Consider the following 57,671-nt stretch of genomic DNA (forward strand, 5'->3'; position numbering starts at 1 on the left):
GACGACCCGGCCTTCGCGGCCGAGCCCTTCGACCACGCCGACCTCTACGCCCTCGGCGATGACACCCGCCGCCAGGCGGAGCGGGCCTTCCGCGGTCTCGACGGCCTCGCGGGCCGCGCCTCCAACGCGGCGAGCACCGAATTGGCGGGTCGCCGCCACGAGGTCGAGGCGGCGATCGAGACCCTCACCGCCAAGGCACCTCAGGGCGCCATGAAGACCCGCATCCACGGTGACTATCACCTCGGGCAGGTGCTGGCGGCCGAGGCCGATCTCATCATCGTCGACTTCGAGGGCGAACCTTCGCGGGCCGCCGACGAGCGCCGAATCAAATCGACGCCCCTGCGCGACGTCGCCGGCATGCTGCGCTCCTTCGCGTACGGCGCCGAGACCGTAACTCGCGGAATCGCAGCCCGCTTCTCGGATTCCGAGGAGCGTGCCCGTCGGGCCTCGATCGCCTGGCGCGGCATGATCGATGCCGCCTTCCTCGACGGTTACCGCGAGGCCGTCTCGGTGAGCCGGGCCGCCGTGACAGATCCCGAGACCGAGAGCCGCCTCCTCAAACTCTCCCTGCTGACGAAGGCGCTCTACGAGGTCGATTACGAAGCCAACAACCGTCCGGACTGGATCGAAATCCCCGCCCGTGGGGTTCTCAACATTCTGGACGAGATCAAGAAAGGCGTTTGAATGATGGGCATCGACGAGACGTTCGCGAGCAGGACGGGCCAAGCGTCCGGCACCTCAAAATCGGCGGACGTTGCGCCCGTTGCCCCCCGGGCGCCGCAGGCGGCGGCGCCCGAGACCGGTTCTCTCCACCCGGACGCGATCGCCGCCATCATGGCGGCGAACCATGGCGATCCGTTCTCGGTGCTGGGCCCCCATCAGGTCGGTCCGGGTCAGTGGGAGATCCGTGCCGTCCTGCCCGAGGCAAAATCCGCCAGCCTCCTCGTGGGCGGCCGGCGCATCCCATTCGAGCGCAAGCACCCGGACGGCTTCTTCATCGCACGCCTGCCGAGCGAGGGGCGCCCACTCTACGAACTGTCCGTCGAGACCTGGGATGGCGTGGAGCGCTCGCGCCATGACCCCTATGGATTCGGCTCCTCCCTGCACCAGGAGGACATCGACAACCTGCGCGAGGTCGGCAGTAACGTCACCTACCGCATCCTCGGTGCGCAGCATCGCCCCGTCGACGGCATCGACGGTTTTCGCTTCGCGGTCTGGGCGCCGAATGCCCGCCGTGTGAGCGTCGTTGGCGACTTCAACAACTGGGATGGCCGTCGACATCCCATGCGGCTCTGGCAGAATGGCGGGATCTGGGAGCTGTTCATCCCCGGCCTGAAGGCCGGCGCGCACTACAAGTACGAGATCCGTGGCGCCGATGGATCGCTCCTGCCCCTCAAGGCCGATCCCGTCGCCTTTGCGGCCCAGAAGCCGCCCGAGACCGCCTCCGTTCTCCAGGGTACGAACGATCCTGCGTGGCACGACGAGAAGTGGATGGCGACGCGTGGGGCGAAGGACCCGCGCCATATCCCCATCTCGATCTACGAGGTTCATCTCGGTTCCTGGGCGCGCGTCGCCGAGGAGGGAAACCGCTACCTGACCTACCAGGAACTGGGTGAACGCCTGATTCCCTACGTGAAGGAAATGGGCTTCACCCATATCGAGATGCTGCCGATCACGGAGTACCCCTTCGACGGATCATGGGGTTACCAGCCCGTGTCGTTGTTCGCGCCGACGAGTCGCTTCGGTACGCCGGACGACTTCGCCGCCTTCGTGGATGCGGCCCACGCGGCTGGGATCGGCGTCATGCTCGACTGGGTCCCGGGCCACTTCCCCCTCGATGCACACGGCCTGGGCCAGTTCGACGGTACGCACCTCTACGAGCACGCCGACCCAAGGCAGGGCTTCCACCAGGATTGGGGCACCTACATCTACAATTTCGGCCGGACGGAAGTATCCAGCTTTCTGGCCGCCAATGCACGGTTCTGGCTCGAGCTTTACCACCTCGATGGCCTGCGCGTGGATGCCGTCGCATCGATGCTTTACCTCGACTACTCCCGTCGTCAGGGCGAGTGGATTCCGAACCTCTACGGTGGCAACGAGAATCTCGACGCCATCGAGTTCCTGCGCAAGACCAACGAGGCAACCTACGCCCATGCACCCGGCACTCTGACGGTGGCTGAGGAGTCCACCTCCTGGCCGGGCGTCTCGCACCCGACCTATACGGGGGGCCTCGGCTTCGGATTCAAGTGGAACATGGGGTGGATGCACGACACCCTGAACTTCGTCTCGAAGGAGACGATCCACCGGCGCTACCACCACCACGACCTGACCTTCGGTCTGCTCTACGCATTCTCGGAGAACTTCATTCTGCCGCTGTCACACGACGAGGTGGTGCACGGGAAAGGTTCGCTCCTCGGCAAGATGCCGGGCGACCGCTGGCAGAAATTCGCGAACCTTCGCGCCTACTACGGCTTCATGTGGGGCCATCCTGGAAAGAAGTTGCTCTTCATGGGCTGCGAGTTCGGCCAGGAGAAGGAGTGGAATCACAACCAGAGCCTCGACTGGCACCTTCTGGAAGACGGGCTGCACCAGGGCGTCAAGGATCTGATCCGCGACTTGAACCATCTCTACACGGCGACGCCAGCCCTCCATAGCCGGGACACCGAGGCCGGTGGCTTCCAGTGGCTGGTGTCTGACGATCAGGACAACAGCGTCATCGCTTGGGCCCGGAAAGGTCGCGAGCCCAATGAGATTGCGGTCGTCGTGTCCAACTTCACGCCAGTGCCGCGCGAGGGATACAGGGTCGGCGTTCCCGCCGAGGGCTTCTATCGGGAAGCGATCAACTCGGATGCGGAGCGTTACGGCGGTTCGAACGTCGGCAACATGGGCGGCGTTCAGGCCGAAGCCGTGCCGAGCCACGGCCAGCCCTATTCCGTGTCTCTGACGATTCCGCCCCTCGCGACGACGATTTTTCTCCGAGAGGGATAGGAGCGTATGCCGTTCGTCCCGCCCTTCGGGATGGGACGTGGCACCCGCAGACACGAACACAGCCGGCGGGTGTCCCCGCCGGCTGTGTTCGTCTCATTGATGTGGACGTACCGAGATCAGGCGGCGCGCAGGCGCAGACCGGCCGTATTGCCGAAGGCACGAGCGTAGAGAGAGGCGTAGTTCATCGCGGCCTGGTCCCAACCGAACGAACGCGACATGGCGTGGCGACGCATCGCGTTCAGCCGCTTCTTTTGCGCGAAGGTGTCGAAAGCGCGCCGGATGGCGCCGGAGAAGCCCCGCGCGGAAGCCTCACCGAAAGTGAAGCCGGTGACGCCGTCCTCGACCGTGTCGGCGAGGCCGCCGGTGCGGTGAACGATCGGCAGGGACCCGAAACGCTGGGCGTACATCTGGGCGAGGCCGCAGGGCTCGAAGCGGGACGGCATCAGCAGAAAGTCGCTCCCCGCGAACATGCGGCGGGCATCGCGCTCCTCGAAGCCAACATGCACGCCGACGGAGGAGGGGTAACGGCGGGCAAGGTCGCGCAGCGCGCCCTCGAACCGACCCTCGCCCTGACCGATCACCACCAACTGGCCGCCCTCGGCGACGATCGACTCGGCCGCGCCGATGCTGAGATCGATGCCCTTCTGGTGCACGAGGCGGGAGACAACGGCAAAGAGGGGGCCGCGCGACACGGCCAGACCGAACTGTCGGCGGACGGTCTCGGCGTTGGCGCGCTTGCCCTTCCAGTCGTCGATCTCGAAGCGGGCGGCGAGATGCGGGTCAGTGCGGGAGTCCCAGCTCTCGTCAATGCCATTAAGGATGCCGGCGAGACGACCTTGCGCGGCTCGAGTTCGCAGAAGGCCGTCGAGGCCGCAGCCCGATTCCTGCGTGATGATTTCCCGGGCGTAGGTCTCGCTGACGGTCGTGACGTGCGAGGCGTAATAGAGCCCGGCCTTGAGAAAGGAGAGCTGCCCGTAGAACTCGACGCCATCCATCCGGAAGGCATCCTCGGGGATGCCGAGACGCCCGAGGGCCTCACGCGGGAAGACGCCCTGATAGGCGAGATTGTGCACCGTGAGGATGCTCGGCACCCGCAACCCGCTCCATGCGAGGTAGGCGGGGGCAAGGGCTGCTTGCCAGTCGTTCAGGTGTAGCAGATCCGCGGCCCAAGTCGGGTCGATGCCGCGCGCGATTTCCGCGGCCGCGAGGCTCAGGCGGGCGAAACGGATGTCGTTGTCCCCGAAGTCGCCCTGAGCGTTGCCGTAGGGCGTCCCATCCCGCTGATAGAGGTCTGCGTTGAGGATGACGTAGACTTTGAGCCCGTCGGTGGTCTCCACGAGTCCGAGATCGCTGGGCGGAATGCCGGCCTGGGCCGGCAACTGTGCGACGACCGGAATGTTATCGAACTGCTCGATGACCTGTCGATATCCCGGAATCACGACGCGGACATCGTAATGCCTGCGCAGGGCCCGCGGAAGGGAGCCTGCGACTTCCCCGAGGCCGCCCGTCTTCACGAAGTCGGCCATCTCCGGCGTAGCGAAGAGGATACGGGGCTGGAGTTGATGACGGGATCTGGGGCTGTGGTGGAGGTCGATGGGGTCTTGCTGGTCCGCCACGCTCATGAATACGTTCCCGCGTCGAGCGGTGGGCGGGAACGGAGAGCGAGAGCCCAGCATCGACGTCGACCTCGTGAACGCAGCGTGATGGCTATTGTTCCGTTGCGTTGCACAATTCAAGCCACGTCCAGGAACTTTCTCGTTTTGCGACGAATGTGCCCGCTTTTTACACGGTGACGTGATGTCGGGGGTAAGCCCCGGCAGGGTCCCGGAGCAGGATCAAACCCTCATCGGCTTCGAGGACCATAGCGTCATCGGACCGGCTAATGGGCCGGTCCGGGCGCGTCGAAAGGAGAATGGCCCAGGTACTACCGTCTTCGGCGGTATCGATGATGGTTTGCCGCGATGCACTGAAGTTCAGCAATATGCGGAGCGTCGCATCACCGTCGTGCCGCTCATAGGCAAAGACGAACGCCGTTGAGGAGGGAAGGCTGCGAAATCCTCCGGTCGAGAGGGCGGTATGATCCCGGCGCAGGCGCAGGAGGCGGCGATAGAGGGTGAGAAGCGATCGGGCATCATCGCACTGGCACTCGACGTTCCGGGTTGCCGCATCCGGGCTCAACGGGAGCCAGGGCTCTCCTGCACTGAAACCAGCGTGGAACGAGTCGTCCCACTGCATCGGCGTGCGTTCCGGGTCGCGGCCATGGCCCGGCTCGTTGCGCTCCCAGGGATCCTGGACGCGGTCCGGTGGAATGGTCACGTGGGCGAGACCGATCTCGTCGCCGTAATAAAGGGTGGGCGTGCCGCGCAGGGTCAGCAGAAGCATCGCCGCGATGCCGGCCTGCGCGGCGCCGACCCGTGCCGCGATCCTGGACTGGTCATGGTTGCCGAGCACCCAGTTTGGCCAACCGCCAGGGGGGAGGGCGTTCTCGTAGGCGATTACGAGCTCGGCCACCGAGTGGGCGTTCCAGGGCGTCTGGATAAGCTGGAAGTTGAAGGGCAGATCGACGCCTGCCAGATCGGCACCGTAATAGGCTACGAGGCGCTCGACGGGCAGGTAGATCTCGCCGATCAGAACGCGCTCCCCGTAGGGCGCCAGCACGGCCCGCATCTCGGCGATGACATCGAAGATCTCCGGACGATCGGCGGAGTAGACCTGGGCGAATCGATTGATCTCAGCCTGTCCGGCGCTGAACCCCGGATTCTCGGGATTGTCGCGGAATCCCTCATCCTTCATCAGGTGCCAGATCACATCGACGCGGAAGCCGTCCACGCCGCGGTCAAGCCAGAAGCGAAGTACGTCATGCATCGCCGCGCGAACGCTCGGGTTGCGCCAGTTCAGGTCCGGCTGCTCGCGCAGGAAGGCATGGTAGTAGTATTGCCCGGTCGCTTCGTCGAGGGTCCAGGCAGGGCCGCCGAAATTGCTGATCCAGTTGTTCGGCGGGCCTCCATCGGGAGCGGGATCGCGCCAAATATACCAGTCCCGCTTGGCGCTTGTGCGGGCGCTGCGGCTGTCCGCGAACCACGGATGGGCGATCGAGGTGTGGTTCGGGACGAAATCGAGGATCATCTTGAGCCGCCTGAAATGGGCTTCCGCCACCAAGGCGTCGAAATCCTCCAGTGTTCCGAACAGCGGGTCGACGCCGCAGTAATCCGCGACGTCGTAACCGAAATCCGCCATCGGAGAGGGATAGAACGGCGAGATCCAGACGGCGTCGACGCCGAGCCAGGCTAGGTAGTCGAGGCGGCGGGTGATGCCGCGCAGGTCCCCGATTCCATCCCCGTCGCTATCCTGGAAGGAGCGCGGGTAGACCTGATAGACGGTGCCGCTCTTCCACCAGACCGTATCCGCCATGCAATCCTCCGGCGACGCGTCCCGATCGCGTCCGGGCCGGACCCTAGCCGCAGACGGGACCCTGCGCGACCCGTTCGATCCGAAGGGCGTTCAGACAATATTCGAACGTGGTGTGGTCTCATTCCCGCACGGTTTGGCTGGGACTGTCGGACACCGTGACGCAGGTTTGAACGCTGGTGCAGGACTGTGGTCTCGACGGCGGCCCCACAGGGCACGTTCGCACAAGCAATGCTCCGCATCCTAAAGGGGTACCGAATTCTCAGGATGGGTGGAGTGCGGGAAAACGGCTCCGGCGCGACGATCGGACACCAGACCAGAGGACGATCGCGGGTCCGGTGCAGCCCATACGGCACCGGTCCGTGAGACGAGACGAGGGGACGAGGCCGAACGCAGAACAGGAATGCCCGAGCGCATGATAGCCCCAGGGTTGTCATCCCGTCAGCGGCGTCCAAGTTTCACGGCCGAGAGGGGGACTGACACGTGCTGAAAGACAAACTCATCGGACGAGACAATTCCGACGCCACCGTTTCCTCGGAGGCCTCGGACGTGGCTCAGCGATCGCCTTCGCCGATGGCGCAAGAACGCACCCGACCGGTGCGCAAGTCATCCGGCGACGCGGTGGCGGACCTGCGGGAGGCCATCCTGGCCAAGCTGGTCTACGCCATCGGAAAAACGCCTTCGACCGCACGTGAGCGCGACTGGTTCGCCGCGACGGCACTCGCCCTGCGCGACCGGGTCGTCGATGCTTGCCACGATGCCGACGGGTCGATCCCGAACAAGCGGGTCTATTACCTGTCCCTGGAGTTCCTCATCGGTCGTCTCCTCTCCGACGCCATGAACAATCTCGGCCTCGTCGAGACCACCCGCGCGGCCCTGCGCGAACTTGGCGTGCAGCTCGGCGACGTGGAAGCGGCGGAGCCGGATGCTGCGCTGGGCAATGGCGGCCTCGGGCGCCTCGCCGCCTGCTTTATGGAAAGCATGGCGAGCCTATCGATTCCCGCTATCGGCTATGGCATTCGCTACGATCACGGCCTCTTCCGGCAGTCCCTGGAGGACGGTTGGCAAAAGGAAGCCCCGGAGACCTGGCTCGCGGAGGGTAACCCGTGGGAATTTCCGCGGCCCGACGCGACCTACACCATCGGCTTCGGTGGCCATGTCACGATGTCGGCGGTCTCTGACGGCGTGATTCGCCGCCATTGGCATCCGGCCGAAACGGTTCGGGCGGTGGCCCATGACGTGCCGGTGGTCGGTTGGCGGGGACGCCATGTGAATACGCTGCGCCTCTGGAAGGCCGAGGCCAAGGTGCCTGTCGATCTGGCCCGGTTCAATGGCGGCGATCATGTGGGCGCCGTCGCGGGGCGTGCCCGTGCCGAGGCGATCTCCCGCGTACTCTACCCGAGCGACTCGTCCGCCGAGGGCCAGGAGCTGCGCCTTAGGCAGGAATACTTCTTCACCTCGGCGTCGCTGCAGGATCTGGTGCGCCGGCATGCGGCCGAGCGCGGCGATCTGCGCTCGCTCCCCGACCATGCCGCGATCCAGCTCAACGATACGCATCCCGCTATCGCAGTGCCGGAACTCATGCGCCTTCTCCTCGAGGATCACGGGTTCAATTGGGAGGATGCCTGGCACGTCACCACGCATACCCTCGGCTACACGAACCATACGCTCCTGCCGGAGGCGCTGGAGACCTGGCCGGTCGAGCTGATGGAGCGCGTGCTGCCGCGGCACATGCAGATCATCTACCTGATCAACTGGATGCACCTCGAAGAGCAGGGCAAGCAGGGCCGGGGTTCCGCCGAGAAGCTCGCCGCCGTGTCGCTCATCGACGAGACCCACGGCAAGCGGGTCCGCATGGGCCATCTCGCTTTCCTGGGGGCGCGCAGGGTCAACGGCGTTTCCGCCCTGCATACCGATCTGATGCGCTCGACGGTGTTCAAGGAGCTCCACGCCCTCGACACCGACAAGATCGTGAACAAGACCAATGGCATCACCTTCCGGCGCTGGCTCCACAACGCCAATCCGGAGCTCACCGCCCTTGCCGTCGAGGCGGTCGGACCGGAAGTGCTCGATACGCCGGAACGGCTCTCCGGCTTGGCCGACGTCGCGTCCGACGCGAACTTCCAGTCCCGCTACGCGGCCATGCGCCGTGCGCGGAAGGCGGCTCTCGCGCAGGTGGTGGCCGATCGCACCGGTATCACGGTCGATCCGTCTGCCCTGTTCGACGTCCAGATCAAGCGCATCCACGAATACAAACGCCAGCTCCTCAACGTGATCGAGACCGTTGCCCTGTATCAGGCAATCAAGGCTGATCCGAAGGCCGCTTGGACGCCACGCGTGAAGATTTTTGGCGGCAAGGCTGCGCCAAGCTACGTCCAGGCCAAGCTCATCATCAAACTCGCCTGTGACGTAGCCAAGGTGGTCAACGCCGATCCGGACGTGGCGGGCCGCCTGAAGGTGGTCTTCTTGCCGAACTACTCGGTCAGCTTGGCGGAAGCGATCATCCCCGCCGCTGACCTCTCCGAGCAGATCTCCACGGCCGGCATGGAGGCCTCCGGCACCGGGAACATGAAGCTCGCCCTCAACGGCGCGCTGACCATCGGCACTCTTGATGGTGCCAATATTGAGATCCGTGACCATGTCGGCGCGGACAACATCTTCATCTTCGGCCTTGATGCGGCCGGAGTGCAGGCGCGGATGGCCGAGCCGAACTACGCCGAGGTCGCCATCGCCGCTTCGCCCCGCCTGAAAGCCGCTCTCGACCTCATCGAGGCTGGAGGCTTTTCGCCCGAGGAGCCGGACCGCTTCCGACCGATCGTCGACGACCTGCGCCACAACGACCGTTATCTTCTCACCGTCGACTTCGACGATTACTGGCGCGTGCAGCGCTCGGTGGATCGGGCTTGGAGTGATCCGAAGACCTGGTGGCGGACGGCCATCCTCAACACCGCCCGGATGGCGTGGTTCTCCTCCGATCGTTCCATGCGGGAATATGCCGAGGAAATCTGGCGGGTTCGGCTCGGCTGATCCGCCCGGTCTGCCCGGTTCTCAAGATGGGCCCGGGCAGGTCACGGCCGCAATCTTGAAAAACAAATGAGCTGCATTCCCGGGGGATGCAGCTCATTTCGTTCGATCGCCTCAGCATGGACGAATACCGGGTCAGATGCCGGCGTCGATCAGGATCGGATGGCACCGGGCACCGGTCGTCGCAGCGAGCACCTCGACGGCCCCGACCGTCGAGGCGTCCCCGGCAACGTGAACCACATCTGTGCTGCGCAGCGACGGCAGGTGAGCGGTGAGGGGACCGGGACGAACTTCGGGCGGGCGCTGGCGGGCACGATCCGATACGGTGACGATTCGGGTCACGCCGGTCGCACGCAGCCAATCCAGGGCCGGTCGCATGTAGAGATCGAGGGGATTGCGCGCACCCACCACCAGGATGATTTCGCGGGCCGGTTCGATGTAGCGCGCTGCATGGGCGATGGACCAGATTGGTGCGAAGCCGGTCTCTGACGCAACGAGAACGAGGCGTCCGCCCCCGGCGCGGTAGTAGCCGCGGCCGACAGGGCCTTTCACCTTCACCGGGTGGTCGCAAGCGAGAGCGTCTACCAATTCGTGCCCAAGACCGAATCCGTCGCGATCCTGCCGCAGATGGAACACCAGTTCGTCGAGCTCGGCCGATCCGTCGACACGCAGCGTTGGGCTCAAGGTGACGGGCGCGAAATTCTCGAAGGTGACGTCGACCCCGTGTCCCGGCTCCAGGGCGAGCCGACGGGTGATCGTGACGACGACCTGAAAGGTATGCGAACCGAGGGCGGTGATCTCGGTGACCGTACCGGTCCGCTTCTGTACGGCGGTAGGCCGGCTCGGCAGCACGAGGCGAGCGGGCGGCTCTATGGCAGCCGCGCGAGGTAGTGAGAGCTTGATGGCCTCACCGCGATGCGCGCGAGTTTGAGCCCGACGTGGGGCAGGGCCGATGCCCTGGCCACCGGCTCCGGGGGTGGCAGCGATCATCCCATCGGCGAGAGCGGCTTCCAGCGGGGTGTCGCCGGTGGAAACGCGCACGGACTTGCCGTTGACGACGAGCGAGCAGCGGGCGCTCATGGTCGTCCTTCAGGTGTGGGGAATGGGGTGGGCGCGTCGCATAAGGCTCGCCGGGCGAACCCTCGCCTCAGCGCGGTTCGTTGAGCAGATGATCGACGAGGGCGGCCCAACGGTCACGGACCGCCTGTGCCTCGGGTGACAGCGGCTCGGCGCCGTCGATCCGGCTGATGCAGGCGCGGAGCCGTTCGGCCTCGCGACGCTCGGCCCCAAGCACGGCTTTCATAACCATGACCTCGGCCTTGAGCCGCGATACCTCACCTGCCGCGGCCGTAACCGTCGTCGCGATCGCGACCGGTGCGGAAGCCGGGGCCTCGGGGGGTGCCGCGACGTCGGGCACCGCGCGAAGTGGGCGCGCCATCAAGCGTCGGACGAGGCCGGTGTCGATCTCGTCGTCCACGATTCGCAACGCAGCCTGCGCCATGACCCCATCTCCTTCGGCCGGCGCGTCGCACCTTGCCGCCCGCACATCAACTCGAAGCTGAGGATGGCGGACCATGGTTAAGGGAGGTTTAACCCGATGCGTTGGTTTGCCCGCATCTGCCTGATTTCACTCAGGCAGCTTCAGGCGCCGCACCAAGCAACTGCCGAGCTTGAAGCATCGACATCGGTTCGCCGAAGGCGAAACCCTGAGCATATTCACAGCCCAATTCGAACAGAATTTGGGTGTCGACTTCCGACTCGGCGCCTTCGGCGATGATCGACAGTCCGAGTTCCTGAGCCATCTTGACGATCGATCGCAGAATGGCGGTCTGGCCCGTCGCGATCTGGCGTACGAAGGACTGATCGATCTTGATCGTGTCGAAGGGGAAGCGCTGAAGGTAGGAGAGGGCCGAGTAGCCGGTCCCGAAATCGTCCAGGGACAGGCCCGCGCCAAGGTCGTGGATGCGGTGAAGCATCTGCGCTGCGTATTCCGGATTCTCCATGACCAGGCTCTCGGTCATCTCCAGCTTCAGTGAGCCGGGGATGACGCCGGATCGGGCCAGGATCGTCTTCACGTCATGCAGGAGATCGTGGCGCAGGAGCTGCCGCGAGGAGATGTTGACGGAAGCGAAGATCGGCGGTTCCACGTCGAGGGAGCGCTGCCAGGCCGCCAGCTCGAGGGCGGTCCGCTCCAGGGCAAAGATACCCAGATTGACGATGAAGCCGTTCTCTTCCGCGATCGGCAGGAAGGTCGCGGGACCGATACGGCCGAGCTTCGGATGGTCCCAGCGCAGGAGGGTCTCGAAGCCGGCGACGGTGCGGTCCTCCAGGCGGACGATCGGCTGGAACAACACCTTCATCTCGTTGCGATCCAGCGCCCGGCGCAGATCAGCCTCCAGCATCATGCGGTCGCCACGCTCGTTGCGCATGGTGGCACGGAACACCTCCGTGCGATCCCCACCGCCGCGCTTGGCCTGGATCATCGCCATTTCGGCGTTCTTGAACACCTCTTCCCGTTTCAGGTTCGCCCCACCCTCGTAGAGGGCGAGACCAACAGAGACCGTCAGGAAGATTTCGCGATCCGCATAGGTGATCGGCGTCGCGATTGCTTTGCGGATCATTTCCGCGAAGGCGAGGATGCGGTCCGGCTCCCGCTCCGAGATCAGGATCAGGGCGAACTCATCGCCGGCCACGCGCGCCAGGGTATCCTGCGGTCGGAGGAGGCGTCCGAGCCTGCGCGACAGCGTCAGCAGGATCGAGTCACCGGCCGACAGACCGATGGCGTCGTTGATGGCCTTGAACCGGTCGATGTCGAGGACGATCGTCGTCGGCCGAAGTCGGGGGTCCTGGCTGGCGAACGCCAGTCCCGCATCGAGGCGGTCGTAAAAGAGTTCGCGGTTCGGCAGGCCTGTCAGACTGTCATGCACTGCATCGTGGAGGAGGCGTTCCTCCGCCGTCTTCACCTCGGTGACGTCGCTGATCGTGCCGACGACCCGGATTACCTCTCCGTCGGAACCGATCACAGGTCGCGCCTTCAGGCGATACCAATAGTACGGGCCGGCAGTGGAGCGCAGGCGGAAGTCGTGCACGATGCGGCCACGGCGCTCCTCGATGACCGTGTCGAGGGCCGCCGAGTAGCGCTCGACGTCGAAGGGGTGGACCAGGCTGAGCCAGTTGGCTGCCGGGCCTTCGAGGGCACCGCGTTTCAGACCGAGCTGTCCCTCGATCTCCTGACCGGCGAAGACCCGGTCACCCGGTACGTCCCAGTCGAACACCACGTCCCCTGCGCCCGTAAGGGCCAAGGCGCGGCGCTCGGTGTCTGAGACGAGAGCATGGGTCAGGCCACCGCCCGCGAAGGCGTGCTGCATCACGGTGAAACCAATCAGCATGACGATCAGCACGAGCCCGCCGATGAGGGCGGGCTGCACCAGATCGCTGCTGATCTGCCCCGTGATCGCGAACCCGGCAGCCACCACCCATACGAGAAGCAGGCACCAGGTGGGCACCAGCAGGATGGCGCGGTCATAACCGTTATGCGCCGCGAGATAGACGATCAGCAGCAGGCCGACGCCGGCCACCGCCGCGATGGAAATGCGGGCGACGCCGGCCGCCACGGGCGGATCGAACACCGCGAGGCCCACCAGGCACGCCAGGAACAGGAGCCAGATGATCGCCACGTGGCTATAGCGCACGTGCCACCGGCTGAGGTTGAGATAGGCAAACAGGAAGACCAGGAGCGTCGCGCCGAGAACCGCCTCCGTCGAGGCGCGATAGACACGCTCGGCAACTTCGGTGATGGGAAACACACGCTGCAGGAAGCCGAAATCAATCGAGGCATAGGCCAGCACGGCCCAAGCCAGGGACGCGGCGGCGGGAAAGATGATCGCGCCCTTCACGACGAAGATGATCGTCAGGAACAGGGCGAGGAGACCCGCAATGCCGATGATGATACCCTTGTACAGGGTCAGGCCGTTGGCCTTCTTGCGGTAAGCTTCCTGATCCCAGAGGTACACTTGCGGGATGTTCGGCCCTCGCAACTCGGCTACATAGGTTACGGTCGCCCCGGGATCGAGGGTGATGACGAACTGATCGGCTTCCGGGTTTTCGTCGCGCTCCGGTCGAATACCCTGGCTCGCGGTGATGGCGGCGATGCGCGAGCCTCCGAGATCCGGCCAGACAACACCCGAGCCCACGAGACGGAAATGCGGGGCGACGAGGACCCGGTCCACCTGCTCGTCGGTGTCGTTGGTGAGGGCGAACACCATCCAGTCGGGACGGGCGCCGGTCTCACGGGCCTTCACCACGATGCGGCGGACGATCCCGTCCTTCCCTGGGGCGGTGGAGATCTGGATCAGGTCGCCATCGGAGCGATAGCGTTCGATCATCGGCGTGAGATCGATGACGGGCGCGTCGAGGGTGACGCGGACCGCCTCGACGGCCTGCGCCGGTCCTCCGACGATCAGGGCACTGAGCAGTGCCGCAGCGAGGGCGGCCAGGACGGGGGCGAATCTACGCAACGGGCGAGTGTTCCGGCCGGGCGAGGCATGATCGATGGAAACAGGCGACGGGAGACGGCTCAGCTGTGCATCCAGTCGTATCGGTGGGGGCCTCGACGAGCAAGGCGAACGGTCGCCTTGCGCGACGGCGTTCACCGTTTGTGAACCGTGGCGCCGATGAATTTCGATCGCCTGCCTTTGCGGCCAAAACAAGCCGCGTCGGCCAAGCTCACGCCGCCTGCAGCGCCGCCGCAATGCGATCGAGGGTCGGAAGCTTCTTGATCGGACCGATGGCGGCCAGGGTCGGAGCGCCCTTCAGCAGGCGGCGACCAGCCTGGCGAACGTCCTCGACCGTCACCGCATCCACCTTGGCGATCACCTCGCTGGCCGGGATGACGCGGCCCCAGGCCAGGATCTGTCGGGCATTGCGCTCGATCCGGCCGCCGGGCGTCTCCAGGGCGGAGAGCAGCGCGACCTTGAGCTGCGCCTTTGCCCGAGCGACTTCGATCGTGTCGGCATCCGCCGCGGCGCGGATCGTTGCGTCCAGCGTCACGTCCATCAGCTCGGCGAGGTCACCCCCCGATGTGCCGGCACCGATGCCGAACAGGCCGCAATCGTAGAATGCCCAATGGAAGGACTGGATTTCGTAGGCAAGGCCACGCGTCTCGCGCACCTCGTGCCACAGCCGCGAGGTCAGGCCGCCGCCCAGCACCTGCGCGAAGATGTGGAGCGCGTAGTAATCGTCGTCGCGAAACGACAGGCCCGGTAGGCCGAGGACGACGTTGGCCTGCTCGAGTTTCTTCGGCAGCCGCTTCTCGCCGCCGCCATAGATCCCCGGCACCGTCTCGGGCGCCTGCATCGGCTTCAAGTGGCCGAAATAGCGCGATGCCGATTCGACGATCTGGTCATGTCCGATGGCGCCCGCGGCAGCCAGGACGATGCGATCGGGCGTGTATTCCCGGGCGATGTAGGCTTCGATCGCGTCTCGGTCGAAGCTGTTGATCGTCTCGGGCGTGCCGATGATCGGACGGCCCATTGGCTGGTTCGGAAATGCCGCCTCGGTGAAGGCCTCGTAGACGACGTCGTCTGGCGTATCCTCGATCGCCGCATATTCCTGCAAGATCACGCTCTTCTCGCGGGCAAGCTCGCCGGCATCGAAGACCGAACCCGTGAGGATGTCTCCGATCACGTCGAGGGCGACGCTCGCATCCTCGCCAAGCACGCGTGCGGTGTAACTCGTTCCCTCGGCACTCGTCGCGGCGTTGATGTCGCCGCCAACATTCTCGATATCCTCGGCGATGCGGCGAGCGGACCGGGTCTTGGTGCCCTTGAAGGCCATATGTTCGATGAGGTGGCTCAGACCGCCCTCGTCGGTGCGCTCATGACGCGAGCCGGCACCGACCCAGACGCCGAGCGTCGCCGTCGCGACGCCCGGCATCGCCTCGGTGACGACGGTGACCCCATTGTCGAGCTTGGTGATCTTGAGATCGGGCGATGCACCGTGCGTGGCGAAATGCTGGTTCATGAGCCGTTACGCTCCCTTGGTGATACGGGCGCGCTCGCGGATGAAGGTCTCAACCGCCGCCTGATCGTTGGCAACGCGCGAAAAGGTCTCCTTACGGTCCATCAAGTCGGCGAGGTGCGGCGGAAGCTCAGGACGCCGCCCGCCGATCGCCTTCGCGACGGCGTCGGGGAACTTGGCGGCGTGCGCGGTGGCGAGCGCGACGACCGGCGTGTGCGGATCCTGGCGCAAGAGCTTGCGTGCCGCATGCACACCGATGGCGCTGTGGGGATCGATGACGTGTCCGGTCTCCGCATGGGTGCGGGCGATCTCAGCCATGACTTCCGGCTCGGCGACGGCGGTGGCGTCGAACTCGCTGCGCACGGTCTTGAGAACCGACGGATCGAGGTGAAAGCCGCCCGACTGCTTCAGCCCGGCCATCAGCCGGCCGAGGCTCGTGGAATCGCGCCCCAGAGCTTCGAACAGCAGGCGCTCGAAGTTCGACGAGATCTGGATGTCCATCGAGGGCGAGGTGGTCGGCTGCACGCCGCGGACCTCGTAAGCACCATGCTCAAGTGTCCGGGCCAGGATGTCGTTGGCATTGGTTCCGATCATCAGGCGCTCGATCGGCAGTCCCATGCGCTTGGCGACCCAGCCGGCGAGAATGTCTCCGAAATTTCCGGTTGGAACTGCGAAGGAGATCGGCCGGTGGGGGGCGCCCAGGGCCACGGCCGAGGTGAAGTAGTAGACCGCCTGCGCGGCGACCCGGGCCCAATTGATCGAATTGACGCCCGAGAGCCGAACGTCGTCGGCGAAATCAGCGTGCTGAAACAGGGCTTTGACGATGTTCTGACAATCGTCGAAGTTGCCGTCGATGGCGATGGCGTGAACGTTGTGTGCCCCCACCGACGTCATCTGCCGCCGTTGGACTTCGGACACGCGCCCTTCTGGGAACAGGATGAAGATGTCGACCTGATCGAGACCGCGAAAGGCCTCCACCGCGGCGCTGCCGGTATCGCCCGACGTCGCGCCCACGATGGTAGCCCTTGCATCGCGGGCGCGCAGGACATGGTCCATCAGGCGCCCAAGGAGTTGCATCGCCACGTCCTTGAACGCGAGCGTCGGGCCGTGGAAGAGTTCCAGCAGGAACAGGTTGTCGTCGAGCTGGGTAAGGGGGCAGACCGCCGGGTGCCGGAAGGTGGCGTAGGCCTCCTCGATCATGCGATCGAGGTCCACGTCCGCGATCTCCCCGTCGATGAGCGGGCGTAGAACGGTCTTGGCGGCATCGGCATAGCGCAGGCCTGCCAGACCGGCGATCGCCGGTCTGGTGATCTGCGGCCAGCTTTCGGGCACGTAGAGCCCGCCGTCGCGCGCAAGGCCGGCGAGAAGGGCGTCGGAAAAGCTGAGGGGCGCCGCGGCGCCGCGGGTCGAGACGTGAAGCAAGGGGGCCTCCGGGAAGGCGCTCCGTCTACACGATGTCGGCGGGCGTGTCGAAAGTCTTGGACATCGTCAGGCGTTGCTGCCCGGGGCCCTCGTCAGGCGGCATCCCGTGATCCGCCAAGCGCCGTCCGGCTGCTTCTCCAGGCTGTAGAGAGCAGCCCAATCGGCCCCGTCCTCATCCTGCAAGGTGACGCCGAGGGCCACGCCGTCGTCCCCGGCATCCTCGATGCGATCCACGCTGTAGCGCCGATTTCGGTAGACGACGCCGTAGCCCTGTCGGACCATTGCGATGAAGGTCTCGGGAGAGGGAAAGAGCCCCTGGATCGCGGGCGCGGCCTGAGCGTAGGCCGTAGCCGCATCGTCTCGACGGAATGCTTCGATCTGGCGTTCCACCGTGGCCTTCGCGGCATCCCGGGCGGCTGCGTCCACCGCGAAGGCTGTCGAAGGGATCCACATCGTTATCAGGATCAGGAGGATGGTGCGCATGGGGCCCACTCCGTAACGTAACCGCTCGTCCGAAGATAAGCTGGAACAACTGAGCGGCCGAAGCAAGTTTTCGGCCGCACGCGTCACAATTGCGCGGGGGGCTGATCCTCGTGGAGCCGGCGCCAAGCGAAGACCCCGAACACGCCGACGAGGCACGCCGCGATCCCGAACCACGTGAAGGCGTATTGCAAGTGGTTGTTCGGCAGATCGACCCGGAGCTGACCGCCCTTCGGCCAGCCGCCCGGGTTCGGCGTCGCATCCGCCTCGACGAGGTAGGGCCGGGGATCGGGGAGGCCGCGTAAAGCGCTGATGCCGGCGATGTCGCGGTTAAACCATTCGTTCCGTGCCGGGTCCGGCGCTGGCACGAACATCGTTCGTGGTTCGGACCCTCGGAGTATGCCGGTGACGGTGGTGACGCCCTCGACCTGCCCGGCCGCGCGGTTTGCGGGCGCCTTCAACTCGGTGGGCACGAAGCCGCGGTTGATAAGGATGGTGCCACCATCCTCGAGCAGGAAGGGCGTCAGGAGGTAATAGCCCTGAAGGGCTCGCCCCGGAACCTCGCCCGCGGCGAGACCGTGGACCAGCGTCTCGGCTTCGTGCCGAAACCGGCCGGTGATGCGGACACGCCGGAACTCGTCCCGGGCTGGATCCCAACCCTGCGGCAATGGAAGCGCGGCTGGCGGCTCGACCTTCGATCGCGCCAGGATGCGCGTGATTAGGGCTTCCTTCTCGCCCTTGCGCCCGAGCTGCCAGACTCCGAGGCCGAGAAGAATCGCGAGGCAGATCAGTGAAACGAGGCTGGGCATCAAAATGCTGCGCCAAGCGCCGGGACGGAGGGGCGAAGCCATGGTTAACGGAAGCGTCCTTGCTCGGCCTTGTTGGTGAATTGCAGGGCCGCGAGGACGCCCTTCAACGGCCGCACCAGGAGAAGGCTGAGGCCGATCGACAGGGTGCCGGCCACCAGGGCGTGAACCCAGATCGGCGGCTCGTAGGTGATCTCCATCCAGAGAGCCAGCCCGACGACGATGATGCCGACGATCGACATGACGAAGAAAGCAGGGCCGTCTCCGGAATTGAAACTGCCGTAGTCGAGGTCGCAGACCTCGCAGGAGGGGCGGAATGTGAGGAATCCGTCGAACATATGCCCCTCGCCACAACGGGGACAACGGCCGCGCAAGCCGGCGGAGACGGGGGAAGGCTTCGGCCGCGATGCGTCCAAGATGGAGAACTCCTCGTACGGCGCTGCGCCGTATCAATCCATATGGGCATGGAAGGTGCGCGCTTCAGGCACGAGCATGAAAAAGGGCGGCTCGCGCCGCCCTCTTCAATACTGGCATGCGGTGCAAGCCGGGCTCAATGAGCCGCGTGACCGACGCCGGCGCCCCAGACGTAGATCGAGGCAAACAGGAACAGCCAGACCACGTCGACGAAGTGCCAGTACCAGGCAGCGAATTCGAAGCCGAGATGCTGTCGGGTGGTGAACTGACCGAGATAGGCGCGGTAGAGGCAGATCGCGAGGAAGATCGTGCCGATGATGACGTGGAAGCCGTGGAAGCCCGTCGCCATGAAGAAGGTTGACGAGTAAATGCTGCCGGAGAAGCCGAAATGGGCGTGTGCGTACTCGTAGGCTTGGCAAGCGGAGAACAGAACGCCCAGGATGATCGTCAGCCAAAGGCCGTACTTCAGGCCCTTCCGATCATCGTGCAGCAATGCGTGGTGCGCCCAGGTGATCGTCGTACCGGAGGTGAGCAGGATCAGGGTATTGAGAAGGGGCAGATGCCACGGGTCGAACGCCTCGATGCCCTTCGGCGGCCAGGTGCCGCCCGTGAAGTCGACGCGCGAAGCCTGGATCGGATCGGCGGTGTAGAGCGCCGCTTCGAAATAGGCCCAGAACCACGCGACGAAGAACATCACCTCGGAGGCGATGAACATGATCATACCGTAGCGGTGGTGCAGCTGCACGACACGGGTGTGATCGCCCGTGTTGGCCTCGTGCACGACGTCCTTCCACCAGGCAAACATGGTGTAGAGAACGCCGAGCGTTCCTGCGCCGAAGATGTAGGGGCCCGGGGTCAGGGTGCCAATCTGAAGGCTCTTCATCCAGAATACGGCGCCGAACGCCATCAGGAAGCCCGAGAACGCGCCGATCAGCGGCCAGGGACTTGGGGCCAGAATGTGGAAGTCGTGATTTTTGGCGTGCGCCTCGGCCATTGAACTCTTCTCCTACCCCCGACCTCCGGACCGTCACCGGCCCTCGATCCACTGAATGCATCGTCCTGACCGGGTTGCCCCGGATTGTTGTGGCAAACCCTTACCCAGGGTCGCGCGCTGTTGTCACGCTTGCGCCGTCAAAAATTCGACTTCGTCCCCGTGCCGCCCGTTGTCGCAAGCGCGGCCGTGGGCTGCCCGTTCTTCGAAGCGAAGTAGGTATAGGAGAGCGTCATCTCCGATAGATGTGCGGTGTTCGAATCCTTGCGGACCTCGGGGTCGATGTAGAACACCACCGGGAAATCCATCGTCTCGCCTGGCTGCAGGGTCTGCTCGTTGAAGCAGAAGCACTGCACCTTGACGAAGAAGCTGCCCATCAGACCCGGCTGAACGTTGAAGGTCGCTATGCCAGTGGAAGGCGTGCTGCCGGTGTTCTTCACGCGGAAAAAGACGGTCTTGGTCTCGCCGAGCCGGGCCTCAACCTTCGGCGACTCGGCCTGGAAGCGCCAGGGCAGGGTCGACGACACATTGGTGTCGAAGTGGACCACCATGCTGTCGTCGATCGCCGCAGCGGTCGGGGCCCGGCCCGTACGCGGCGTCCCGTCGTAGCCGGTCGCCTTGCAGAACATGTCGTAGAGCGGCACCGACGCGAAGGCGAGGCCGATCATCCCGAAGGCGAGGCCTGCGCAGGCCAATGCCGTCACGCCGGCCTTGCGGCCGGTTCCACGCGGTGGCGCATGTCTGGGGTCGGCCATCAGAAGCGTACTCCGTTGTCCGGCGCGATCAGATCGGACGGTTGAGGACCTGCGGCCCGAGCTTCGCGATCGTGAGCACGTAAAAGATGGTCACCAGGGCGAACAGGACCGCCGCGATGGCGATGGAGCGCTTGCGCCGGCGCTGCGACTCCTCGGGCGTCAGCGGGCGGGGCGTCCCCGGCGGGCCGGGGCGATCGCTCACAGATTCACCGCGCGGAAAAGGCCGAGGCTCTGCTCGGCGAGCAAGGCTGCAAACATCAGGAAGAGGTGCAGAATCGAGAACCCGAACATGCCCATCGCCGCCTTGCGCTCCGGCTCGCCCTCACGATTGCGAAACACGTGGACGCTGAAGGCCAGCATCCCGAGGCCGCCCAGCAACGCAGTGACCGCGTAGAGCCACCCACCGAAACCAAGGGCGACGGGCGCGAGGCCCAGGGGGAAGAGCAGGATCGAGTAGGCGATGATCTGGCGACGAGTTGAATCCGGCCCGGCAACGTTCGGCATCATCGGGATGCCCGCTTTGGCATAGTCGGCGGACTTGATGAGCGCCAGGGCCCAGAAATGCGGGGGCGTCCAGATGAAGATGATCATGAACAACACCAACGACTCGACGCCGACGGTTCCGGTGACGGCCGCCTGGCCGACCATCGGGGGGAGGGCGCCGGCGGCGCCGCCGATGACGATGTTCTGCGGCGTCGCGCGCTTGAGCCACATCGAATAGACGACGGCGTAGAAGACGATCGTGAAGGCGAGGAGTCCGGCGGCCAGCCAGTTGGAGGCAAGGCCAAGGACGAGCACCGAGCCCACCGACAGGACGATGCCGAAGGCCAGCGCCTCATCCGGGCGGATACGACCATCCGGGATCGGACGCTTGGCGGTCCGGGTCATCACGGCGTCGATGTCGGCATCCCACCACATGTTCAGGCAGCCTGAGGCGCCTGCGCCTACGGCGATCATCAGTAGCGAGATGGAGCCGACGACCGGTTGGATATGGACGTTCGAGACCAGCATGCCGACTAGGGCGGTGAAGATGACCAGCACCATCACCCGCGGCTTCAGCAGGGCGAAGAAGTCCGACACCTCGCCGCCGACCGGCGACAGAACTTGCGGCTCGGCGCCAGCGGATAGGCTGTTCGACAGGCTCGTCATGGGGTCCCGATACGGTTTTGTGTTTGGTGGGGCTTCGGATCGCGCCGCGCGGCGCCGCCCTTTGCGGGAGGCCTCGGGCAAACACGCAGAGCGAACTCCGAGAGCTTGACCGGGGCCTCCTGGAAAGAGCGAGGACCGCTCGCGCGGTCCTCGCAATCCTCGAAGCTTAAAGCAGCTTCAGTGGTGGCCCGGCTCGTCGATGATCCGGGGCAGGGTCTCGAACTGATGGAAGGGCGGAGGAGAGGATAGGGTCCACTCCAGTGTCGTCGCACCCTCACCCCACGGATTATCTGCGGCGCGCCGGCTGGAGCGGAAGGCCAGGACGACGCCGATGAAGAACACCACCATGCCGAGGGCGAAGATGTGTCCACCCCAGGTGGAGACCTTGTGCCAGCCTGCGAAGGCCTCCGGGTAGTCGGCGTAGCGGCGCGGCATGCCGGCGAGGCCGAGGAAGTGCATCGGGAAGAACAGGACGTTCGCCCCGATGAAGGCGAGCCAGAAGTGCAGCTTGCCGGCCCATTCGGGGATGATGTGACCGGTCATCTTCGGGAACCAGTAGTAGACGCCGGCGAAGATGATGAACACCGCACCGAGCGAAAGCACGTAGTGGAAGTGCGCCACGACGTAGTAGGTGTCGTGCAGGTACTTATCGACCGCTGAGTTCGCGAGGACGACGCCGGTGACGCCGCCGACCGTGAACAGGAAGATGAAGCCGACCGCCCAGTGCATGGCAGCGGTGAAGCGGATCGAACCACCCCACATCGTCGCGATCCAGGAGAAGATTTTCACCCCCGTGGGCACCGCGATGACCATCGTGGCGAAGACGAAGTAGGACTGCGTCTGAAGCGACAGGCCGACGGTGTACATGTGGTGCGCCCACACGACGAAGCCGACGACGCCGATGGCAACCATGGCGTAGGCCATGGCAAGGTAGCCGAAGACGGGCTTGCGCGAGAAGGTCGAGATGATGTGCGAGACGATGCCGAAGGCCGGCAGGATCATGATGTAGACTTCGGGGTGACCGAAGAACCAGAACAGGTGCTGGTAGAGCACCGGATCGCCGCCGCCGGCCGGGTCGAAGAAGGTCGTGCCGAAGTTGCGGTCGGTAAGGAGCATCGTGATCGCACCGGCGAGCACCGGCAGCGACAGGAGCAGTAGGAACGCGGTCACGAGCATCGACCAGGCGAACAGTGGCATCTTGTGCAGGGTCATGCCCGGCGCGCGCATGTTCAGGATGGTGGTGATGAAGTTGATCGCGCCAAGGATCGAGCCGGCGCCGGAAAGGTGAAGGGCGAAGATCGCGAAATCCACGGCCGGTCCCGGGTGGCCGGAGCTCGACAGGGGCGGGTAGACGGTCCAGCCGGTGCCGGCGCCGGAGGAGCCGGGGGCGCCTTCCACGAACAGCGAACAGACGAGGCTGAAGAAGCCCGCGACCGTGAGCCAGAACGAGACATTGTTCATGCGCGGGAACGCCATGTCGGGCGCGCCGATCATGAGGGGTACGAACCAGTTGCCGAAGCCGCCGATCAGGGCGGGCATCACCATGAAGAACACCATGATGAGGCCGTGGCCGGTCACGAACACGTTGTAGGTTCCGGGATTGGCGAAGTACTGGAGGCCGGGCTCTTCCATCTCCATGCGGATGCCGAAGGACAGGAACGCACCCATGATGCCCGCGCAGAATGCGAACAACAGGTAGAGGGTGCCGATGTCCTTATGGTTCGTGGACAGGAACCAGCGGGAGAAGAAGGAGGGCATGTGGTGGTCGTGGGCGTCGAGATGCCCCGTATGTGCAGCGGCGTTCGCCATGGATGCAGACCTTAGTCCAGGTTTCTCGTGATCATCTCGATGGGTGGATCCGGGCGCCGCTCAAGGGCCCGGGTCCGGGATCCGCGCCCCTACCGGGCGTCGGCGAACTTCGACGGGTCGTCGATGCGGGCGAACTTGGTCTTACCCTCGGCGAGCCACTTGGCGTAGGCCTCCTCGCTCACGACCTGAACCGTGATCGGCATATAGGCATGTCGGGCGCCGCAGAGCTCGGAGCACTGGCCGTGGTAGGTGCCCTCACGCTCCGCCTTGAACCAGAACTGGTTCAGGCGGCCCGGAACGGCGTCGATCTTGAAGCCGAAGGACGGCATCGCCCAGGAGTGCATCACGTCGGCGGCGGTGACCTGGATCTTCACGATCTTGTTCACCGGTACGACCATGTCGTTGTCGGTGCCCAGCAGCTTGGGCTGCTTGTCCTCGTCGAGGTTGGCATCGAAGGTGAAGCCGCCCCCGTTTTCCACAGCCGGGTACTCGTAGGACCAGTACCACGCATGGCCGATGACCTTCACGAGGACGTCGGCCTTGGGATCGGAGAGCTGCGTGCGCAGCAGGCGGAACGACGGGATCGCGACGGCGACCAGGATCAGCACCGGGACGATAGTCCAGGCCACCTCGATCATGGTGTTGTGCGTGGTCTTCGAAGGCGTCGGGTTCGCCTTCTCGCTGAAGCGGAAAACGCAATAGAGGATCAGGCCGAGCACGAATAGCGAGATGCCGAACGACAGCCAATGCATGCCGTGCTCGAACGAGTGGATATCCCGGGCGTTCTCGGTGACGGCGACCTGACGGTCCATCTGCCACGGCACGGGCTGGCCGATGCCGGCCGCGAGAGCCGATGACGAAGAAACGAGGAACGCGCCAAGCGCGGCAAGCCCCCATGATGACCGGTGTTGCGCCTGCGTCGTCCGCATGTGCCTCTCGTGGCTCCCCGTGATTGTGATCGTCGATGCCGCGCGTCTTGCTGGGTTTGTTCTAAATCGCAAGAGCATTTCGCGGATCGCGGGCCGTTTGCGGGTAAGAACCCACGTCGGGCCGATTGGCGTGTCAGACCACAAGGGCGGGAGGCGCGCAACCGCAACAGCGTCGCATCAGACCGCTCGAAGGTCTCGACTCACGCTGTTCACCGTCTATCGAAATGTCGCAGCCTCGGTAACGTGTCCTCCGGTATTCATCATGCCAGGTGAGGAAGCGTCGCCCGGCTTCGAGGCCGGCTGGGGGGTCGCGCGTGATCGATCGACTGGAATTCATCCTGGCTCTCGCCCGCGAGCGTCACTTCGGCCGGGCTGCCCAGGTCTGCAACGTCTCTCAGCAGACCCTCTCGGCCGGCGTGAAGCAGTTGGAAGAACGGCTCGGTGTGCTTCTCGTGCAACGGGGCTCGCGTTTCCAAGGGTTCACTCCGGAAGGCGAGCGCGTTCTCGAATGGGCGCGGCGCATCGTCGGGGATGCGCGGGCGATGCGAGAGGAGGTTGCAAGTTTGAGGCGCGGTCTTTCGGGAACGCTTCGACTCGCGGCAATCCCGACGGCGACTCCGATCGTCGCCGCGCTCACGACGCCGTTCCGGGCGCGCCACCCGAACGTCCGCTTCTCTGTTCAATCGACGACCTCCGGGGAAATCGGGCGCCTGATCGCCGATCTCGAGATCGATGCCGGCATCACCTATCTCGAGAACGAGCCCCTCGGCCGCTTGACCGCCGTGCCGCTCTATCGGGAGCGCTACCGCCTGCTGACCGCGATCGACGGGGTGTTCGGCGAACGGGAATCGGTGACGTGGGACGAGGTGGCGAGCCTGCCTCTGTGTCTGTTGACCCCGGATATGCAGAACCGGCGGATCATCGACCGGCAGCTTCTCAACGCGGGAACGGAATCCGCACCGCTTCTCGAGTCCAACTCGATGATCGTTCTCCTGACCCACGTTCGCACAGCCAAATGGGCGAGCATCATGCCGGCGGTTCTCGCCGACACGTTCCGTCTGAATGACCGCGTCAGAGCCGTGCCGATCATCGATCCGGATCTCAGCCACGTCGTCGGTCTCGTGGTGCCGGAACGCGAACCGATGACGCCCCTTTGCGCGGGGCTGATCGTGGAAGCGCGGGCCGTTGCTTCGTCCATTACCCAAATGATCGACGCGCTGTGAGAAAAGCTTGACGACGCGGCATGTGGGACCGGGGTTGCGATGCCTTTTCGCGTCGCAGCATTCGTTTCCGACAAAAATCCGTTGTCGATCCACCGATCAGTGCGATTGATCGGGGGTTGGCGATATACCACCTTGGAACGAGAACAATGTCAGTCCGGGTAGGAATAATGGTGCCGAACGAACCCTGGAACGAGCCGCGGGCCGCCAGGATCATCGCCGAACATATCCACCTGGAGGGGGCGACGCTCCCGATCCTCCATGCGCTGCAGGAGACCTTCGGCTACGTCGACGAAGGTGCTGTGCCGCTGATTGCCGACGCGCTGAACCTATCGCGTGCCGAGGTGCATGGATGCATCACCTTCTATCACGATTTCCGGCGCGCGCCGGTGGGGCGCCACCAAGTGAAACTCTGCCGCGCCGAGGCCTGTCAGGCCATGGGCTCGGACGCGCTGCACGCCCAGATTCTGTCGCGTTTCGGGGTCGACTGGCACGGGACGACCGCCGACGGCCAGGTCACGGTCGAGCCTGTCTACTGCCTCGGTCTCTGCGCAAACGGTCCCGGAGCCCTCGTGGACGACGAGCCTCTGGCCCGGCTCACCGCCGATTCCCTCGAAGCCGCCCTGACGGAGATGACATCGTGAGCATCACGATCACCGTTCCGCGCGATGCCGTGGCCCTCGGGCTCGGCGCCAATCGCGTGGCCCGCGCGCTGTTCGCCGGCGCTGAGCGCCGTGGCCTCGACATCACGATCGTCCGCACCGGGTCCCGGGGCCTCCTGTGGCTCGAGCCGATGATCGAGGTCGCAACGCCGGGGGGCCGTATCGCTTACGGACCGGTGACACCCGCCGACATCGACAGCCTCCTCGATGCGGGCCTCGTCGAGGGCGGTGCCCATCCCCTCCGCCTCGGGCGACCGGAGGAGATCCCCTATCTCGCGCGTCAGCATCGGCTCACCTTTCAACGCTGCGGCGTGGTCGATCCGGTCTCGGTAGAGGATTACCGAGCGCATGGTGGCTACCGGGGCCTCGAAGCTGCCTTGAAGCTCGACGCGGCCGGCATCGTCGCGGAAGTGCGTGAATCCGGTCTTCGTGGCCGCGGCGGCGCCGGGTTCCCTGCCGGGATCAAGTGGAACACGGTGATGCTCGCTCAGGCAGAGCAGAAATACGTGGTCTGCAATGCCGATGAGGGGGATTCTGGAACCTTCGCCGATCGCATGATGATGGAGGGCGACCCCTTCAACCTCATCGAGGGTATGACCATCGCGGGTCTCGCCACGGATGCCACACGCGGCTACATCTACCTGCGCTCCGAGTATCCTCAGGCCTTCGCGACCCTCAAGGAGGCGATCGCCAACGGCATCAGGGCCGGCGTCCTCGGCGAGAACGTACTGAACTCCGGCAAGGCCTTTCATCTGGAAGTTCGCCTCGGCGCCGGTGCCTACATCTGCGGCGAGGAAACGTCCCTGCTCGAGAGCCTGGAGGGCCGCCGCGGCATCGTGCGCGCCAAGCCGCCGATTCCGGCCCTGAAGGGATTTCTCGGCCAGCCGACGCTCGTCAACAACGTGATGACCTTCACGGCCGTGCCCTACATCCTACAGCATGGCGCCAAGGCCTATGCCAAGTACGGCATGGGTCGCTCGCTCGGTACCCTCGCGATCCAGCTCGCCGGCAACATCAAGCACGGCGGACTGATCGAGTACGCCTTCGGCATCACATTGCGCGAGATCATCGAGGGTTTCGGCGGCGGCACGCAGAGCGGGCGTCCGGTTCGCGCGGTCCAGGTGGGTGGCCCTCTGGGCGCCTACTTCCCCCATCACCTCCTCGACACGCCGCTCGATTACGAAGCGATGGCGGCCAACAAGGGTCTCGTCGGCCACGGCGGTATCGTCGTCTTCGACGACACCGTCGACATGGCCAAGCAGGCGCGCTTCGCGTTCGAGTTCTGCGCCGTGGAATCCTGTGGCAAGTGCACACCTTGTCGCATTGGTGCAACCCGCGGCGTCGAGACCATGGACATGGTCATCGCCGGGATCCGGCCGACCGAAAATCTCGCCGTGGTCGCCGACCTCTGCGACGTGATGACCGACGGTTCGCTGTGCGCCATGGGCGGTCTGACGCCGATGCCCGTCATGAGCGCCATCACCCACTTCCCCGAAGATTTCCAACAGCGCGGACCGATATCCGTCGCAGCTGAATAAGGAGGCGCGATCGATGGCCCTCATCAAAGAGATCGACTACGGCACCCCGATCCGCGTGAACGAGCAGACCGTCACGCTCACCATCGACGGCATGAACGTGACGGTGCCCGCGGGCACGTCGGTGATGGCCGCCGCCATGCATGCCGGCACGCAGATCCCCAAGCTCTGCGCCACAGACTCGCTGGAGGCTTTCGGTTCCTGCCGTCTCTGCCTCGTTGAGATCGAGGGACGTCGCGGCACGCCCGCTTCCTGCACGACGCCTGCCGAGAACGGCATGGTCGTCTCGACCCAGACGGACAAGCTCGCGAAGCTCCGCAAGGGCGTGATGGAGCTCTACATCTCCGATCACCCCCTCGACTGCCTGACCTGCGCCGCCAACGGCGACTGCGAGTTGCAGGACATGGCGGGCGCGGTGGGCCTGCGCGACGTACGCTACGGCTATGACGGCGCCAATCACGTCAAGCCGACCTCCGAGCAGTACCTACCGAAGGACGCGTCGAACCCGTACTTCACCTACGATCCGTCGAAGTGCATCGTCTGCAATCGCTGCGTCCGCGCCTGCGAGGAGACGCAGGGGACCTTCGCGCTGACCATCTCCGGTCGAGGGTTCGACAGCCGCGTCGCTGCCGGCCCGACCGACTTCTTCAACTCCGAGTGCGTGTCGTGCGGCGCCTGCGTCCAGGCCTGCCCAACCGCGACCCTGCAGGAAAAGTCGATCATCGAGCACGGTCAGCCGGACCATTCGGAGGTCACCACCTGTGCCTATTGTGGCGTCGGCTGCTCGTTCAAGGCCGAGATGCAAGGCACCCGGATCGTCCGCATGGTGCCCTACAAGGGTGGCAAGGCGAATGAGGGCCATTCCTGCGTGAAGGGCCGGTTCGCTTACGGCTACGCCACCCACAAGGACCGCATCACCAAACCGATGATCCGCGACAAGATCACGGACCCCTGGCAGGAAGTCTCCTGGGAGGTCGCGATCGACCGCGCCGCGTCAGAGTTCAAGCGCATCCAGGCCAAGTATGGCAAGGATTCGGTCGGCGGCATCACGTCGTCCCGGTGCACCAACGAAGAGGCTTACCTCGTCCAGAAGCTCGTGCGGGCCGCCTTCGGCAACAACAACGTCGACACCTGCGCCCGCGTCTGCCACTCGCCGACCGGCTACGGGCTGATGTCGACGCTCGGCACCTCGGCCGGCACGCAGGACTTCGCGTCCGTGGCACATTCCGACGTGATCCTGGTCATCGGCGCGAACCCAACGGATGGCCACCCCGTCTTCGCGTCCCGCATGAAGAAGCGCCTGCGCGAAGGCGCGAAGCTCATCGTCGCCGATCCGCGCAAGATCGACCTCGTGAAGTCGCCCCACATCCAGGCCGACCATCATCTGCCGTTGAAGCCGGGTTCGAACGTCGCCTTCATCAATTCGATGGCGCATGTCATCGTCACGGAAGGCCTCGTCGACGAAGCTTATGTCCGCGAGCGTTGTGACCTCGGCGACTTCGAAGCCTGGGCGCGCTTCGTTGCCGACGAGCGCCATTCTCCCGAGGCGCAGGCGACCTACACGGGCATCGATCCGACCGAGCTGCGTGCCGCTGCGCGGCTCTACGCCAAGGGCGGTGCCGCCGGCATCTATTACGGCCTCGGTGTTACCGAGCACAGCCAGGGTTCGACCATGGTCATGGGCATGGCCAACCTCGCTATGGCCACCGGCAACATTGGCATGCTGGGTGCCGGCGTGAACCCGCTGCGCGGCCAGAACAACGTCCAGGGCTCCTGCGACATGGGCTCCTTCCCGCACGAGCTGCCTGGCTACCGCCACGTCTCCGACGACGCCACCCGCGAGACCTTCGAGTCGCTCTGGGGCGTGTCGTTGGACCAGAACCCGGGCCTACGCATCACCAATATGCTCGACGAGGCCGTCGATGGTGCTTTCAAGGGCATGTACATTCAGGGCGAGGACATCGCCCAATCGGATCCTGATACGCACCACGTGACCGCCGGGCTGATGGCGATGGAATGCATCGTCATCCAGGACATCTTCCTCAACGAGACAGCGAAGTACGCCCACGTCTTCCTACCCGGCGCTTCTTTCCTCGAGAAAGACGGCACCTTCACCAATGCCGAGCGCCGCATCTCCCGCGTGCGCAAGGTGATGCCGCCGCTCTCCGGCGTCGGCGACTGGGAGGGCACGATGCTGCTGTCTAACGCCCTTGGCTATCCCATGAACTACAGCCATCCAAGCGAGATCATGGATGAGATCGCATCCCTGACGCCAAGTTTCTCCGGCGTGAGCTTCGCCAAGCTCGACGAACTCGGCTCGATCCAGTGGCCGTGCAACGAGGCCGCCCCGAAGGGCACGCCGATGATGCACGTGGACCGCTTCGTGCGCGGTCTCGGAAAGTTCATGATCACCGAGTACGTGCCCACCGAGGAGCGTACGGGCCCGCGCTTCCCGCTCATCCTGACCACGGGCCGCATCCTGTCGCAGTACAACGTCGGCGCGCAGACCCGTCGTACGGAGAACTCGCGCTGGCACGAGGAAGACGTGCTCGAGATCCACCCCTTCGACGCGGAGGTGCGCGGGATCGTCGACGGAGACCTCGTTGCGCTGGAAAGTCGCTCCGGCGACATTGCGCTGAAGGCCATCGTGTCCGAGCGCATGCAGCCCGGCGTGGTGTATACGACATTCCACCACGCCAAGACCGGCGCCAACGTGATCACCACCGACTACTCGGACTGGGCCACCAACTGCCCCGAGTACAAGGTCACGGCGGTGCAGATCCGGCGGACGAACCGCCCCTCCGACTGGCAGGCGCGGTTCTTCGAGGAGGATTTCTCGTTGACCCGGATTGCGACACAGTTGAATGCGGCCGAGTGACCAGACCAGCCTGACGGCGAACGAGGATCATCCGGCGGTCGAGACCGCTCGGCGCGTCCCGACCCTGGTCGTCGCCTACGATGACCAGGAGCCACGGAGCGGCACCCGGCCCCTTGCGGTCGAGATGCCGGTCAACCTGATCTACGGCGCGGTGCCTTACGCCGTGATGATGACGACGCCGGCAGATCTCGTGGACTTCGCCTACGGGTTCAGCTTGACGGAGGGCATCATCGCCACCGCTGACGAGATCCGGTCGGTTCAGGTCGAGGCGGATACGACGGCGGGCGGCATGCGCCTTCTCGTCGATCTCGTGCCGGGGCGCCTGCGGGAACACCTCGCGCGTAAGCGCGCCATGTCGGGGCGTACCGGCTGCGGCGTCTGCGGAATCGACGATCTTGCGTCACTGCCGAAGACCGACGCGCCTCTGCACGGCGCCAGCCGGGTCACCATCGCGGCGATCCACCGGGCTCTGATGGCCATGGGCGACGCGCAAGTGTTGAACGCCGAGACGCGGGCGGTCCATGCCGCGGCCTGGGCGAATCTCGATGGAAGCTTAGGGGCGCTGCGCGAGGATGTCGGGCGGCACAACGGCCTCGACAAGCTGATCGGCGCCTTGATCCAGCGCAAGACCGACCCGGCCGATGGATTCGTCGTCATCACCAGCCGCTGCTCCTTCGAGATGGTCGAGAAGGCGGCGAGCCTCGGCGCGACGGTGCTGGTGGCAATCTCTGCCCCGACTTCGCTGGCGATCGACCGGGCGCGTCTTCACGGTATGACGCTCTGCGCCATCGCCCGCTCAGATACCCTGACGGTCTTCGCTGGACGCGAACGTCTCGACTTGCCCGCGCAGCCCTGACCCCACGCGATTCCCGTTCCCTCGACAGAGTTTTCGTACCGATGAGCGCCCTGACGTCCGACGAAAAACTGGTCCGCATGGCCAATCAGATCGCCACCTTCTTCCGGTCCTATCCGGACGAGGAGGCCGTGGCCGGCATTCACAAACACATCGTGGCGTTCTGGACGCCGAAGATGCGCAGAGCCCTCGAGGCCTCTGGACTCGATCCGGACAGTGGCCTCGATCCCCTCGCGCTCAGGGCCCTTCAGGACACCCCGGCTGCCGATAGCCCCGTTCGTGCCGCCACCCGCGACCCGCATTTGCAGGGTGCAGGGGCCAGCGACGCCGGCTGATCCAATTCCGGAATCGTCAAACGCGAAGGACCACGCGGTCCTTCGCGTCTCATTACCTGCAGCGCTGACTTCAGTCCTTCTCCGGTTCCTTCGTGGTACCTGGCACGATCGTCGCGCCACCGATCACCCGGACCGGTCGCTTGGCGTCCGCCGGCACGTCCTTCCAGTTCTGCGCCATCGGCTTCGGCACCGGAGGCGGCTGCACCGAGGCCGGCGTCATGGCGGCGGTCGGTCCATCGACCTTCGGAGATGAGACCGCGGCGGTTACGGCGGCGGGGGCAGCGTCGGCTTTTGATCCGGCAGGGGGCACATCGGACAGCTTCGGCGCCCCGGGTGTGACAACAGGCGAACCCGCTTTGACCGTTGGGGTGAGGCGGACGACTTTTCGAGGTGTCTCGGACTTCGGCTTTGCGTCTGCCCCGCGAGCATCGGGGTTCAGGCCCATGGGATTCCGATCGGCAGGTCCGGGCGGCGCCGGCGGAACGGTCCGCGATCCGGCTTCCGATCGATTCGCAAGGTCCGGGAGGCCCGCCGGAGCGGGGCGCGCACGGCGAGCCTGATCCTGCGGGAAGGGGATGTCCGCGGGCGGTATGATTCTTTCGACTTGCCGGATCGGCTGACGGATCGCCTCGTCGTCTTCGGTCCAGCCATAGCCGGGTGTACGGCGCATGATCCGCGGAGGTGCGTCGGGCGCTACGTCCAGCCGATGGCGTCCAATGATTCGACCGTCGCGCGCATCGACGAAGAGCCGGAGGCGATCACCATAGGGATTCGATGCCTCGACAATATACGTCTGCCCATCGAAGCGTGGACGCGTGACGTCGGTGAATCCGCGGTCATTCAGCCGCCACACGACGGCACGGGGCGGTAGAAGGAGGTCAGGCTCGTAGGCGTATTGCGCCTGGGCGACAGGCGCGGCTGAAAGCGTCATGACACCGGCCAGGATGCCGGCCGACAAGGCGCGGGATGAGGGGGATGCACGCATGGGCTTCCTGCGAGACGAAAACATCGCTGTGAGATCCAGAGAGATGTCGGTGCGGAGGCCTGCTGTTGTCGCAGGTCCTCCGCTCCAAGGTCCGCCGGGATTCGAGACAATCCCCGCACGCCGCTTGTGCTCGGCACGCCGTGTAAACAGGCCGAATGGGGCGAGATTGCGAGGCTGCCACCGTGGGTTCGGGGTCAACGGATCTGGCTCGTTCCGATCACCCGTGGGCCTGCGGCGAGAAAGCTCGCGGCGGGAGGGAACCATGCGCCGGAAAACCGCAGTGAGCCACCGGACATGCCCTTGCTGGAGCGGTTAAAATCTGTCACTTTCCACCGGTAGGACAGTAACGCTGTCCCATTCCCGGCAGGGTATCTGTCCGGATGGCTGTGAGGATCTCGCTCAGGTGACGTTGCCGGCGACCAAACGAGATTCGAAGCCGGTCGCCATCGCGGCGATCCGGGCCCGCACGGCTTGAAACCAAGCCGGCGTCGAGCCCGCGAGTTGCGGGCGCTTCCTGACCGAAGAACCCGCCCAGAGCCGACGCTGTCGAGAGACAAACCCGGAAGCCCCTCGGGCTCTGGGCATGAAACATGCTCGCTTGCGGGCAGGTCGGAGGCGAGAGATGGTGGACGTGGTCGCATCTTCTGAGTTCGGGGCGCTGCAGGCGTCGGTTCCCGCCACCCGCGACGGGACCGCGCCGCTGATCGTGCGCGACCGGGCTCTGCCGAAAGCTCAGGGGCTTTACGACCCGGCTCGCGAGAGCGACGCCTGCGGCGTGGGCTTCGTCGCCGACATGCACGACCGGCGGACGCATGCCATCGTCCAGCAAGGCCTCCAAATCCTGAAGAACCTTGATCATCGGGGTGCCGTAGGCGCCGATCCGAAGATGGGCGACGGGTGCGGTATACTGGTTCAGATTCCGCACGCATTCTTCAAGGCTGAGTGCGAGGCACTCGGTATCACCCTACCCGAGCCCGGACATTACGGGGTCGGCCAGTTCTTCATGCCGAAGGATTCCGAGGCCCGTCGCCTCGTCGAGGAGATCGTCGAGAAGGCCCTGGCCGATGAGGGACTGCCCTTCCTCGGATGGCGCGATGTGCCGGTCGATCCGAGCGACCTCGGCGTGACGGTCAAGGAGACAGAGCCCTGCCACCGGCAGATCTTCATCGGCCGTCCTGCCACGGTGTCGGACGAGGACGCTTTCGAGCGTCGACTGTTCACCGCTCGCAAGGTGATTTCGAACAAGGTCTATGGCCTGAAGGACGAGCGTGCGAGCACCTACTATCCCGTGTCCCTCTCGACCCGTACCATCGTCTACAAGGGCATGGTTCTGGTCGATCAGCTCGGCGAATACTATCGCGACCTGCAGGACGAGCGCTTCGTTTCTGGCCTCGCTCTGGTGCACCAGCGGTTCGCCACCAACACATTTCCGACTTGGCGCCTGTCGCACCCCTACCGGATGGTCGCCCATAACGGCGAGATCAACACACTGCGCGGCAACGTCAATTGGATGGCGGCGCGCCAAGCGAGCGTCGATTCGGAGCTGTTCGGCAACGACATCTCGAAGCTCTGGCCGATCTCCTATGAGGGCCAGTCCGACACCGCGTGTTTCGACAACGCTCTCGAATTCCTCGTCCAGGGTGGGTATTCGCTGGCCCACGCGATGATGATGCTCATCCCGGAAGCCTGGGCCGGCAATCCGCTGATGAGCGAGGAACGCCGTGCATTCTACGAGTATCACGCCGCCCTGATGGAGCCGTGGGACGGTCCGGCTGCCGTCTGCTTCACCGATGGCCGCCAGATCGGCGCGACCCTCGATCGCAATGGCCTTCGACCCGCGCGCTACCTCGTCACCGACGACGGCCTCGTGGTGCTAGCGTCTGAGATGGGCGTGCTCCCGATCCCGGATGAGAAGATCGTCGAATCCTGGCGCCTGCAGCCCGGGCGGATGCTACTCATCGACCTGGAGAAGGGCCGCATCGTCTCCGATGAGGAGATCAAGAGCGAGCTCGCCGCCGCGCATCCCTACGCCGAGTGGGTCAAGAACACCCAAATCGTCCTTGAGGACCTGAAGCCCGTGATCCCGCGGGCTTCGCGTTCGGACGTGTCGCTCCTCGATCGCCAGCAGGCCTTCGGCTACAGCCAGGAAGACCTCAAGCTTCTCATGGCGCCCATGGCTGTCACCGGCCAGGAGGCCGTCGGCTCCATGGGCACCGACACGCCGCTCTCGGCGCTGTCCGACAAGCCGAAGTCGCTCTACTCCTATTTTAAGCAGAACTTCGCGCAGGTGACGAACCCGCCGATCGACCCGATCCGCGAGGAAGCGGTGATGAGCCTCGTCTCGTTCATCGGCCCGCGCCCGAACCTGCTCGACATGGAGGGCGCCTCCCGCAAGAAGCGCCTTGAGGTTCGCCAGCCGATCCTGACCAACGGCGACCTCGAGAAGATCCGCTCGATTTCCCATTTCGAGGACCGGTTCGACACCAAGACCCTGGACATGACCTTCCCGGCCGAAACCGGTGCGGCGGCCATGGAGGGCGCGGTCGATCGCCTGTGCGATCGGGCCGAGGTCGCGGTGCGCGGCGGCTACAACATCATCATCCTGTCGGACCGGGGCGTCGGGCCGGATCGCATCGCGATTCCGGCACTCCTCGCGACTGCCGCCGTGCACAATTACTTGATCCGCAAGGGACTGCGTACTTCCGTCGGCCTCGTGGTCGAGTCGGGGGAGCCACGCGAGGTACATCACTTCGCTTGCCTCGCCGGTTACGGCGCCGAGGCGATCAACCCCTATCTAGCCTTCGAGACGTTGATCGCGATGAAGGACGAGTTCCCGCCGGACCTGACGCCGGACGAGATCGTCTACCGCTACATCAAGTCGATCGATAAGGGCCTGCTCAAGGTCATGTCCAAGATGGGCATCTCGACCTATCAGTCCTATTGCGGTGCGCAGATCTTTGACGCGATCGGTCTGAATTCCGCTTTCGTCGAGCGGGACTTCTTCGGAACCGCGACGACGATCGAGGGCATCGGTATGGCCGAGGTTGCACAGGAGACCGCGCGGCGTCACGCCGATGCTTTCGGCGACTCCCCGATCTATCGGACTGCCCTCGATGTCGGTGGTGAATACGCCTATCGCCTGCGCGGTGAGAGCCACACCTGGACGCCCGATTCGGTCGCGACGCTGCAGCATGCCGTGCGCCTCGGCCTGCCGGAGCGCTACCGGGAATATGCGCGGCTGGTGAACGAGCAGGAGAACCATCTTAAGACGATCCGCGGGCTGTTCCGCATCAAGCAGGCGGCCGAGATCGGCCGGGCGCCGGTCGACATCGATAAGGTCGAGCCCGCGGCCGATATCGTCAAGCGCTTCGCGACAGGCGCCATGTCCTACGGCTCGATCTCGAAGGAGGCGCATGAGACACTGGCAATCGCGGTGAACTCGTTCGGCGGACGCTCGAATTCGGGCGAGGGCGGCGAGGAGGTCGAGCGCTTCAAGCCGATGGCGGACGGGCGCTCGCGCCGCTCGGCCATCAAGCAGGTCGCTTCCGGGCGCTTTGGCGTCACGACGGAATATCTCGTCAATTCCGACATGATGCAGATCAAGGTTGCACAGGGTGCCAAGCCGGGCGAGGGCGGCCAGCTGCCCGGCCACAAGGTCGATGCCAAGATTGCCAAGGTCCGCTACGCCACCCCCGGCGTCGGCCTGATCTCGCCGCCTCCGCATCACGACATCTATTCGATCGAGGATCTGGCGCAGTTGATCTTCGACCTGAAGAATGTGAATCCCGAGGCCGACGTCTCGGTGAAGCTCGTCTCCGAGGTCGGCGTCGGAACAGTCGCGACCGGCGTCGCCAAGGCGCGCGCCGATCACATCACGATCTCGGGCTTCGACGGCGGCACTGGTGCGGCCCCGCTGACCTCAATCAAGCACGCGGGCGGCCCCTGGGAAACGGGTCTGGCCGAGACCCAGCAGACCCTGGTGCTGAGCCACTTGCGCGGGCGCGTCGTCCTTCAGGCCGACGGTGGCATCCGCACGGGCCGCGACGTGTTGGTCGCGGCCCTGCTCGGGGCCGACCAGTTCGGCTTCTCGACCGCGCCGCTGATCGCGGCCGGCTGCATCATGATGCGGAAGTGCCATCTGAACACCTGCCCGGTGGGCGTGGCAACGCAGGATCCCGTTCTGCGCAAGCGCTTCAAGGGTACGCCCGAACACGTGATCAACTACTTCTTCTTCGTGGCCGAGGAGTTGCGGGAGTTGATGGCGTCCATGGGCTTCACCAAGATCGAGGACCTTATCGGACGGGCCGACCTCCTCGACACGCTGGAGGTGATCAATCACTGGAAGGCGCGCGGTCTCGACTTCTCGAAGCTGTTCCACCGCCCGGAAGTGCCCGAGCACGTCGCGATCCGGCACACGGAGAAGCAGAAGCATCCGATCGATACGGTGCTCGACCGACGCCTGATCGCCGGCGCGCAATCGGCCCTTGACGGCGGAGAGCCTGTAGTGGTGCGGGAGGAGATCAAGAACTCGGATCGTACGGCCGGCGCCATGCTTTCCGGAGTCGTGGCCAAGCGGTACGGCCACGAGGGTCTGCCCGACGACACCATCCGGTTGGAGCTGTCCGGAACGGCCGGCCAGAGCTTCGGCGCCTGGCTTGCGGCGGGTGTCACGTTGGTACTCACCGGCCACGCCAACGATTACGTTGGCAAGGGCCTGTCCGGTGGCAAGCTGATCATCCGCCCCTCCGACGCCCTGCGGGCGCCGGGCTCGCACACCATCATGGCCGGCAACACGGTCCTTTACGGGGCGATCGCGGGCGAGGCCTACATTCGCGGTTCGGCCGGTGAGCGCTTCGCCGTCCGCAATTCGGGCGCCATCGCGGTGGTCGAGGGCATGGGCGACCACGGCTGCGAGTACATGACCGGCGGCGTGGTGGTGTCGATCGGCGAAACCGGACGCAACTTCGCGGCGGGCATGTCGGGTGGCATTGCCTACGTCCTTGACGAGGACGGCTCGTTCTCGGCCCGTTGCAACCTGTCTATGGTCGATCTCGAACCCGTCGAGGAGGAGGACGACCTCATGCGTCGATTCCACCAGGACGGCGACCTGGAAACGAAGGGCCGTGTCGACATCCTGGCCGATATGTCGGGCCACGACGAGGAACGCCTGTCTCAACTCATCACCAATCACCTGAAGTACACGGGCTCCCCGCGTGCCAAGGCGATCCTCGATGATTGGGCCGGCTACCGCACCAAGTTCGTCAAGGTGATGCCGGTGGAGTACCGGCGAGCCCTGCGCGAAATGGAAATGGCGCGGATGCCGGTGGCGGCCGAGTAGGCGCTGCACGACCGAAATTTTATTGAGACGGTTCCCAGTTCGTGACGAACTGGGAACCGCACGGGTCAGCACCTTGAGATGGCTGACGCATGAGGCGGGGCGGTGAGAGGCCGATCTGCCGGGTGAAAGCGGAATAGGCCGTCGAGGCCGCCTTCCGCGCGACGGATCAGACAGACTCGCGAAAGACGGTCAGACGATGGGCAAGGTCACGGGTTTCCTCGAATTCGACCGGCAGGAGCAGAAGTATCAGCTCGCCGCCGATCGCGTGCGCCACTTCCGCGAGTTCACGCTGCCGCTCGACGAGCACGATCTCAAGAAGCAGGCGGCTCGTTGCATGGATTGCGGCATCCCGTTCTGCCACGGGCCGACGGGTTGCCCGGTTCATAATCAGATCCCGGACTGGAACGAGCTCGTCTACCAGTCCGACTGGGAAGAAGCGGCACGCAACCTCCATTCAACCAACAACTTTCCAGAATTTACCGGCAGGATCTGCCCAGCGCCCTGCGAGGAGGCGTGCACGCTGAACCTCGAGAATCAGCCGGTGGCGATCAAGACCATCGAGCAGGCGATCGCGGACCGTGCCTGGAACAACGGATGGGTCAAGCCTGAGCCCGCCGATCATCAGACCGGAAAGAAAGTCGCGATCATCGGCTCCGGCCCTGCAGGGCTCGCAGCTGCGCAGCAACTCGCCCGTGTCGGGCACGAGGTCCACGTCTTCGAGCGCGAGCCCAAGGCCGGTGGCCTGCTCCGCTACGGCATCCCCGACTTCAAGATGGAGAAGCGCCACATCGACCGGCGCGTGAAGCAGATGGAGGGTGAGGGCGTTCACTTCCATTACGGCGTCAATGTTGGAATTAACAAGCAGCTCGATGAACTCACCGCCGAATTCGACGCAGTGCTGTTCGCCGCTGGTGCCGAGGACCCGCGTAATCCGCAATTGCCCGGCCAGGATTTGGAGGGCGTCCACTACGCCATGCCATTCCTGGTGCAGTCCAACCGCCGCGTCGGTGCCGAGCCGATGCCGGGGAACGGTGAGGCTCCCATCCTCGCCACCGCCAAGAACGTCGTCGTCATCGGTGGTGGCGACACCGCTTCGGATTGCGTTGGCACCTCGTTCCGTCAGGGTGCCTTGTCGGTGACGCAGCTCGATATCCGGCCTCGCCCACCGGAGCGCGAGGACAAGCTCTCGGTCTGGCCGTACTGGCCGACCAAGATGCGGACCTCTTCCAGCCAGGCCGAGGGCGCCGAGCGCGAGTTCCAGGCCGCGACGCTCCGGCTGGAGGGCAAGAAGGGCAAGCTCACCGGCGTCGTCTGCACCCGCGTCGATGAGAAGCGTCAGCCGATCCCGGGCGGTGAGTTCACGCTACCCGCTGACCTCGTGTTCCTGGCGATCGGCTTTGCCGGCTCGGTCCGGAAGGGCCTGCTGGAAGAGTCCGGCGTCGCCATGGACAAGCGTGGCAACGTGACGGCGAACGAACTCGACTACCGGACGTCGAACGAGAAGATCTACACAGCGGGCGATATGCGCCGCGGTCAGTCCCTCGTGGTCTGGGCCATCCGCGAGGGGCGTCAGGCGGCGCGTTCCATCGACGAGGCTCTGATGGGCGCGAGCATCCTGCCGCGCTGAAGATGATGCCGGACTGGATTGCGACGTCTCGCCGTCGCAGTCCGGAACACGCCGGGTCTACGCATCATTGCTGTCCTGACACCCAAGATGTCGGGATACGCGCATGACCGAACCGATGGCCGAACCCAAGATCGAACCGTATGACGGGCCTGCGGGAGGCTGGGGTTCTGCGGGCTCCCTCGTGGAGATCCTGACGCGGGAACAGATCCCAGTCTCCGGCGCGGCGCTGCTGATGAAGCAGAACAAGCCGGACGGCTTCATGTGCGTCTCGTGTGCCTGGTCGAAGCCGGCCAAGCCCAACACCTTCGAGTACTGTGAGAACGGGGCAAAGGCCACGGTCTGGGAGCAGACTGCCAAGCGGATCGGACCCGACTTCTTCCAGCGCCACACCGTGAAGGAACTGCTGAGCTGGACGGACTACGCCCTCGAGGAGAAGGGACGCCTGACCCATCCGCTCCGCTATGACCCCGGCAGCGACCGGTACGTGACGGTGTCGTGGGAAGAGGCTTTCGCGGAGATCGGACGCGAGCTGCGCGCCCTCGATCCGAACGCCGCGGTCTACTACACCTCTGGCCGCGCTTCGCTAGAGACCTCATACATGTACGCGCTGATGGCGCGGATGCATGGCACCAACAACCTGCCCGACTCTTCGAATATGTGCCATGAGCCGACCTCGGTCGGACTCAAATCATCGATCGGATCTCCTGTCGGGACCACGATCCTGGAAGATTTCGAATCGACCGATCTGATCCTGTTCTTTGGACAGAACGTCGGTTCGAATGCCCCCCGCATGCTCCACCCTCTCCAAGAGGCACGAAAGCGGCGCGTTCCGATCGTCACATTTAACCCACTGCGGGAGCGCGGCCTGGAGCGCTTCACGAACCCGCAATCGCCGACCGAGATGCTGACGCGCAGCTCCACCGAAATCTCGACGCAGTACCATCAGGTGAGGGCGGGCGGAGACCTCGCGGCGATCACCGGCATGTGCAAGGTCTTGATTGCCGCCGACCGCGAGGCGATGGAGGTCGGCCGCCCGCGTATCCTCGACGTCGATTTCATCGCTGAGCACACCCACGGCTTCCGGGAGTTCGTCGCATTCTGCGATTCGCAGTCATGGGCGGACATCGAGACGCGCTCAGGGCTCGCCCGCGAGGCGCTGGAGGCGGCGGCGACGGTCTATGGGCGGGCCCGTTCGGTCGTTGCGGTCTACGGCATGGGCCTGACCCAGCACCGCCGTGGGACCGAGGGCGTACAGATGCTCGTGAATCTCATGCTTCTGCGCGGCAATGTCGGTCGCCCCGGGGCCGGGCTCTGTCCGGTCCGTGGGCATTCCAACGTCCAGGGTCAGCGCACCGTCGGCATCACGGAGAAGCCGGAGCTGGCACCCCTCGACAAACTCAAGGAACTCTACGACTTCGAGCCGCCGCGGGAAAAGGGTTGCAACACCGTCGAGGCCTGCGAGGGTATCGTTGCCGGTGAGGTGAAGGCCTTCATCGGTCTTGGCGGCAACTTCATCCGCGCCGTGCCCGATACCGTCCGGATGGAGAAAGCTTGGCGCGCGCTGCGCCTGTCGGTGCAGATCTCGACCAAACTGAATCGCTCGCATCTGGTTCATGGTGCCGTGTCCTACATCTTGCCCTGCCTCGGCCGGATCGAGGTCGACGAGCAGGCCAGCGGCCCACAGGCGGTCTCGATGGAGGATTCGACCTCCTGCTTCCACGGATCCCGCGGACAAACCAAGCCGGTCAGCGATCAGGTGCGCTCCGAGCCGTGGATCGTTGCTGAGATGGCGAAGGCATTGCTGCCGCCGAACCCGAGGGTTGATTGGGACGGTTGGGTCGGTGACTACGCCAGGGTTCGGGATGCGATCGAAGCGACCTATCCAGATGTCTTCCACGACCTGAATGGCCGGATGTTTCAGCCCGGAGGTCTCCACAAGCCCGTCGCGGCGCGTGATCGCAAGTGGGAGACCGAAACCGGCAAGGCCAACTTCACCGTTCCGGGCGGCCTGGAGGCCGACCCTGACATGCGCAGCAACCGCCGCGAGGTGCTCGATCTGATCACCCTTCGCTCGAACGATCAGTTCAACACGACGATCTACGGCTATGACGACCGCTTCCGTGGTGTGAAGGGCACTCGGATGGTGCTGTTCATGAACGACAAAGACATCGAGCGCCTCGGACTCGCCGACGGCGAAATGGTGGATCTTTCGGCTGACGCCGATGATGAGTTCCTGCGCGAGGTCAACGGCCTGCGGGTGATCAAGTACGGCATCCCGGAGGGTAACGTCGGTGGCTATTACCCGGAGCTCAACGCCCTCATTCCACTCTGGCACTACGACCAGCAGGCGAAAACGCCGGCCGCGAAGGCGATCCCGGTGCGGATTCGGAAAGGGGCGCCGATCGCCGTCGCGGATTGACGCAAAGTTGACTTTCCGCCGCTGGTCCCCTCGACGACCGGCGCCACAGACCCATAATCGACGGCATGGACCGCTCCAACGACGCCCATGACCGCCGCCAGACTATCATCGACCGGATGCTCGCCCAGGCGTTGGATCCGGCTTCGAATGAGCGGAGCCCGAGTCATGACGGACTACCAAAGGATATGCGGGCAGTGGTCGATGTGCTCCTGGCCAAGGCCGAGGCACTGCGCCAGCGTCGCCTGACCTATGCCGACTTGGAGGCTGCGTTACCGCCGCGGGATGTCACGGCGGAAGAAGTGGAAGCGATCTTCGGGATCCTGTCCGAGCACGGAATCGCCATCGAAGACGACGATTCGGGTGGAGACTGATTGGACGTGATTTAAACCGAAATCGGCGATTGCTCTTTTTAATCCAGACTCGCGCGCGTTGGGTGAATAGCAGCTACGGCTCGGCATCTCTCGCCTCTGCCGAAGAACCGCTTTATAAGCCGCGCTTCTCCGCGGGGCCCTCCGCCGCGCGGAGCCGACCGAAAGGCGGAACGGAGACGATTATGGCCGAGCGTTGGACACCGAAGACCTGGCGAAACCTGCCGATCCAACAGGTACCTGCCTATCCGGATGCCACCGCCCTGGAATCGGTCGAGTCACAGCTCGCAAGCTTCCCCCCCCTGGTCTTTGCAGGTGAGGCGCGGAAGCTTAAGTCGGCCTTGGCTCGAGTCTCGACTGGCGAGGCGTTCCTGCTCCAAGGGGGAGATTGCGCCGAGAGCTTCGACGAGCATTCGGCCGATAACATCCGCGACTTCTTCCGGGTATTCCTGCAGATGGCTCTCGTACTCACCTTCGCGGGCGGCTCGCCCGTGGTGAAGGTGGGGCGGATCGCCGGTCAATTCGCGAAGCCTCGTTCCTCACCGAATGAGACGATGAACGGCGTGACCCTGCCGAGCTACCGTGGCGACATCGTCAATGGTCTGACTTTCACGGAGGAGGCCCGCGTGCCCGACCCGCGCCGTCAGCTCGAAGCGTATCGCCAATCGGCGGCAACGCTCAACCTGTTGCGTGCCTTCGCGACTGGTGGCTATGCCAATTTAGAGAACTCGCACCGGTGGATGCTCGGCTTCGTGAAGGATTCTCCGCAATCCTCGCGCTACGCCGATTGCGCTGAGCGGATGACCGAGACCCTCGACTTCATGCGGGCCATCGGCATCAATCCGGAGACGCACCAAGAGGTTCGCACCACGGATTTCTACACCAGCCACGAAGCCTTGCTCCTGGGCTACGAAGAGGCACTTACCCGTGTCGATTCGACGAGCGGCGACTGGTACGCCACGTCAGGCCACATGCTCTGGATCGGTGACCGGACCCGGCAGCCGGATCACGCGCACATTGAATATGCGCGCGGCATTAAGAATCCGATCGGCCTCAAGTGTGGTCCGTCGATGACGGCCGAGGGTTTGCTCCAACTCGTGGATCAGCTGAACCCGGCCAACGAGGCTGGGCGCCTGACGCTGATCTGTCGCTTCGGAGCAGATAAGGTCGGAGACCACCTTCCCGGCCTAATCCGGGCTATCGCGCGCGAGGGCCGCAAGGTGGTTTGGGTCTGCGATCCGATGCATGGCAACACCATTTCGGCCGGAGGTTTCAAGACGCGTCCATTCGAACGGGTGATGCAGGAAATCGAGGGCTTTTTCGGCGTCCACCGTGCCGAAGGGACCATCGCTGGCGGCATCCACCTCGAGATGACTGGCAAGGATGTGACCGAGTGTACCGGCGGCGCCCGTGCGTTGACGGCTGAAGACCTGAGCGATCGCTATCACACCTACTGCGATCCACGCCTGAACGCCGAGCAGGCCTTGGAAGTGGCGTTCCTCACCGCGGAACTCGTGAAGCGAGAACGCTCGGCGATCGAACGTCCTCGCCTCGACGCTGCCGAGTAGCGCTCCGCTCACCGGGCGACGTCGGAAGAGCCTTGCAGCTCGTTCCGACGTTGCGTTCTCAGGATTGGGAACCCGGGTCCAGCATCGCGTTCCCAAAATGCTGCACCAGGCTCGTCTCGAGTTTTCCCGTCATCCCTGAGAGGATCGCCAGTGCGTCTCGCGGCGGCATCGGCTTCTTATAAGAGCGGCGCTCCGTCAGAGCTGCGTAAATGTCGCAGATGGTCAGCAATCGGACGGTGTCGCTGATCTCCGATCCCACAAGACCATCCGGATAGCCGGATCCGTCCAGCATCTCATGATGATGGCGGACGGCGCCGAGGGTAGCCGCGTCACACCCGCTCTCGCGTAGGATGTCGTAACCGATCACCGGATGGCGGCGCATGATAACCATCTCGTCGGCATCGAGGCGCCCGGGCTTGTTCAGAATCTCCAGCGGGATTTGCGCCTTGCCGACATCGTGCAGAAGGGCGGCCCGCACGAAATGTTCGCGATCCTCGGTGCGAAAGCCGAGATGCAACACGAACTGAGCCGCAACACCGGCAACGAGGAGACAGTGCTGGTACGTGGCATCGTCATGCGTCCAGACGGTCTCCAGCCAACGTGTTAGGCCGCCTTCCTTCACTGCAGCGAGGATTGGATCCAGCCCGGCATCGACCTGCGCCAGAGAGATTGGGCCGCCCCCACGGACGCCGTCGAAAAGGCCGCTCAGAATTTCCTTGGCGCGTGACACATTCTGAACGACAGGCTGTATGCAGAGATCCGGCTCCGCTGTCTTCATCTCCGCCTGAAGTGCCTGCACGACGAGGTGCGGCGCAGTATAAGCGGGAAAGCAGATCGTTGCGCCGAGGTTGCGAGCCTGACGCAGATCGGTGTCGGTTGTCGATCGAAGGAGACAGATGACCGGTATATCGGTCGCCTTGCCGTGGTGCAGAAAACTACGGAGACGGCTCACCGACTCGCGTCGGCTCAAGGTCAGATCGGATACGATTGCGCGCGGCTGGACGTTCGACGGATGATCGTTGCCCGCAGCGATGACCTCGCAAGGTCCGATCGTTCTGATGAGTTTTTCCAAGGCCGTGCTCCGATCTGGACGATCAGTGAGCAGGTAAATGGCTCCTTGCGCCATGACGTGCGGGCTTCCTCCAGCGACCTTGATTGCGTATCCCGATGGCGAATGGGATATTAGTGATATAGTTTGCCTTCGAGAGGCTTCTTTTTGCTGATCGTGTATTCGACAGATTTTTAAACACGATATCAATGTTGGTTGGGTCAGTGCAATCTGTGACACCCGCGCCGGAAATGCTCCGCACTTGTAAATTGTCATATGATACGATTTAACGACAATAGCACGGTACGATAATGATCCGTAAGTGTTCTCAAGCCGTAAATTGCTGACGAGAAACGATGCGGGGACAGGTCAATTCGATAGTCGAGCAGCGCGGAGGGCGTGAGCGGAGGCTTAACAACCTTAGGTTCGATAAGCATACTTTCGCATAGCGTTTTTTCAGGCGTCATTATTTCATTGAGTCGTCGTTAAGCTATTTTCTCAGTTTCAAGGGTTATCAATATTTATTTCTATATTGTGTTATGAAACATTTAATCGCAAATCTCAATCGTGCTAAATTGATTAAAACTCTGTCTTTGAAAATTTAGATTTTTAATTTCAATATGATCCAAGTATTTGTATCGAAAATTATATATTTTATAATTTCAAATATACTTATAAGCTTTCATTTTATTGGTAGTTATATGCGAATGCTCACGCAATTCCAACGGACGGAATTTAATCTATACATCGAAGGATCTTGCACGCGCATCGACGGTCTATGTTCCTCGCCTGGGCTCAGATGACGCACTATTGGCGCCTTTATTTATAAGGAGCGGCCGAACGGGCCGCACAGGAAGCGACACAGTCCCCAAAAATCCGGTCATTGGATCTGCTGCCGCCCGTCCTGTAACGTGGTGGTGCACCAAATACGAATCTCCCCGGTTGTTCACGCTACGTTGTGGTTCGTCATGGCCATGTATCCCGAGCTCGCATCCCCGTGGTGCGGGAATCTACGGCGTGGATGATGCCAATCCGACGCTTCGGCTCCTCGAACATCGTGTCCTGCATCCTGTGAAGATCGCCATCATCGCGCATCTGAAATTCCCGATCGCACAGCCGTTCTCGGGAGGGTTGGAGATGCACACGCATCTACTTGCGTCAGCACTCCAGGCCCGTGGCCACGATGTCACGCTCTACGCTTCGGAAGGGTCGCGGGGCGATTTCCAGCTGGTTGCCATCTGCCCTCCCACCGGATGCGCGTTCGATGACGTTTCGGAGGCGCGGATCGATGCCGCGGAACATTCTGCCTATGCCAGGATCATGGATGCGGTCGTGTCCGGCGGGTACGATCTCGTCCACAACAACAGCCTCCACTTCCTCCCCCTGCTTCGCGCCGGTGAACTTGCCGTTCCGATGGTGACGGCCCTGCATACGCCGCCCTTCGAGCCTTTCGTCCGTGGCGTACGGGCACGGGCGCGGGATATGACTTTCGCGGCCGTCTCTCCGTCTCTCGCTCGAGAATGGCATGACCTGATCGGCAATCCGCAAGTCATCGGCAATGGCATCGATCTCACGGCTTTTGCCTATGCCGCGAAGCCGGCGGGCGAACCGCACGCGATTTGGATGGGTCGGCTCGTTCCCGAGAAGGGGCCGCATCTGGCCATCGATGCGGCACGCGCCGCCGGCCTGCCCCTGAAGTTTGCTGGGCCACGCTCCAATCCGGCCTATTGGGACAATGAAATTGCTCCCCGCTTGGGCGACGACGTGACCTACCTCGGGCATCTCGGACACGACGCGCTCGCGGCTCAGGTCGCGAAAGCCCATGTGGCTCTCTGTACGCCGCGGTGGGAAGAGCCGTTCGGGCTTGTGCTCGCCGAATTCTTGGCCTGCGGGACACCCGTGGCCGCCTTCCGGCGTGGCGCGATCCCGGACATCCTCGATGACTCCTGCGGGGTCCTGGCCGCGGCGGACGATGTCGCCGATCTCGGTCGGGCTGTGACGCAGGCCATCACTCTCTCCCGAGCCAATTGCCGCCGTCGGGCGGAGCAATTGTTCGATGCCGACACCATGACCGACCAGTACGAGGCCCTCTACGCACTCGAGCTCCAGCGAGTGGCCAGCACTGCGATCACTGCCCGTGCCAGCAATGCCTGAGCAGGATCTTTCCCTCGGGCGCGCTGTCGTTTGTGTGCCTGCCCGGAACGAGGCGAATGCGCTGCCGCGTCTGATACGATCTCTCGATCGGCAGTACGGCACCGGGGATGGCGCGCGTCTGCGCGTCGTGGTTCTCGCCAACAACTGCAACGATGACACCGTTGCGATGTTGCACGGACTGGAACGAAACGCCGAGATTCCGCACCTCGCCCTACGGATTCTCGAGGCGACGATTGCGTCACCCCATGCCCATGTCGGCACCGCGCGGCGTCGTGCCCTCGATGCCGGCGCTGCTTGGTTGGAGCAGGAAGGCGTGACCGAAGGCGTCCTCCTCAGTACCGACGCGGACGCGGTTGCGCCCGCGGACTGGGTGACAGCAAATCTGCGAGCCTTGCGAAACGCCGAGGTCGTGGGTGGACGCCTCGTACTTCACGGCGAGACGCCGGCTGCCGACCCCCGTCTTGCCGCGCTCCATGCGCGGATCGAAGAATACTGGGTGGCTGTGCGGCACCTCGAGGAGGTCTTCGACCCGCCCGCCCACGATCCAGCCCCCCGCCATGGCGATCATGTCGCCGCCAGCCTTGCCCTGCGCGCCGACCTCTATCGTCGCGTGGGTGGGTTGCCGATGCTCCCCTGCGGCGAAGACAATGCCCTGGTTGCGCGGGTGCGCTGGCATGGCGGGCGCGTCCGGCATTGCCCCGGGGTATCGATCGCAGTCTCCGATCGGAGAACCGGCCGGGTGACGGGCGGAATGGCGACCGAGATGCTCCGCCGAACCCGTGTCGTGCAGGGGCTTGAAACCTATAGCCTTCCCTCGGCGGCTCACTGGCGCGCTCTGATCGCGCGACGCCATAGGCTGGCGCGATGCTTCACGGACCCCGCCGGGACCGCCGCGGCCCTGCGCGCCCTCGGTATGACCGAAGCCGATCTTGCCACCATCGATTGGGAGACCTGCCCGAACGGAATCGCACTGGTCGAGCGGATCGAGGCGCGCCTGGGGGAGGGCATCCCCGAGGCGGTCCCGGTTCCTCTCGATGACGCCCTGGCAGGCCTTCAAGCGATGCTGGTCGGGTCACAACCCGGCCGTGCCGCACAGGTCGCATGAGCCGGCGTCCTGTCGGCTACTACGTTCACCACCAGGGCGCCGGTCATTGGCAGCGTGCCTGCTTGATCGCGCGGGCGCTCGATCGCCCAATGACGCTGATCGGAACGTTCTCCGATCTCGACACCGCCACCGCAGCGGAATCGTTCCTCGATCTGCCCGACGATCGGGTTGGCCGCGAGTTCGACGGGAGGGACGGATCGGCCGAGCGGCCGCATGGCCTGCATTACGCGCCCGTCGGTGCCGACAACGTCCGCGCACGAATGGGCCGGCTCGCAGCGTGGATCGCCTCCGCAGATCCTGCGCTGGTCGTCGTTGACGTGTCCGTGGAAATTGCGCTGTTCGCACGCCTGATGTCCGCGCCGACCTTGGTCGTCCGGCTCGCCGGCACGCGCACGGATACCCCGCATCTCGAGGCCTTCCGCAGCGCTGAGCGTCTGCTCGCGTTCTTCCCGCCGGAACTCGACTCGGCCGAGATGCCGGAATGGGTTCGCGCCAAGACGTTCTACGCCGGATTGCTCTCCGGTGAGCCTGCATCGAACCGAGTGACGAATGCGGATGGATCGATCCTCGTCATCTATGGGCGCGGCGGGACCGGCGGTCGGCGCGCGGATCTCGCTGCGGCCGCGACGGCCGTACCGGATCGGCATTGGCACGTTCTCGGCCCCGTCGACGGGGCGGGGCTGCCTATGCCGGCAAACCTGCACCTGCACGGTTGGGTCGCCGATCCGGCCACCTACATCGCCCGAGCGGACCTGGTGGTCGGCGGCGGCGGCGACGGAGTTGTCTCGGCGGTCTCGGCGGCGGGAAAGCGCTTCATCTGCCTTCCCGAACCGCGCGCTTTCGACGAGCAGATCGAGAAGGCCCGCGCCCTCGCCGCGATGGGCGCGGCACTGCATTGCGCGTTCTGGCCCGAGCCTGCGGCGTGGCCGGAGATCATCGCGGCCGCGGAACGGCTCGATCCGCGGGTGATCGGCGGCCTGTGGCGTCCGGGCGTGATCGACCGCACCGGTGCCTTCATCGGCGACCTCGCGGATCGCCTCGACGCTCGGCGCCGTTAGGCGCCGAGCCCGTCAGAAGGGACGGCCCGCGGGAAGCCGCGTGGCGGCGATCTCGTCGGCGCCGGGTTGGCGCAGAACGACGAGGTCGTCGCGCCACTGCGTGTCGATGAGTCCGCGCTCGGCGAAGGCATCGAGCCATCCGTCCATCGGCCAGAGGCCGTGTCGCGCCCGAAAGCGCTGCGCGTTCCGAACGATGTCGGCGAAGTGCTGAAGCGGCGGATCACAGGCGACGTGGTGCTGGTGAAAGGCTTGCCCGCCTGCGCTGAACAGCACCGGTATCCCGAGGGCATCGGCGCGGAAGGCGAGGTCGGTATCCTCCGCGCCGTAGCCGTCGAAGCCCTCGTCGAAGCCGCCGAGGCGGTCGAAGGTGGTGGCCCTGACGCCGAAAGCGAGCGACCAGAACAATCCGGGGTTGTCACTGCGCGCCAATCCCTGTTCGGGAAAGCGGCGGACGGGATGGGGATGTCCTGCGGCCCGAAGCCCGGCTTCGGTCCAGCCGTCCGTGACGGCTCCGGCCGGTAAGTATCGGATTTCGCAGCAGATGAGGCCTTCGGCCTCCGCCAGATCGGCGCTGAGGCGCGGTACAAGATCGGCCGAGGGAATGCAGTCCACATCGAGAAAGACCAGCCGTCCGGTCTCGGCCGCGCGACGTCCGGCATTTCGGGCGCGGGCCAGCGGCAGACCGGGGCTTCCGAGGACGATGCGGCGGATCGGGAAGCCGTAATCCGGTAGGGGGGCGGGCTCGGCACCCATTTCGACGACGACGCAGGCCTGCGGATGCGGAGCCCGCGCGACGCCCTCGAGCAGGCGGGCGAGATGAGCGTCGCGACCCTTGTTCAGGGTGATGAGGGTGGTGTCGGCGATCACGGGGTGGGCGCGTCCATGGCGACGAAGATCTCGTAGGGGCCGGTGAAGCGATCGACCATGGCCGGCTCCAGGCGAAAGCCCGTCGGGTCGTCGGAGATGAGGTCGGTGGTTTGGGAGCGGTGGGCGCCGATCGCGGCGGTCTTCGCGGCGCGGTGGGCACCGATGTCGAGGCGCAGGCCGGCCGGGGCGGGGCCGACCTCGGTACCCTCGGGCAGGGTCCAACCCCAGACGGGATAAGCGAAAATTCGGATCGGGCCGAGATGGGCCTGCGCGAGGCGGACGATGGCGGCGGCGGCCTGGTGGTCGCAGTGGGGATCGTGGCCCCAGGTGACGCAGACGGCTCCAGCATCGGCCTCATGGGCGATGGCGGCGATCCGGGCGGCGGCGGTCTCGGCGGTTGGGCCGGCGCTCGGGACGCCGGCATCGGGCAGGCGGAGGAAGGTCACGGCCTCCGGCGGGACGCCCAGTATACCAACGGCGTATACCGTCTCCGTTTCGCGCAGGTCACGCAGTTTTGCCGGCGGATAGAGTGTCGAGTGCGTGTGCGAGCCACAGCCGTCACTGACGATGACGACGCGGACCTCGCGACCCCGCGCCCGGGCCTCGGCCATGAGGCCGCCGCAGCCGAGGCTCTCGTCGTCGGGGTGAGGCGCCACCACGACGACGCCCTTGCCGCCGGTCAGGGCGTCGAGGTCGGCGACCGGCAGGCGTTCGGCGGCGGCGAGGAAAGCGTCGGCATGCATGAGTGGACTCGGGGCAGGCGTCGGGGACGCGAGCGGCCTGTCTAAACGGTCCAGTCTGATCGATGTCTGAACGGTCGGCCGACGCCGACCCGCTACCGGGCGGTACCGCTCTCCGCCGCGAAGGCCGCGATGCCGCCGGCAGTGGTGAGCCAGATCTCATCGCGGCGGGCGGCGATATGGGCGAGGGCGCGGCGCAGGGGGCGGAGGCGATGCGGCTGGCCGACGATGTAGGGATGCAGCGCGATGCCCATGACCAGGGGGGCGGTGCGCGCCTGCTCCAGCATCTCGTCGAAGGCCTCCACGATGGCGTCGGCGAATTGCTGGCCGGTTTCCTTGCGGGCGACGATGGCGGGGATGTCGTTGAGTTCCTGGGGGTAGGGCACCGCCAGGATGCGGCCGCCGTCGCGGGTGGAAAACCAGGTGGGCTGGTCGTCGTGGCACCAGTCGAGGAGGTAGCTGTAGCCCGCTTCCGCCAGGAGGTCCGGCGTCCGATGGCTCTGCGAGATCCAGGGCCCGAGCCAGCCCTTCGGCGGCTTGCCTTCCTGGGCGGTCAGGACAGCGGTGGCCTCGGCGATGAGGTCGCGCTCCTCGGCCTCCTCCCGGTCGCCCTGGCGCTCGGCGTTGGTGCGTCCGTGGCCGACGATCTCGTCGCCGCGCGCCCGGAAGGCTTCGATCAGGCCGGGACAATCGGCGTAGAGGCGGCTGTTGACGAGGACGCTCGCGGGCATCTCCAGCGCGTCGAGGGTGTCCTTGATCCGCCAGGCGCCGACGCGGTTGCCCCAGTCGCGCCAGGCGTAGTTGAGCACGTCCGGCTGTGGACCGCCGGGGGCCAGTTCCGCGCCGAGGCCCCGGCCGAAATCGAAGCCCTCGAGGTTGAGCGCGAGATAGACCGCGAGGCGCTTGCCCCCGGGCCAGTCGTAGACCGGCCGGTCGGGCAGGGCGCTGTAGGCGTAGCGGCCGTGATGCGGCGCGGGCGTGTCGGTCATCGGGGGTCTCGAAGGAGGAGCGCGAAGGAAATCAGGAGGGATTCAGCAGCGCGGGCCTGCGCCGGGTCACCCATCGGGTCTCGGCATCGTAGGCGGCCCCGAGCTGGAGGCAGGCGCGCTCGCCGTTGTTGGGGCCGACGATCTGGATGCCGGAGGGGCGCCCGGCGGGGTCGAAGCCGGCCGGCACGTTGAGGGCGGGCAGGCCGCTCATGGTGACGGGGATCGTCGCCTCCATCCAGCGATGGTAGGTGTCCATGGTCCGGCCGCCGACGGACTTGGGCCAGCGCTCCTCGACGTCGAACGGGAACACCTGGGTCGAGGGCATCAGCAGGAAGTCGTAGCGCTCCTGGAACCGCCGCACGGCCTCGTACCACGCGGTGCGGCCCTCCTGCGCGGCGGTGACCTGATCGGCCGAGAGCGCCAGGCCGCGCTCGACCTCCCAGACCGCCTCCGGCTTGAGCAGCGCCCGATAGGCCGGCTCGTCGTAGAGGGGACGCAGGTTGGAGGCGGTCATCCAGGCGCGCAGGGTGAGCCAGTCACGCCAGACCTTGGCCATGTCGAAGCGCGGACGATCCCATTCGACCTTGGCGCCGAGGGACTCGAAGGCGGCGAGCGCGCTGCGGTCGAGGTCGAGCACGCCGGGCTCGAAGGGCAGGTAGCCGCCGAAATCGTCGAACCACGCGATGCGGGCGTTCGTGAAGTCCCGCTTCAGGTCCTCGGCGAAGATCGCCGGGTCCTGCGTGTTCGCGAAGGGCACCCGCGCGTCGTAGCCGGCCTGGACCGAGAGCAGCAGGCCGATGTCGGCGGGCGAGCGCCCGATGCCGCCCGAGACGCCGAGGCCGGGGGTGAAGGCGTCCTTGGTCTCGATGGGGATGCGGCCGTAGCCCGTGCGCAGGCCGAACAGGTTGTTGAAGGCGGGGGGATTGCGCAGGGAGCCGGCATGGTCGCTGCCGTCGGCGACGGGCTGCATGTGGAGCGCCACCGCCACCGCCGCGCCCCCGCTGGAGCCCCCGGAGGTCTTGGTTGGATCGTAGGCGTTGCGGGTGGCGCCGTAGACCGGGTTGAAGGTCTGCGAGCCGAGGCCGAATTCCGGCATGTTGGTCCGGCCGGTGAAGATCGCGCCGGCCCTGCGCAGACGCTTCACCATGATCGAATCGGCCGCCGCGATCCGGTCCCGGAAGATCGGCGACCCTTGCGTGAAGGGCAGGCCCTTCACCGCGTCGATGTCCTTCACCGCGTGGGGAAACCCGTGCAGCGGCCCGAGAAATTCGCCGCGCGCGGCCTGGGCATCGCGCTCCCCGGCGGCGGCGATCAGCTCCGCCCGGTCGCGCAGGGCCACGATGGCGTTGACGGTCGGGTTCACCCGGTCGATCTGGTCGAGACAGGCGGTCATGACCTCGACGCAGGAGACGCGCCGGGCGCGGATCGCGGCCGCGAGGTCGACGGCGCCGAGGCCGAGGATGTCGTCGTCCGAAGCCGTGCCGGAGGTCGGTTCGGTGGCGGCGATGGAGGGGGCTGTGCTCATGATCTGGCTCTGGAACGCGCCCGCATGGACCACCGGCTCTCAGGCCGGCAGCCGCCGCTCCTGGAAGGCGTGGCAGGCCACACCCTCGACCAGGGCCGGGACCTCGATGCGACAGCGCTCGTTCGCGAAGGGGCAGCGCGGGTTGAAGGCGCAGCCCGAGGGGGGATCGATGGGGTTCGGGATCTCGCCGGAGACGGGGATGCGCTTGCGCCCGGTGAGCCCGATATCCGGTACCGCGTCGAGCAGCATGCGCGTGTAGGGATGTTTCGGAGCACGGAAGAGTTCCCGTCCGTCTGCGATCTCGACCACGCGCCCCAGATACATCACGCCGATCCGGTTCGCCATGTGGCGCACGACGGCGAGGTTGTGGCTGATGAAGAGGTAGGTGAGTCCGAGGCGGTCCTGCAGGTCGCGCATCAGGTTGAGGATCTGGGCCTGGACCGAGACGTCGAGGGCCGAGGTCGGCTCGTCGCCCACCAGGAACTCCGCCTCGGAGGCCAGCGCCCGCGCGATGGCGATGCGCTGGCGCTGGCCGCCGGAGAATTCGTGCGGATACTTCACCCCGTCATCGGGATGCAGGCCGACGAGGCCGAGGAGGTCCCCGACGCGGCGCCCGATCGCGACCTCGCCCTGCAGCAGGTTGAAGGCCCGGATCGGCTCGGCGACGATCTTTCGGACCCGCCAGCGCGGATTCATCGAGGCGTAGGGGTCCTGGAAGATCATCTGGATGCGGCGGCGCAGGCGCCGACGGGCGGCGGCCTCGCGCGGATCGGTCATCGAGAGGCCGGTGATGCGGACGTCCCCGGCGCTCGGCGGCAGCAGGCCCACCACCATGCGGGCCACCGTCGACTTGCCCGAGCCGGATTCGCCGACGAGCGCGAAGGTCTCGCCGCGCCGGATCTCGAAGCTGACGCCGTCGACGGCGCGGAGGATCTGCCTGGGCTGGCGCTCGATGACCCGGGCGAGCCAGGGACGGGACACGTCGAAGGTGCGGCGCAGGCCCTCGATGGCGACGTAGGGGGCCTCCGGGGCGCGGGCGACCGTCCGGGGCGGAGGCATGACGGGCGCGTTCATGCGGCGGAGGCCTCCGACCGGTCGTAGAGGTGGCAGGCGACCCGATGGGCGCCGACCGGGATCGGGTCCGGCCGCTCCACGCGGCAGCGCCCGAAGACGGAGGGACAGCGGGGGTTGAAGGCGCAGCCCGGCGGAATGTCGGACAGGCGCGGCATCGATCCGGGGATCTGGGCGAGGCGGTCGGTCTCCTGGGCCAGGGTCGGAATCGCCCCCATCAGGCCCTTGGCGTAGGGGTGGAGCGGGTTCTGCACCACGTCGCGCACGGGGCCGATCTCGGCGATCCGGCCGGAATACATCACCGCCACCCGGTCGGCCGCCTCCGCGATCACGCCCATGTCGTGGGTCACCAGCATGACGGCGGTGCCCCGCTCGCTGCCGAGGCGCTTGAGGAGCGCGATGATCTGGGCCTGGACCGAGACGTCGAGGGCCGTGGTCGGCTCGTCGGCGATGATGAGCTCCGGTTCGGCGGCGAGCGCCAGGGCGATCACCACGCGCTGGCGCATCCCGCCGGAGAACTCGTGCGGGTAGCCGTCGATCCGCCGCTCCGGGGCCGGGATGCCGACCTCGGCCAGGAGGTCGATGGCGCGCGTCCGCGCCGCCTTCTCGGACAGGTCGGTGTGGGTGCGGATGGTCTCCACGATCTGCCGGCCGACCCGGTAGAGCGGGTTCAGGCTGGTGAGCGGGTCCTGGAAGATCATGCCGATGCGCCGGCCCCGGATGCGCCGCAGGGCCTCCGGCGGCAGGTTGTCGATGCGCTCCCCCTTGAGCAGGACCTGACCGCCGACGATGCCGCCGGGCGGGTCGATGAGGCCGATGACGGCCGAGCCGGTGACAGACTTGCCGGCCCCGGACTCGCCGACGACGCCGAGGATCTCGCCCCGCGCGATGTCGAAGGAGACGTCGTCGATGGCCGTGAGGGTGCCGCGCCGGCCCGCGAAGGCGACGCGCAGGTTGCGGACCGAGAGGACGGGCTCTGTCATGGCAGCTGTGTCATGCCGGCGCGATCACTGGAGTTTCGGGTTCAGGGCGTCGCGCAGCCAGTCGCCCAGCAGGTTGATCGCCAGGACGAGCCCGGCGAGCGCCAAGCCCGGGAAGGCGACGATCCACCACTCGCCGGAGAACAGGAAGCGGTTGCCGGTGCGGATCAGGGTGCCGAGGGAGGGCATCGAATCGGGCAGGCCGGTGCCCAGGAAGGACAGGGTCGCCTCGGTGATGATGGCGAGTGCGAGGTTGATGGTGGCGATGACGAAGACCGGGCCGAGGACGTTGGGCAGGACGTGCCGCACCATGATCACCGGCGAGGACAGGCCGATCAGCCGTCCGGCCTGGACGTAGTCCTTGTTCTTCTCCACCAGCACCGAGGAGCGGACGGTGCGGGCGTACTGCACCCAGAACGACAGCCCGATCGAAAGCACGATGAGCCCGATGGCGGCGTTCGTGTCCATCTGGCTGCCGACGGCGGCCTTGGCGACGCCGTCCACCACCAAGGCGATGAGGATGGCCGGGAAGGTGAGCTGCACGTCGGCGATGCGCATGATGAGGGTGTCGACGAAGCCGCCGAAATAGCCCGCCACCAGCCCGAGCACGATGCCGAGGAATCCGGAGACGACGACGCCGAGCAGCCCGACGATGAGGGAGAGGCGGAGGCCGTAGAACACCGCCGAGAGCACGTCGCGGCCCTGGTCGTCGGTGCCGAGGGTGAAGGGCGCGACGCCGTCGGCGTACCAGAGCGGGGGCAGGTTCGAGTTGATCAGCTCGAGCTGGGCCGGATCGTACGGGTTCTGCGGCGAGATCACGGGGGCGGCGAGCGCCAGGAGGACCAGGACGAGGGTGACCGCGAAGGCCCCCATCGCCAGCTTCGAGCGGCGGAAGCTGGCATAGACGTCGGACTCGCGGAAGCGGGCCAGCGCCGAGCGCTTCACCGGCGCCGGCGGGAGGAGGGGGGTGTCCTGCACGGAGGCGCTCATGAGGCCCGTCCCGTGGACAGCCGCAGGCGGGGATCGACGATGGTGTAGAGCACGTCCACCACGAGGTTGATGACGACGAAGATGGCGGCGACCAGCAGCAGGTAGGCCGCCATGATGGGGATATCGACGTTCTGCACCGCCTGGACGAAGAGCAGGCCCATGCCGGGCCACTGGAACACCGTCTCGGTGATGATCGAGAAGGCGATGACCGAGCCGAGCTGCAGCCCCGCGATGGTGATGACCGGCACCAGGGTGTTCTTCAGGGCGTGACCAAGGTGGATCGAGCGGGTGGTGAGCCCCCGCGCCCGGGCGAAGCGGATGTAGTCGGTGCGCAGCACCTCCAGCATCTCGGCCCGCACCAGACGCATGATCAGGGTCATCTGGAACAGCCCCAGGGTGACCGAGGGCAGGATCAGGGCGCGCAGGCCAGAGGCGGTGAGGAACCCGGTCGTCCACCAGCCCAGCCGCACGGTGTCGCCGCGCCCGAACGAGGGCAGCCAGCCCAGCGTCACCGAGAACAGGAAGATCAGCAGGATGCCGATGAGGAAGGTCGGCAGGCTGATGCCGATGAGCGAGATGGCCAGAAAGACCTTGGCGAGCCAGGTGTCCCGCCGCAGGGCGCAGTAGACCCCCATGAGGATGCCGACGGTGAGGGCGAACAGCGTGGCACAGAGCGCGAGTTCGAGGGTGGCGGGCATGCGCTCGGCCAGCAGCGCCGAGACCGGCTGGCGGAACTGGTACGAGGTGCCGAACTCGCCCCGGGCGACGTTCCCGGCGTAGCGCAGGAACTGCACCGCCACCGGATCGTCGAGCCCGAGATCCTTCCGGATGGCGACGCGCTCGGCATAGGGCGTGTCGACGCCCACGATCTGGTTCACCGGGTCGCCGGCGAAGCGGAACATCGAGAACGCGATCAGGCCGACGGCGAACAGCACCGCGACCGACTGGAGCAGGCGCTGGAGGATGAAGGCAATCATGGGCGGGCGATCCGATCGTGCACATCGCCAAGACCGGCGCGCCGAGCGATCGCAGACCGAAGCGCGATGTCATTCCGGGGCGCCGCAGGCGAGCCCGGAATCCAGGACCGCCGACGGTGTGACGTCCTGCACCACCTTCGTTTCTGGATTCCGGGCTCCGCTGCACGGCCCCGGAATGACGGGGTG

General features: G+C 65.4%; 43 protein-coding genes (1 of these 43 cut by a window edge). 17 read left to right on the forward strand and 26 right to left on the reverse strand.

The features are described 5' to 3' along the window. A protein-coding gene (gene treS, locus ASG63_RS13945; protein WP_056217268.1) for a maltose alpha-D-glucosyltransferase crosses the window boundary here: on the forward strand, nucleotides 1-684 show its 3' end. It extends 2,574 nt beyond the left edge of the window; only the last 684 of its 3,258 coding nucleotides appear in the window; the start codon falls outside the window, past its left edge; its stop codon occupies nucleotides 682-684. After that, a complete protein-coding gene (gene glgB / locus ASG63_RS13950) occupies nucleotides 685-2,988 on the forward strand; it encodes a 1,4-alpha-glucan branching protein GlgB (protein WP_056217270.1) in 2,304 nt (767 codons plus the stop codon). 116 nt (nucleotides 2,989-3,104) lie between these two features. On the opposite strand, the gene glgA is transcribed toward glgB, so the two are convergent. Both glgA and ASG63_RS13960 read right to left on the reverse strand, forming a co-directional pair. Further along, nucleotides 3,105-4,610, reverse strand: coding sequence for a glycogen synthase GlgA (gene glgA / locus ASG63_RS13955; RefSeq protein ID WP_056217274.1), 1,506 nt, complete (start codon nucleotides 4,608-4,610; stop codon nucleotides 3,105-3,107). Between the two features lie 160 nt (nucleotides 4,611-4,770). Next, nucleotides 4,771-6,399, reverse strand: coding sequence for an alpha-amylase family glycosyl hydrolase (locus ASG63_RS13960; RefSeq protein WP_056217277.1), 1,629 nt, complete (start codon nucleotides 6,397-6,399; stop codon nucleotides 4,771-4,773). A 570-nt stretch (nucleotides 6,400-6,969) separates the two neighbouring features. On the opposite strand from ASG63_RS13960, the gene ASG63_RS13965 reads away from it, so the two are divergent. Beyond that, a complete protein-coding gene (locus tag ASG63_RS13965; protein WP_156394191.1) occupies nucleotides 6,970-9,423 on the forward strand; it encodes a glycogen/starch/alpha-glucan phosphorylase in 2,454 nt (817 codons plus the stop codon). Between the two features lie 132 nt (nucleotides 9,424-9,555). Here the strand turns inward: ASG63_RS13965 and ASG63_RS13970 are convergent, their stop codons facing one another. The 14 genes from ASG63_RS13970 to coxB form a co-directional block, all read right to left on the reverse strand. Next, entirely contained in the window at nucleotides 9,556-10,500 is a 945-nt protein-coding gene (locus tag ASG63_RS13970; protein WP_056217283.1) for a ferredoxin--NAD(+) reductase, read from the reverse strand. Nucleotides 10,501-10,567: 67 nt separating this feature from the next. Beyond that, nucleotides 10,568-10,921: a hypothetical protein gene (locus tag ASG63_RS13975; RefSeq protein ID WP_056217286.1), complete on the reverse strand. Its 354-nt coding sequence runs from the start codon at nucleotides 10,919-10,921 to the stop codon at nucleotides 10,568-10,570. Between the two features lie 130 nt (nucleotides 10,922-11,051). Next, entirely contained in the window at nucleotides 11,052-13,937 is a 2,886-nt protein-coding gene (locus ASG63_RS13980; RefSeq protein WP_056217289.1) for an EAL domain-containing protein, read from the reverse strand. Nucleotides 13,938-14,145: 208 nt separating this feature from the next. Beyond that, nucleotides 14,146-15,441 carry a M16 family metallopeptidase gene (locus ASG63_RS13985; protein ID WP_056217292.1) on the reverse strand — a complete coding sequence of 432 codons (1,296 nt, stop codon included), beginning with the start codon at nucleotides 15,439-15,441 and terminating at the stop codon, nucleotides 14,146-14,148. A gap of 6 nt (nucleotides 15,442-15,447) precedes the next feature. Continuing rightward, nucleotides 15,448-16,860 (reverse strand): threonine synthase, encoded by a 1,413-nt coding sequence (gene thrC / locus ASG63_RS13990; protein ID WP_056217295.1) that lies wholly within the window; start codon nucleotides 16,858-16,860, stop codon nucleotides 15,448-15,450. 66 nt (nucleotides 16,861-16,926) lie between these two features. After that, nucleotides 16,927-17,343 (reverse strand): DUF4864 domain-containing protein, encoded by a 417-nt coding sequence (locus tag ASG63_RS13995; protein ID WP_056217298.1) that lies wholly within the window; start codon nucleotides 17,341-17,343, stop codon nucleotides 16,927-16,929. A gap of 83 nt (nucleotides 17,344-17,426) precedes the next feature. Further along, nucleotides 17,427-18,191, reverse strand: a complete 765-nt coding sequence (locus tag ASG63_RS14000) for an SURF1 family protein (RefSeq protein ID WP_056217301.1) — start codon at nucleotides 18,189-18,191, stop codon at nucleotides 17,427-17,429. A 2-nt stretch (nucleotides 18,192-18,193) separates the two neighbouring features. After that, nucleotides 18,194-18,562, reverse strand: coding sequence for a DUF983 domain-containing protein (locus tag ASG63_RS14005; protein ID WP_056217306.1), 369 nt, complete (start codon nucleotides 18,560-18,562; stop codon nucleotides 18,194-18,196). 134 nt (nucleotides 18,563-18,696) lie between these two features. Continuing rightward, a complete protein-coding gene (locus ASG63_RS14010) occupies nucleotides 18,697-19,554 on the reverse strand; it encodes a cytochrome c oxidase subunit 3 (protein ID WP_056217308.1) in 858 nt (285 codons plus the stop codon). A 137-nt stretch (nucleotides 19,555-19,691) separates the two neighbouring features. Next, nucleotides 19,692-20,306 (reverse strand): cytochrome c oxidase assembly protein, encoded by a 615-nt coding sequence (locus tag ASG63_RS14015; protein WP_056217311.1) that lies wholly within the window; start codon nucleotides 20,304-20,306, stop codon nucleotides 19,692-19,694. Nucleotides 20,307-20,334: 28 nt separating this feature from the next. After that, nucleotides 20,335-20,508, reverse strand: a complete 174-nt coding sequence (locus ASG63_RS25975; protein WP_056217313.1) for a hypothetical protein — start codon at nucleotides 20,506-20,508, stop codon at nucleotides 20,335-20,337. Beyond that, entirely contained in the window at nucleotides 20,505-21,455 is a 951-nt protein-coding gene (locus ASG63_RS14025; protein ID WP_056217316.1) for a heme o synthase, read from the reverse strand. Before ASG63_RS14025 ends, ASG63_RS25975 begins: the two co-directional genes overlap by 4 nt. 177 nt (nucleotides 21,456-21,632) lie before the next feature. After that, the gene (gene ctaD, locus ASG63_RS14030) at nucleotides 21,633-23,264 is read right to left on the reverse strand and encodes a cytochrome c oxidase subunit I (RefSeq protein WP_056217319.1); all 1,632 of its coding nucleotides are present in this window, start codon (nucleotides 23,262-23,264) and stop codon (nucleotides 21,633-21,635) included. An 89-nt stretch (nucleotides 23,265-23,353) separates the two neighbouring features. After that, complete coding sequence (gene coxB, locus ASG63_RS14035) at nucleotides 23,354-24,193, reverse strand: cytochrome c oxidase subunit II (protein WP_055954876.1); 840 nt, start codon at nucleotides 24,191-24,193, stop codon at nucleotides 23,354-23,356. 314 nt (nucleotides 24,194-24,507) lie between these two features. On the opposite strand from coxB, the gene ASG63_RS14040 reads away from it, so the two are divergent. The 6 genes from ASG63_RS14040 to ASG63_RS14065 all read left to right on the forward strand — a co-directional run bounded on the left by ASG63_RS14040 (nucleotide 24,508) and on the right by ASG63_RS14065 (nucleotide 31,676). Continuing rightward, the gene (locus tag ASG63_RS14040) at nucleotides 24,508-25,416 is read left to right on the forward strand and encodes a LysR family transcriptional regulator (RefSeq protein WP_056217323.1); all 909 of its coding nucleotides are present in this window, start codon (nucleotides 24,508-24,510) and stop codon (nucleotides 25,414-25,416) included. Nucleotides 25,417-25,583: 167 nt separating this feature from the next. Then, nucleotides 25,584-26,057 (forward strand): formate dehydrogenase subunit gamma, encoded by a 474-nt coding sequence (locus tag ASG63_RS14045; RefSeq protein ID WP_056217326.1) that lies wholly within the window; start codon nucleotides 25,584-25,586, stop codon nucleotides 26,055-26,057. Next, on the forward strand, nucleotides 26,054-27,613 hold the full coding sequence (locus ASG63_RS14050) for a formate dehydrogenase beta subunit (RefSeq protein ID WP_056217329.1): 1,560 nt from the start codon (nucleotides 26,054-26,056) through the stop codon (nucleotides 27,611-27,613). Before ASG63_RS14045 ends, ASG63_RS14050 begins: the two co-directional genes overlap by 4 nt. A gap of 13 nt (nucleotides 27,614-27,626) precedes the next feature. Next, nucleotides 27,627-30,488 carry a formate dehydrogenase subunit alpha gene (gene fdhF, locus ASG63_RS14055; RefSeq protein WP_056217331.1) on the forward strand — a complete coding sequence of 954 codons (2,862 nt, stop codon included), beginning with the start codon at nucleotides 27,627-27,629 and terminating at the stop codon, nucleotides 30,486-30,488. Further along, on the forward strand, nucleotides 30,475-31,344 hold the full coding sequence (fdhD, locus tag ASG63_RS14060) for a formate dehydrogenase accessory sulfurtransferase FdhD (RefSeq protein WP_056217334.1): 870 nt from the start codon (nucleotides 30,475-30,477) through the stop codon (nucleotides 31,342-31,344). The genes fdhF and fdhD overlap by 14 nt, the downstream gene beginning before the upstream one ends. 41 nt (nucleotides 31,345-31,385) lie before the next feature. Next, a complete protein-coding gene (locus tag ASG63_RS14065; protein WP_056217336.1) occupies nucleotides 31,386-31,676 on the forward strand; it encodes a formate dehydrogenase subunit delta in 291 nt (96 codons plus the stop codon). Nucleotides 31,677-31,746: 70 nt separating this feature from the next. Here the strand turns inward: ASG63_RS14065 and ASG63_RS24235 are convergent, their stop codons facing one another. Further along, nucleotides 31,747-32,661, reverse strand: a complete 915-nt coding sequence (locus ASG63_RS24235) for a hypothetical protein (RefSeq protein WP_244479901.1) — start codon at nucleotides 32,659-32,661, stop codon at nucleotides 31,747-31,749. Between the two features lie 622 nt (nucleotides 32,662-33,283). Here ASG63_RS24235 and gltB point away from each other — a divergent pair. From gltB to ASG63_RS14090, 5 genes are all read left to right on the forward strand, one after another. Then, complete coding sequence (gene gltB, locus ASG63_RS14070; RefSeq protein WP_056217338.1) at nucleotides 33,284-37,999, forward strand: glutamate synthase large subunit; 4,716 nt, start codon at nucleotides 33,284-33,286, stop codon at nucleotides 37,997-37,999. A gap of 196 nt (nucleotides 38,000-38,195) precedes the next feature. Then, nucleotides 38,196-39,626 carry a glutamate synthase subunit beta gene (locus tag ASG63_RS14075; RefSeq protein WP_056217340.1) on the forward strand — a complete coding sequence of 477 codons (1,431 nt, stop codon included), beginning with the start codon at nucleotides 38,196-38,198 and terminating at the stop codon, nucleotides 39,624-39,626. Between the two features lie 115 nt (nucleotides 39,627-39,741). Then, entirely contained in the window at nucleotides 39,742-42,045 is a 2,304-nt protein-coding gene (locus ASG63_RS14080) for an FdhF/YdeP family oxidoreductase (RefSeq protein ID WP_056217470.1), read from the forward strand. A 65-nt stretch (nucleotides 42,046-42,110) separates the two neighbouring features. Beyond that, nucleotides 42,111-42,416: an RNA polymerase sigma factor region1.1 domain-containing protein gene (locus ASG63_RS14085; protein WP_056217342.1), complete on the forward strand. Its 306-nt coding sequence runs from the start codon at nucleotides 42,111-42,113 to the stop codon at nucleotides 42,414-42,416. A gap of 182 nt (nucleotides 42,417-42,598) precedes the next feature. After that, the gene (locus ASG63_RS14090; RefSeq protein ID WP_056217344.1) at nucleotides 42,599-43,981 is read left to right on the forward strand and encodes a class II 3-deoxy-7-phosphoheptulonate synthase; all 1,383 of its coding nucleotides are present in this window, start codon (nucleotides 42,599-42,601) and stop codon (nucleotides 43,979-43,981) included. A 58-nt stretch (nucleotides 43,982-44,039) separates the two neighbouring features. Here the strand turns inward: ASG63_RS14090 and ASG63_RS14095 are convergent, their stop codons facing one another. Continuing rightward, nucleotides 44,040-45,053, reverse strand: a complete 1,014-nt coding sequence (locus ASG63_RS14095; protein ID WP_338011816.1) for an HD-GYP domain-containing protein — start codon at nucleotides 45,051-45,053, stop codon at nucleotides 44,040-44,042. A gap of 1,047 nt (nucleotides 45,054-46,100) precedes the next feature. Here ASG63_RS14095 and ASG63_RS14100 point away from each other — a divergent pair. Genes ASG63_RS14100 through ASG63_RS14110 form a run of 3 tightly spaced genes read left to right on the forward strand, consistent with a single transcriptional unit; the run spans nucleotide 46,101 to nucleotide 49,346 of the window. Beyond that, nucleotides 46,101-47,183 carry a glycosyltransferase family 4 protein gene (locus ASG63_RS14100; RefSeq protein ID WP_056217476.1) on the forward strand — a complete coding sequence of 361 codons (1,083 nt, stop codon included), beginning with the start codon at nucleotides 46,101-46,103 and terminating at the stop codon, nucleotides 47,181-47,183. Beyond that, on the forward strand, nucleotides 47,176-48,288 hold the full coding sequence (locus ASG63_RS14105; RefSeq protein WP_056217349.1) for a glycosyltransferase: 1,113 nt from the start codon (nucleotides 47,176-47,178) through the stop codon (nucleotides 48,286-48,288). Before ASG63_RS14100 ends, ASG63_RS14105 begins: the two co-directional genes overlap by 8 nt. Then, the gene (locus ASG63_RS14110; RefSeq protein WP_056217352.1) at nucleotides 48,285-49,346 is read left to right on the forward strand and encodes a glycosyltransferase; all 1,062 of its coding nucleotides are present in this window, start codon (nucleotides 48,285-48,287) and stop codon (nucleotides 49,344-49,346) included. The genes ASG63_RS14105 and ASG63_RS14110 overlap by 4 nt, the downstream gene beginning before the upstream one ends. Before the next feature lie 12 nt (nucleotides 49,347-49,358). Here ASG63_RS14110 and ASG63_RS14115 read toward each other — a convergent pair whose 3' ends face one another. The 8 genes from ASG63_RS14115 to ASG63_RS14150 form a co-directional block, all read right to left on the reverse strand. Further along, nucleotides 49,359-50,210: a glycosyltransferase family 2 protein gene (locus tag ASG63_RS14115; RefSeq protein ID WP_056217483.1), complete on the reverse strand. Its 852-nt coding sequence runs from the start codon at nucleotides 50,208-50,210 to the stop codon at nucleotides 49,359-49,361. Further along, nucleotides 50,210-50,956, reverse strand: a complete 747-nt coding sequence (locus tag ASG63_RS14120) for a PIG-L deacetylase family protein (protein WP_056217354.1) — start codon at nucleotides 50,954-50,956, stop codon at nucleotides 50,210-50,212. The genes ASG63_RS14115 and ASG63_RS14120 overlap by 1 nt, the downstream gene beginning before the upstream one ends. A gap of 92 nt (nucleotides 50,957-51,048) precedes the next feature. Continuing rightward, on the reverse strand, nucleotides 51,049-51,942 hold the full coding sequence (locus ASG63_RS14125) for a polysaccharide deacetylase family protein (protein ID WP_056217358.1): 894 nt from the start codon (nucleotides 51,940-51,942) through the stop codon (nucleotides 51,049-51,051). Between the two features lie 31 nt (nucleotides 51,943-51,973). Next, nucleotides 51,974-53,467 carry an amidase gene (locus ASG63_RS14130; protein WP_056217488.1) on the reverse strand — a complete coding sequence of 498 codons (1,494 nt, stop codon included), beginning with the start codon at nucleotides 53,465-53,467 and terminating at the stop codon, nucleotides 51,974-51,976. Nucleotides 53,468-53,506: 39 nt separating this feature from the next. Beyond that, nucleotides 53,507-54,526, reverse strand: a complete 1,020-nt coding sequence (locus tag ASG63_RS14135; RefSeq protein WP_056217491.1) for an ABC transporter ATP-binding protein — start codon at nucleotides 54,524-54,526, stop codon at nucleotides 53,507-53,509. Nucleotides 54,527-54,537: 11 nt separating this feature from the next. Beyond that, a complete protein-coding gene (locus ASG63_RS14140) occupies nucleotides 54,538-55,521 on the reverse strand; it encodes an ABC transporter ATP-binding protein (protein WP_056217362.1) in 984 nt (327 codons plus the stop codon). A 24-nt stretch (nucleotides 55,522-55,545) separates the two neighbouring features. Then, complete coding sequence (locus ASG63_RS14145) at nucleotides 55,546-56,508, reverse strand: ABC transporter permease (RefSeq protein WP_056217367.1); 963 nt, start codon at nucleotides 56,506-56,508, stop codon at nucleotides 55,546-55,548. After that, complete coding sequence (locus ASG63_RS14150) at nucleotides 56,505-57,485, reverse strand: ABC transporter permease (protein ID WP_056217371.1); 981 nt, start codon at nucleotides 57,483-57,485, stop codon at nucleotides 56,505-56,507. The genes ASG63_RS14145 and ASG63_RS14150 overlap by 4 nt, the downstream gene beginning before the upstream one ends. Nucleotides 57,486-57,671 lie beyond the last annotated feature (186 nt).

This window comes from Methylobacterium sp. Leaf94 (genome assembly GCF_001426045.1).
Lineage (GTDB): Bacteria > Pseudomonadota > Alphaproteobacteria > Rhizobiales > Beijerinckiaceae > Methylobacterium.

Excerpts from the sequence above, each read along its gene's own strand:
- ASG63_RS14085 (WP_056217342.1), top strand. The coding sequence starts at position 42,111 with ATGGACCGCTCCAACGACGCCCATGACCGCCGCCAGACTATCATCGAC.
- ASG63_RS14150 (WP_056217371.1), bottom strand. The coding sequence starts at position 57,485 with ATGATTGCCTTCATCCTCCAGCGCCTGCTCCAGTCGGTCGCGGTGCTG.
- ASG63_RS14080 (WP_056217470.1), top strand. The coding sequence starts at position 39,742 with ATGGCCGAACCCAAGATCGAACCGTATGACGGGCCTGCGGGAGGCTGG.
- ASG63_RS24235 (WP_244479901.1), bottom strand. The coding sequence starts at position 32,661 with ATGCGTGCATCCCCCTCATCCCGCGCCTTGTCGGCCGGCATCCTGGCC.
- gltB (WP_056217338.1), top strand. The coding sequence starts at position 33,284 with ATGGTGGACGTGGTCGCATCTTCTGAGTTCGGGGCGCTGCAGGCGTCG.
- ASG63_RS14145 (WP_056217367.1), bottom strand. The coding sequence starts at position 56,508 with ATGAGCGCCTCCGTGCAGGACACCCCCCTCCTCCCGCCGGCGCCGGTG.
- ASG63_RS13975 (WP_056217286.1), bottom strand. The coding sequence starts at position 10,921 with ATGGCGCAGGCTGCGTTGCGAATCGTGGACGACGAGATCGACACCGGC.
- ASG63_RS14105 (WP_056217349.1), top strand. The coding sequence starts at position 47,176 with ATGCCTGAGCAGGATCTTTCCCTCGGGCGCGCTGTCGTTTGTGTGCCT.
- ASG63_RS13985 (WP_056217292.1), bottom strand. The coding sequence starts at position 15,441 with ATGAACCAGCATTTCGCCACGCACGGTGCATCGCCCGATCTCAAGATC.
- fdhD (WP_056217334.1), top strand. The coding sequence starts at position 30,475 with ATGCGGCCGAGTGACCAGACCAGCCTGACGGCGAACGAGGATCATCCG.
- ASG63_RS14120 (WP_056217354.1), bottom strand. The coding sequence starts at position 50,956 with ATGCATGCCGACGCTTTCCTCGCCGCCGCCGAACGCCTGCCGGTCGCC.
- ASG63_RS13970 (WP_056217283.1), bottom strand. The coding sequence starts at position 10,500 with ATGAGCGCCCGCTGCTCGCTCGTCGTCAACGGCAAGTCCGTGCGCGTT.
- ASG63_RS14090 (WP_056217344.1), top strand. The coding sequence starts at position 42,599 with ATGGCCGAGCGTTGGACACCGAAGACCTGGCGAAACCTGCCGATCCAA.
- ASG63_RS14110 (WP_056217352.1), top strand. The coding sequence starts at position 48,285 with ATGAGCCGGCGTCCTGTCGGCTACTACGTTCACCACCAGGGCGCCGGT.
- ASG63_RS14010 (WP_056217308.1), bottom strand. The coding sequence starts at position 19,554 with ATGGCCGAGGCGCACGCCAAAAATCACGACTTCCACATTCTGGCCCCA.
- ASG63_RS14135 (WP_056217491.1), bottom strand. The coding sequence starts at position 54,526 with ATGCCTCCGCCCCGGACGGTCGCCCGCGCCCCGGAGGCCCCCTACGTC.
- ASG63_RS14015 (WP_056217311.1), bottom strand. The coding sequence starts at position 20,306 with ATGGCCGACCCCAGACATGCGCCACCGCGTGGAACCGGCCGCAAGGCC.
- ASG63_RS14125 (WP_056217358.1), bottom strand. The coding sequence starts at position 51,942 with ATGACCGACACGCCCGCGCCGCATCACGGCCGCTACGCCTACAGCGCC.
- ASG63_RS14130 (WP_056217488.1), bottom strand. The coding sequence starts at position 53,467 with ATGAGCACAGCCCCCTCCATCGCCGCCACCGAACCGACCTCCGGCACG.
- ctaD (WP_056217319.1), bottom strand. The coding sequence starts at position 23,264 with ATGGCGAACGCCGCTGCACATACGGGGCATCTCGACGCCCACGACCAC.
- ASG63_RS14045 (WP_056217326.1), top strand. The coding sequence starts at position 25,584 with ATGGTGCCGAACGAACCCTGGAACGAGCCGCGGGCCGCCAGGATCATC.
- glgB (WP_056217270.1), top strand. The coding sequence starts at position 685 with ATGATGGGCATCGACGAGACGTTCGCGAGCAGGACGGGCCAAGCGTCC.
- ASG63_RS14000 (WP_056217301.1), bottom strand. The coding sequence starts at position 18,191 with ATGGCTTCGCCCCTCCGTCCCGGCGCTTGGCGCAGCATTTTGATGCCC.
- ASG63_RS13995 (WP_056217298.1), bottom strand. The coding sequence starts at position 17,343 with ATGCGCACCATCCTCCTGATCCTGATAACGATGTGGATCCCTTCGACA.
- ASG63_RS13965 (WP_156394191.1), top strand. The coding sequence starts at position 6,970 with ATGGCGCAAGAACGCACCCGACCGGTGCGCAAGTCATCCGGCGACGCG.
- ASG63_RS14065 (WP_056217336.1), top strand. The coding sequence starts at position 31,386 with ATGAGCGCCCTGACGTCCGACGAAAAACTGGTCCGCATGGCCAATCAG.
- ASG63_RS14075 (WP_056217340.1), top strand. The coding sequence starts at position 38,196 with ATGGGCAAGGTCACGGGTTTCCTCGAATTCGACCGGCAGGAGCAGAAG.
- coxB (WP_055954876.1), bottom strand. The coding sequence starts at position 24,193 with ATGCGGACGACGCAGGCGCAACACCGGTCATCATGGGGGCTTGCCGCG.
- ASG63_RS14025 (WP_056217316.1), bottom strand. The coding sequence starts at position 21,455 with ATGACGAGCCTGTCGAACAGCCTATCCGCTGGCGCCGAGCCGCAAGTT.
- glgA (WP_056217274.1), bottom strand. The coding sequence starts at position 4,610 with ATGAGCGTGGCGGACCAGCAAGACCCCATCGACCTCCACCACAGCCCC.
- ASG63_RS13960 (WP_056217277.1), bottom strand. The coding sequence starts at position 6,399 with ATGGCGGATACGGTCTGGTGGAAGAGCGGCACCGTCTATCAGGTCTAC.
- ASG63_RS14140 (WP_056217362.1), bottom strand. The coding sequence starts at position 55,521 with ATGACAGAGCCCGTCCTCTCGGTCCGCAACCTGCGCGTCGCCTTCGCG.
- fdhF (WP_056217331.1), top strand. The coding sequence starts at position 27,627 with ATGGCCCTCATCAAAGAGATCGACTACGGCACCCCGATCCGCGTGAAC.